The organism is Vibrio sp. 661, from assembly GCF_033339315.1.
GTDB lineage: Bacteria > Pseudomonadota > Gammaproteobacteria > Enterobacterales > Vibrionaceae > Vibrio > Vibrio alginolyticus.
In genome coordinates this window covers 57,672-115,342 of sequence record NZ_JAWOUJ010000010.1, presented here as the reverse complement: position 1 = coordinate 115,342, position 57,671 = coordinate 57,672, and the positions used below count along the sequence as shown (strand labels likewise).

Annotated in this window: 59 protein-coding genes (2 of these 59 cut by a window edge); 7 read left to right on the top strand and 52 right to left on the bottom strand. The window is 42.7% G+C overall.

Annotation, left to right across the window (positions count from 1 at the left end; translation table 11 throughout):
- The 23 genes from R7P69_RS16855 to mobH all read right to left on the bottom strand — a co-directional run.
- Positions 1 to 228, bottom strand: partial view of a hypothetical protein gene (locus R7P69_RS16855; protein WP_138221979.1) — the 5' end (the start) only. Its footprint begins 1,101 nt before the window's first position; only the first 228 of its 1,329 coding nucleotides appear in the window; its start codon is at positions 226 to 228; its stop codon lies off the left edge, out of view.
- A gap of 227 nt (positions 229 to 455) precedes the next feature.
- Complete coding sequence (gene traN, locus R7P69_RS16850; RefSeq protein ID WP_014386723.1) at positions 456 to 3,236, bottom strand: conjugal transfer mating pair stabilization protein TraN; 2,781 nt, start codon at positions 3,234 to 3,236, stop codon at positions 456 to 458.
- 195 nt (positions 3,237 to 3,431) lie between these two features.
- Positions 3,432 to 4,430, bottom strand: a complete 999-nt coding sequence (locus R7P69_RS16845; protein ID WP_395238665.1) for a TraU family protein — start codon at positions 4,428 to 4,430, stop codon at positions 3,432 to 3,434.
- A 5-nt stretch (positions 4,431 to 4,435) separates the two neighbouring features.
- Complete coding sequence (locus R7P69_RS16840; protein ID WP_014386721.1) at positions 4,436 to 5,140, bottom strand: EAL domain-containing protein; 705 nt, start codon at positions 5,138 to 5,140, stop codon at positions 4,436 to 4,438.
- On the bottom strand, positions 5,137 to 6,405 hold the full coding sequence (locus R7P69_RS16835) for a TrbC family F-type conjugative pilus assembly protein (RefSeq protein WP_014386720.1): 1,269 nt from the start codon (positions 6,403 to 6,405) through the stop codon (positions 5,137 to 5,139). The genes R7P69_RS16840 and R7P69_RS16835 overlap by 4 nt, the downstream gene beginning before the upstream one ends.
- Complete coding sequence (locus R7P69_RS16830; protein WP_069541826.1) at positions 6,368 to 6,883, bottom strand: S26 family signal peptidase; 516 nt, start codon at positions 6,881 to 6,883, stop codon at positions 6,368 to 6,370. Before R7P69_RS16830 ends, R7P69_RS16835 begins: the two co-directional genes overlap by 38 nt.
- A complete protein-coding gene (locus R7P69_RS16825; protein ID WP_041154752.1) occupies positions 6,880 to 7,200 on the bottom strand; it encodes a hypothetical protein in 321 nt (106 codons plus the stop codon). The genes R7P69_RS16830 and R7P69_RS16825 overlap by 4 nt, the downstream gene beginning before the upstream one ends.
- Before the next feature lie 17 nt (positions 7,201 to 7,217).
- On the bottom strand, positions 7,218 to 9,668 hold the full coding sequence (gene traC, locus R7P69_RS16820) for a type IV secretion system protein TraC (protein ID WP_014386717.1): 2,451 nt from the start codon (positions 9,666 to 9,668) through the stop codon (positions 7,218 to 7,220).
- Positions 9,665 to 10,369 carry a DsbC family protein gene (locus R7P69_RS16815; protein WP_014386716.1) on the bottom strand — a complete coding sequence of 235 codons (705 nt, stop codon included), beginning with the start codon at positions 10,367 to 10,369 and terminating at the stop codon, positions 9,665 to 9,667. The genes traC and R7P69_RS16815 overlap by 4 nt, the downstream gene beginning before the upstream one ends.
- Positions 10,370 to 10,524: 155 nt before the next feature.
- Positions 10,525 to 15,945, bottom strand: coding sequence for an Ig-like domain-containing protein (locus R7P69_RS16810; RefSeq protein ID WP_101905925.1), 5,421 nt, complete (start codon positions 15,943 to 15,945; stop codon positions 10,525 to 10,527).
- Positions 15,946 to 16,152: 207 nt separating this feature from the next.
- Positions 16,153 to 16,527, bottom strand: a complete 375-nt coding sequence (gene traA, locus R7P69_RS16805; protein WP_109320306.1) for a TraA family conjugative transfer protein — start codon at positions 16,525 to 16,527, stop codon at positions 16,153 to 16,155.
- Between the two features lie 94 nt (positions 16,528 to 16,621).
- On the bottom strand, positions 16,622 to 16,996 hold the full coding sequence (traA, locus tag R7P69_RS16800; RefSeq protein ID WP_014386714.1) for a TrbC/VirB2 family protein: 375 nt from the start codon (positions 16,994 to 16,996) through the stop codon (positions 16,622 to 16,624).
- Positions 16,997 to 17,010: 14 nt separating this feature from the next.
- A complete protein-coding gene (traV, locus tag R7P69_RS16795; protein ID WP_014386713.1) occupies positions 17,011 to 17,559 on the bottom strand; it encodes a type IV conjugative transfer system lipoprotein TraV in 549 nt (182 codons plus the stop codon).
- Complete coding sequence (locus R7P69_RS16790) at positions 17,559 to 18,908, bottom strand: TraB/VirB10 family protein (protein WP_014386712.1); 1,350 nt, start codon at positions 18,906 to 18,908, stop codon at positions 17,559 to 17,561. The genes traV and R7P69_RS16790 overlap by 1 nt, the downstream gene beginning before the upstream one ends.
- Before the next feature lie 3 nt (positions 18,909 to 18,911).
- Positions 18,912 to 19,862 carry a type-F conjugative transfer system secretin TraK gene (locus R7P69_RS16785; protein ID WP_014386711.1) on the bottom strand — a complete coding sequence of 317 codons (951 nt, stop codon included), beginning with the start codon at positions 19,860 to 19,862 and terminating at the stop codon, positions 18,912 to 18,914.
- Entirely contained in the window at positions 19,852 to 20,481 is a 630-nt protein-coding gene (locus tag R7P69_RS16780) for a TraE/TraK family type IV conjugative transfer system protein (protein WP_014386710.1), read from the bottom strand. The genes R7P69_RS16785 and R7P69_RS16780 overlap by 11 nt, the downstream gene beginning before the upstream one ends.
- Entirely contained in the window at positions 20,478 to 20,759 is a 282-nt protein-coding gene (gene traL, locus R7P69_RS16775) for a type IV conjugative transfer system protein TraL (protein WP_014386709.1), read from the bottom strand. The genes R7P69_RS16780 and traL overlap by 4 nt, the downstream gene beginning before the upstream one ends.
- A gap of 157 nt (positions 20,760 to 20,916) precedes the next feature.
- Positions 20,917 to 21,060 carry a hypothetical protein gene (locus R7P69_RS16770; RefSeq protein ID WP_153274586.1) on the bottom strand — a complete coding sequence of 48 codons (144 nt, stop codon included), beginning with the start codon at positions 21,058 to 21,060 and terminating at the stop codon, positions 20,917 to 20,919.
- 168 nt (positions 21,061 to 21,228) lie between these two features.
- A complete protein-coding gene (locus R7P69_RS16765; RefSeq protein ID WP_014386708.1) occupies positions 21,229 to 21,630 on the bottom strand; it encodes a hypothetical protein in 402 nt (133 codons plus the stop codon).
- A 16-nt stretch (positions 21,631 to 21,646) separates the two neighbouring features.
- The gene (locus R7P69_RS16760) at positions 21,647 to 22,276 is read right to left on the bottom strand and encodes a DUF4400 domain-containing protein (protein ID WP_014386707.1); all 630 of its coding nucleotides are present in this window, start codon (positions 22,274 to 22,276) and stop codon (positions 21,647 to 21,649) included.
- A complete protein-coding gene (locus R7P69_RS16755) occupies positions 22,233 to 22,817 on the bottom strand; it encodes a hypothetical protein (RefSeq protein WP_046224205.1) in 585 nt (194 codons plus the stop codon). The genes R7P69_RS16760 and R7P69_RS16755 overlap by 44 nt, the downstream gene beginning before the upstream one ends.
- A gap of 9 nt (positions 22,818 to 22,826) precedes the next feature.
- Positions 22,827 to 24,695 (bottom strand): conjugative transfer system coupling protein TraD, encoded by a 1,869-nt coding sequence (gene traD, locus R7P69_RS16750; RefSeq protein ID WP_084735634.1) that lies wholly within the window; start codon positions 24,693 to 24,695, stop codon positions 22,827 to 22,829.
- A gap of 6 nt (positions 24,696 to 24,701) precedes the next feature.
- Positions 24,702 to 27,776, bottom strand: a complete 3,075-nt coding sequence (gene mobH, locus R7P69_RS16745) for a MobH family relaxase (RefSeq protein WP_014386704.1) — start codon at positions 27,774 to 27,776, stop codon at positions 24,702 to 24,704.
- A 163-nt stretch (positions 27,777 to 27,939) separates the two neighbouring features.
- Here mobH and R7P69_RS16740 point away from each other — a divergent pair, with 163 nt between their 5' ends.
- The 5 genes from R7P69_RS16740 (at position 27,940) to R7P69_RS16720 (ending at position 32,287) form a co-directional block, all read left to right on the top strand.
- A complete protein-coding gene (locus R7P69_RS16740) occupies positions 27,940 to 28,179 on the top strand; it encodes a hypothetical protein (protein ID WP_014386703.1) in 240 nt (79 codons plus the stop codon).
- Between the two features lie 4 nt (positions 28,180 to 28,183).
- Positions 28,184 to 28,960 carry a hypothetical protein gene (locus tag R7P69_RS16735; RefSeq protein ID WP_128740496.1) on the top strand — a complete coding sequence of 259 codons (777 nt, stop codon included), beginning with the start codon at positions 28,184 to 28,186 and terminating at the stop codon, positions 28,958 to 28,960.
- A complete protein-coding gene (locus R7P69_RS16730; RefSeq protein ID WP_014386701.1) occupies positions 28,942 to 29,244 on the top strand; it encodes a hypothetical protein in 303 nt (100 codons plus the stop codon). The genes R7P69_RS16735 and R7P69_RS16730 overlap by 19 nt, the downstream gene beginning before the upstream one ends.
- Positions 29,245 to 31,452: a DNA topoisomerase 3 gene (locus R7P69_RS16725; RefSeq protein WP_014386700.1), complete on the top strand. Its 2,208-nt coding sequence runs from the start codon at positions 29,245 to 29,247 to the stop codon at positions 31,450 to 31,452. It begins immediately after the preceding gene.
- A 112-nt stretch (positions 31,453 to 31,564) separates the two neighbouring features.
- Positions 31,565 to 32,287, top strand: a complete 723-nt coding sequence (locus R7P69_RS16720) for a hypothetical protein (protein ID WP_014386699.1) — start codon at positions 31,565 to 31,567, stop codon at positions 32,285 to 32,287.
- A 35-nt stretch (positions 32,288 to 32,322) separates the two neighbouring features.
- Here R7P69_RS16720 and R7P69_RS16715 read toward each other — a convergent pair whose 3' ends face one another.
- A complete protein-coding gene (locus R7P69_RS16715; RefSeq protein WP_159408532.1) occupies positions 32,323 to 33,243 on the bottom strand; it encodes an IS5 family transposase in 921 nt (306 codons plus the stop codon).
- A 44-nt stretch (positions 33,244 to 33,287) separates the two neighbouring features.
- Here R7P69_RS16715 and R7P69_RS16710 point away from each other — a divergent pair, with 44 nt between their 5' ends.
- Positions 33,288 to 33,608 (top strand): hypothetical protein, encoded by a 321-nt coding sequence (locus tag R7P69_RS16710; RefSeq protein ID WP_313885153.1) that lies wholly within the window; start codon positions 33,288 to 33,290, stop codon positions 33,606 to 33,608.
- 399 nt (positions 33,609 to 34,007) lie between these two features.
- Here R7P69_RS16710 and R7P69_RS16705 read toward each other — a convergent pair whose 3' ends face one another.
- The 24 genes from R7P69_RS16705 to R7P69_RS16590 all read right to left on the bottom strand — a co-directional run bounded on the left by R7P69_RS16705 (position 34,008) and on the right by R7P69_RS16590 (position 54,521).
- A complete protein-coding gene (locus R7P69_RS16705; protein ID WP_133305456.1) occupies positions 34,008 to 34,340 on the bottom strand; it encodes a hypothetical protein in 333 nt (110 codons plus the stop codon).
- Between the two features lie 291 nt (positions 34,341 to 34,631).
- Positions 34,632 to 35,225, bottom strand: coding sequence for a hypothetical protein (locus R7P69_RS16700; RefSeq protein ID WP_276415819.1), 594 nt, complete (start codon positions 35,223 to 35,225; stop codon positions 34,632 to 34,634).
- Positions 35,222 to 37,183, bottom strand: coding sequence for a hypothetical protein (locus R7P69_RS16695; RefSeq protein WP_014386694.1), 1,962 nt, complete (start codon positions 37,181 to 37,183; stop codon positions 35,222 to 35,224). The genes R7P69_RS16700 and R7P69_RS16695 overlap by 4 nt, the downstream gene beginning before the upstream one ends.
- A gap of 61 nt (positions 37,184 to 37,244) precedes the next feature.
- Positions 37,245 to 37,478, bottom strand: a complete 234-nt coding sequence (locus R7P69_RS16690; RefSeq protein ID WP_014386693.1) for a hypothetical protein — start codon at positions 37,476 to 37,478, stop codon at positions 37,245 to 37,247.
- 59 nt (positions 37,479 to 37,537) lie between these two features.
- A complete protein-coding gene (locus R7P69_RS16685) occupies positions 37,538 to 38,014 on the bottom strand; it encodes a hypothetical protein (RefSeq protein WP_046224213.1) in 477 nt (158 codons plus the stop codon).
- 214 nt (positions 38,015 to 38,228) lie between these two features.
- Entirely contained in the window at positions 38,229 to 38,432 is a 204-nt protein-coding gene (locus tag R7P69_RS16680) for a hypothetical protein (protein WP_014386690.1), read from the bottom strand.
- A gap of 13 nt (positions 38,433 to 38,445) precedes the next feature.
- A complete protein-coding gene (locus R7P69_RS16675) occupies positions 38,446 to 38,739 on the bottom strand; it encodes a hypothetical protein (protein WP_032073016.1) in 294 nt (97 codons plus the stop codon).
- 18 nt (positions 38,740 to 38,757) lie between these two features.
- Positions 38,758 to 39,510 carry a hypothetical protein gene (locus R7P69_RS16670; RefSeq protein ID WP_046224215.1) on the bottom strand — a complete coding sequence of 251 codons (753 nt, stop codon included), beginning with the start codon at positions 39,508 to 39,510 and terminating at the stop codon, positions 38,758 to 38,760.
- Positions 39,511 to 39,852: 342 nt separating this feature from the next.
- Positions 39,853 to 40,098, bottom strand: a complete 246-nt coding sequence (locus tag R7P69_RS16665; RefSeq protein ID WP_014386686.1) for a hypothetical protein — start codon at positions 40,096 to 40,098, stop codon at positions 39,853 to 39,855.
- Complete coding sequence (locus tag R7P69_RS16660; RefSeq protein WP_046224216.1) at positions 40,095 to 40,526, bottom strand: hypothetical protein; 432 nt, start codon at positions 40,524 to 40,526, stop codon at positions 40,095 to 40,097. The genes R7P69_RS16665 and R7P69_RS16660 overlap by 4 nt, the downstream gene beginning before the upstream one ends.
- A gap of 304 nt (positions 40,527 to 40,830) precedes the next feature.
- Positions 40,831 to 41,133: a hypothetical protein gene (locus R7P69_RS16655; protein ID WP_014386683.1), complete on the bottom strand. Its 303-nt coding sequence runs from the start codon at positions 41,131 to 41,133 to the stop codon at positions 40,831 to 40,833.
- A 17-nt stretch (positions 41,134 to 41,150) separates the two neighbouring features.
- Positions 41,151 to 41,426 (bottom strand): hypothetical protein, encoded by a 276-nt coding sequence (locus R7P69_RS16650; protein WP_014386682.1) that lies wholly within the window; start codon positions 41,424 to 41,426, stop codon positions 41,151 to 41,153.
- Positions 41,427 to 41,566: 140 nt separating this feature from the next.
- The gene (locus R7P69_RS16645) at positions 41,567 to 41,839 is read right to left on the bottom strand and encodes a helix-turn-helix domain-containing protein (RefSeq protein WP_014386681.1); all 273 of its coding nucleotides are present in this window, start codon (positions 41,837 to 41,839) and stop codon (positions 41,567 to 41,569) included.
- Positions 41,840 to 41,851: 12 nt separating this feature from the next.
- Entirely contained in the window at positions 41,852 to 43,042 is a 1,191-nt protein-coding gene (locus R7P69_RS16640) for a ParB/RepB/Spo0J family partition protein (RefSeq protein ID WP_014386680.1), read from the bottom strand.
- Position 43,043: 1 nt separating this feature from the next.
- Positions 43,044 to 43,826: a ParA family protein gene (locus R7P69_RS16635; RefSeq protein ID WP_041154764.1), complete on the bottom strand. Its 783-nt coding sequence runs from the start codon at positions 43,824 to 43,826 to the stop codon at positions 43,044 to 43,046.
- Positions 43,827 to 44,406: 580 nt separating this feature from the next.
- A complete protein-coding gene (locus R7P69_RS16630; RefSeq protein ID WP_012537714.1) occupies positions 44,407 to 45,063 on the bottom strand; it encodes a quinolone resistance pentapeptide repeat protein QnrS2 in 657 nt (218 codons plus the stop codon).
- A gap of 538 nt (positions 45,064 to 45,601) precedes the next feature.
- Positions 45,602 to 49,687 carry a hypothetical protein gene (locus R7P69_RS16625; protein WP_101905915.1) on the bottom strand — a complete coding sequence of 1,362 codons (4,086 nt, stop codon included), beginning with the start codon at positions 49,685 to 49,687 and terminating at the stop codon, positions 45,602 to 45,604.
- 3 nt (positions 49,688 to 49,690) lie between these two features.
- Positions 49,691 to 50,083 carry a DUF6375 family protein gene (locus tag R7P69_RS16620; RefSeq protein ID WP_101905914.1) on the bottom strand — a complete coding sequence of 131 codons (393 nt, stop codon included), beginning with the start codon at positions 50,081 to 50,083 and terminating at the stop codon, positions 49,691 to 49,693.
- Positions 50,080 to 51,039, bottom strand: a complete 960-nt coding sequence (locus R7P69_RS16615) for a radical SAM protein (RefSeq protein ID WP_101905913.1) — start codon at positions 51,037 to 51,039, stop codon at positions 50,080 to 50,082. The genes R7P69_RS16620 and R7P69_RS16615 overlap by 4 nt, the downstream gene beginning before the upstream one ends.
- Positions 51,040 to 51,330: 291 nt before the next feature.
- On the bottom strand, positions 51,331 to 52,053 hold the full coding sequence (locus R7P69_RS16610) for an NYN domain-containing protein (RefSeq protein WP_041154780.1): 723 nt from the start codon (positions 52,051 to 52,053) through the stop codon (positions 51,331 to 51,333).
- 62 nt (positions 52,054 to 52,115) lie between these two features.
- Positions 52,116 to 52,835 carry a hypothetical protein gene (locus tag R7P69_RS16605; RefSeq protein ID WP_032073007.1) on the bottom strand — a complete coding sequence of 240 codons (720 nt, stop codon included), beginning with the start codon at positions 52,833 to 52,835 and terminating at the stop codon, positions 52,116 to 52,118.
- Between the two features lie 129 nt (positions 52,836 to 52,964).
- Complete coding sequence (locus R7P69_RS16600) at positions 52,965 to 53,942, bottom strand: nuclease-related domain-containing protein (protein WP_032073006.1); 978 nt, start codon at positions 53,940 to 53,942, stop codon at positions 52,965 to 52,967.
- Between the two features lie 56 nt (positions 53,943 to 53,998).
- Positions 53,999 to 54,259, bottom strand: coding sequence for a hypothetical protein (locus tag R7P69_RS16595; protein ID WP_014386658.1), 261 nt, complete (start codon positions 54,257 to 54,259; stop codon positions 53,999 to 54,001).
- Between the two features lie 19 nt (positions 54,260 to 54,278).
- Positions 54,279 to 54,521 carry a hypothetical protein gene (locus R7P69_RS16590; RefSeq protein WP_014386657.1) on the bottom strand — a complete coding sequence of 81 codons (243 nt, stop codon included), beginning with the start codon at positions 54,519 to 54,521 and terminating at the stop codon, positions 54,279 to 54,281.
- Between the two features lie 231 nt (positions 54,522 to 54,752).
- Here R7P69_RS16590 and R7P69_RS16585 point away from each other — a divergent pair, with 231 nt between their 5' ends.
- A complete protein-coding gene (locus R7P69_RS16585; RefSeq protein ID WP_014386656.1) occupies positions 54,753 to 55,847 on the top strand; it encodes a hypothetical protein in 1,095 nt (364 codons plus the stop codon).
- Between the two features lie 36 nt (positions 55,848 to 55,883).
- On the opposite strand, the gene R7P69_RS16580 is transcribed toward R7P69_RS16585, so the two are convergent.
- From R7P69_RS16580 to R7P69_RS16565, 4 genes are all read right to left on the bottom strand, one after another.
- Positions 55,884 to 56,159, bottom strand: a complete 276-nt coding sequence (locus tag R7P69_RS16580; RefSeq protein WP_014386655.1) for a hypothetical protein — start codon at positions 56,157 to 56,159, stop codon at positions 55,884 to 55,886.
- A 203-nt stretch (positions 56,160 to 56,362) separates the two neighbouring features.
- Positions 56,363 to 56,809, bottom strand: a complete 447-nt coding sequence (locus R7P69_RS16575) for a hypothetical protein (RefSeq protein ID WP_014386654.1) — start codon at positions 56,807 to 56,809, stop codon at positions 56,363 to 56,365.
- 83 nt (positions 56,810 to 56,892) lie between these two features.
- Positions 56,893 to 57,321: a hypothetical protein gene (locus R7P69_RS16570; protein ID WP_014386653.1), complete on the bottom strand. Its 429-nt coding sequence runs from the start codon at positions 57,319 to 57,321 to the stop codon at positions 56,893 to 56,895.
- Between the two features lie 204 nt (positions 57,322 to 57,525).
- A protein-coding gene (locus R7P69_RS16565) for a hypothetical protein (protein ID WP_101905910.1) crosses the window boundary here: on the bottom strand, positions 57,526 to 57,671 show its final stretch. It continues 379 nt past the right edge of the window; 146 of the gene's 525 nt are visible here — the last part of the coding sequence; its start codon lies beyond the right edge, outside the window; it ends in the stop codon at positions 57,526 to 57,528.

The following is a 57,671-nucleotide window of genomic DNA, read 5'->3' as shown; positions in this document are numbered from 1 at the left end:
AAGAAAGCACCTTAAAGGTTCGCCTTGGTCGGCCTGCTTTCGAAACTGAGTCGATTGAAGTAAATCTGCGTGTCCTTTATAGCCTAAAGACTGAGCCAGCCAGTCATTACGTTTGAATGCGCTCAGAACTTTGGTTTTGGACTCTTTTGCTATAAGAGATGCAAATGACTTGGCGATATTTTTGAATGCATCCGTTTGAGACGGATAAATTGGGTATGGAGTATCCATAAGTTAATCCCTTCACTTGGCTTAAAATTTTTGCTACGTCCACCTCGCGCAAACACAGCCATTAGTTTCAGGTTAACTGGTTTGCGGTATCACGTTTTGGCACTGGTGGATGCCGAGGGAAACGCTCAAACCTCATGGATTTAATCTAACAGGTTCAGCGAATATTTCAAACAAGAAAAAAGGCGCTCAAAATGGGAGCGCCTTTAATGTGTATACAACTGGTCTTTTTAATAACCTGGAGCACCTGTATCTGGAAGGATGGAGTCTCCCGCATCTTTTCTTGTTTTATCGAGATCAGACCCCTTCAATCTCTCCTCAGCTCGCTCTTGAGCATTAAGTCGAGTTCCATCAACATTAAACGCACTACCAGATCCAGTAAGGCGGTCTAAAGTCATACCAGCAGGATCGTCAAAGTGACCATTAACTCTCAGCAAAGCTAACCATTCATCCAGATTTACCTGTGTCCAGTCAATCTCAGATAAACGATCCAGTGGAATACCATCGCACTGAGGAGCTTTTGCAGGGCCGAAGTTCATTCCTAACTGAGGTCTTACTTGCTCCTGAATAATTCGTGATAGTGGAGAGCTAAAACAGCAGTATGCTTCGCGTTTTTCGATACATGCTCCCAGCACTTTTGATTTGCAATATGAACCAACCTTAGTGCAGCTATTCAATGCTCTTTTTGCATTCAATTCAAACTCTTCTTCTTCACACTTCCAAACTATTTGAATGATCATCATAGCCACAACATAAGCGGTATACGCGGCCATAATACCACTTAGTACACTCGCTGCCTGTTGTCCTACCATTTGCTCCATCATACCTTCCGATGCGCCAGCTGGTACACCAGCGCTTCCTGATGCAGATGCATTCCCTAGAGCTTTACTGGTTATTTTGGTGATTTCATCTTTGAGAGCCTGAATTGCCTCTTTTGCCAAGTCAGTGATTGGTTTAGTAAAGTTGTCAATCGCACCTGTAATGTTCTCAATATATGAAGTGAACGGCTTGGTGATTTCGGTCCAACCACTAATGGCTGGATCACGGATGGCTTGATAAGCACCTTTAATTGCACTGCCGTTATCCAGTGACATAATGGCACCATCCAGTTTAGGAACTGACATCATAAGAGTCAGATAGTCTCCCATAGATAGGCCGCTTGGTTTCTCACAACAATCCTGAGCCCCCCCAACAGCTTTTTTACATTCACCTGGATCGCCACCAAAAGCCTTACAAATAACGTTTTCTGTACCTGTTGGGTTATCGTTACCATCAGTACCAGTACACGCCATATCTTGTGTCATAAACTGAGCAGCATTCAGCAGTGCGGCAGCTCTGGCAAAGTCGGTACTTTGTGTCTTATTAACGTCTAAGCACTCGTCACCCATGCATTTTATTGGCCCACCACATGTAAAGTTTGTTTCTTTGTCTAAAGTAGGTACATCAACATCCGTCCCGCAATCAAAGGTATCTTCTTGCACATAACATGTTCCTGAACTTCCCTGAGCACCTTCCACACACTTAGAACTAACAAAACCGCACTGCGGGTTATCTTCCAGAACCTTACATGAATCAAGGTTGCCACCTTGATTATTTGGGCACTGTATTTCTCCTTGTGGGTCAGTCCAACACTCCATTTGCCCCTTGTAGAAGTCATAGTCAGCTTTTACTCTGACTTTTGTGCATAACTTAGGTATCCCAGGCAAAGGAGGCTCACTCAACATGTCCTCGCAAACTTTAAATCCATTTTTTACTACACAACCAGACGCATTTACATCAGATGGTTGCTCAATACAAGAGAATTGACCAGAAGCAAAACCATCTCGGATACCTACAGCTGCATCGAGACAACTCTGCGGGGTCCATGTGTCTTTGAATACTGCTTTTGAACGATCGTACTTAATTTTTATCCGACCAAAACCTTCACCATTACCAGCAACAGAAACTCTGATTTTAAAACTAACCACATCGCCTGGTTTTGTGTTTTTAAAGTGAGACGTCACATCAGTGTTGGGGTTAGTTTGCCAACTTGTACTTAGCTCACATGCACCGGGAGTTTCTGGGGGGAAGTTACTATTCGGACCTTGCCATACTTTGTTTTCACTGCCAGGAGGACCTACTAATACTTGCATATAGTCATCCCACTTAGCATATTCTAGTGTCGCTGAAATGATTGCATCAGGATTATCAACTCTAACCTGTGTTGCCTGCTCATAGATTGTACACCAGCCTGACCAGTAGTTATCGCCAACTTTACCGATCCAAAGTTCAATACAATCATCCCCACACGGCTTAATGTTAAATGGGCCATCATGGTATTTTATGATTTCAGCGTCATACTCATGCAACACTTCACAATCGGCACTTTTATCCGTTACCCTTTCACAAGTTCTATAATCTGGTATATGCGTTGCAATTGTATTGTTGTTAATGATTGTTTCAGCAGAACAATCACCAAAACCTTCTGATATCACATCAATGTCTTCATAGGTTTTCTTACTAAGGTTCATCAAGGGGTCATTGCTGAAATCAGGCTTTGATTGGTTTGTTGCATCCAAGAGAACTTTGTAGGCTGCTCCTGATATGGTGGGGCTCCCACTATTAGCATCACTCCATAGAGAGCTTTTTGCATTACCACCAATAGAATCCATACCATTGTTGTCATTATAGACACCTTCTAGTTCACCTAAGTTCGGGTTTCCATCTGGGAAGTAATAACTTGAAGGGTCACTATTGGAGCTGCTTGTACCCGGAAATAAATCATTTACATTTATAGTTCCACCACCATTTTGAAATTGACCATTTTCAAGTGTTGGAAAACTAATATTTCCGTTGTTAACTCCTCCTGGAGCGGACTTGAACGAAGACACTAAATCATTTGCTAAAACTTGCGCTTCTCGTCCTGCCTCACTAGCGCTATTGCCGTTAGCATAGGCATGTATCGGCAAGAAAGGGGTTGTCACTATTAGCAGAGAAGCGACAGCCCTCATCAACCTTGTATAATTTCTCATTACTTTATTCCTGTAACCCGTTCTTATTACCCCTCAACATATATCGCCATGATAGTCGCCCGACCGAGTTTCTTTAGACTGTGGAACTGTCCATTTTGGACAACACTGGGGTCGTTTACCTACGCTGCTCATGTCCTCCATATAAAGAAAAAGCCCCAAAACGGGGCTAGTTATTAGTGATTTCTTTGTTGAGCTTTAGTTATTACAACAATCATTCCAGCGCCATATCGTGTAAATAGGATCTTGACCTATTGCTGGAATTGTTTTCCCTATCCCCCACGTTAACGTTGACTCTCCGATAACATGTGAAGAATTTGTTTCTGCGACTGGATGCAATAAGGTAAATTTGTATTGTGTTTTGGGTAATGTTGGGCTTATGACACCATTACACATTGCATCAGAACCCATCGTCTTCCATGACAAACCTCGACGATGCAAAGCTGTTAGAACACGGGTTGCAAGTAGACTACTGTCTTTGATCACCCCTTTTCCACCATTTTGGTTTCCACTTAAAGGGTAAATTGACCCCCAACTACCTGCACACCAAAACAACTGCTTGAGAGGCTTACCAATACTCGCAGCCGCAGCGTCAGCTGTACATGCTGCCGCTGCTATAGGATTAGCGACAGCAGCAGCTTCGGGATTAGTAAAAAATGCAAGTTCATCAGAGTTCCAAGTAGGGTCTAACTCGGACAGGTACATAATATCTAAATCAGAGTAACCATCAGCATTGCAGGTCTTCTTCACGAACAGTTCCAACATTGTCATAAGAGGAAAGGCGTAAAAGTGATAATGCATAAATGAGCCATCACCACCGTCCATCGTTCCTTCTCCATGATGACCTTGGAACGTTCTGTCAAAGGGGAATCTAGTTCCATTAAGCACAGAAGAGCACCCTGGAACTCGTTGAAATTCAACCAAACGAGCAGGTTCCCACATTGACGTAGTTACACCTGGTCGTGGTATCCCATTGTTATCTTGGCAAGCACACAAAGGGCTCCCAACTGCATCAGACGGATAAGAACCACCACCTCCGCTCATTGTTGCCCCTGCCACTCGAATCGGAAATATGCATGACCAACAGATATCAGTAAAAAGTTTAGGGCCAATGACTTCTGCATTCTGGCATCCTGGATCAGCTTTAGCAGTCCCCGCCAAGGCAAATAGGGCCACTAATAAAATTGAATTCAATATTTTATTCACGACATAACTCCAACTCTAACTGGCTCAGATACTTGTGCTTGTTTTATTAATGAGTTCACTTCAAGGTCGAACGTGACGGGTTTGCCATGCAAAAAACCTTGCTGCCACTCTAATCCAAGAAGTTTTGCCACTTCTGATTGAGCTACACTTTCAACTCGTTCTGCAATCGGTGTTATGTTGTTAAGACGACAATACTGAACCGCCGCGTTACCTGCCAAACCCTTCAATTGTCCTATTTCAACTTTGCAAAATTGCCAAGAGTAAGATGTTAGGCGACTAACTGATGAGTGATCTTCTCCAAAGTCATCCATAGCTAAAGCAACATTGAACTGACTAAGTAAGGACCATGCGTTATCCAACTGTTCTGGTGTTACCTTTTCCGTGATTTCTATAACTACTTGGAATGGGGCTTTATCTGTAAGCTCTTTCAACAATTTGAACCACTTCATTCGCATGTCTGAAAAGCTCAATGTCTGTGGCGATACGTTAATAAAAATACTGGGGTAAAGCCTTTCGATAACAGGGACAAGGGGAATCAGAGATTTCATTATCTCTAAATCCACCATACCCCAATTAATCGGTGTTTTGTGGTCTGCTGGACCATAGACTTGACCTTGATGGTGCCATCTAGAAAGTACTTCTGCTCCAACAGTATTGCTACCATTTGAGGTAATCGTCTGAAATGCAGGGATCAGGTTCATTCCACAGCCTCCTTAACATCAAATTCCCTTACCAAAAAGTTATTCCCTTGAGCTGTAATTACTGTTGGCGTGTACTCGACTTGGAAGCGATTAACTACATCCGGCGTAAGCAGATAAACAGGAGCGTCAACTGTGTCCGTAACATGTTTATATGAATCCCAACCACTATCGCGCTCAAACTGAGTAGCAATATATGTGACTCTTTGAACCCCACGTTCTTGCTGCACTTTAGGGACAAGTTCAGTCAACAGTTCCATTTGCTTTTTATCTAAAGGGTCGAAAATGATAACGGCCTGAGTAAACTGACGAGTTCCCGGCTTACACTCTTCGCCGTGAGCGCAAAGTGGATTTATAACCTCACCTTTACGAGCAAACACAACTCCCTCAGCGGTACTTATGTCCTTCGATAGGTATATGCTTGGGTCAAGCAATCGCTCTCTATATCGTGGTGCCCGTGGTCTTTCGTTGAACTGCTGGTTATGCCAAAACCGCTTTACTGCCTGATCTTTCTTTTCTTCCCAGTCAATACCCGCTAGTTGAGCTTTAGCTCTCTCGATAAAGTCTTGCTCCGCAATTTCAACTGCTGGACCTCGAACTCCGAAGTCGCCAGACTCACCAGCATCCACCTCTTTTCTTATCCACTCCAGCGTCGATAAACCTGTAACTTTTGCGAGTTCTTTGGGATCGTGTCCAGGCTTAGTTTCTTCTTCAAGCACGACTATTGTTGGTACTGACGTGACATTATGTTTTTGGAACAAAACAGAGTTGATAACGACATTAGGCACTGGGTCCATTTGCTCTGCTAATTTTTGAACAGCTTTGATGCCATCACCAATGCTCATACCATCCGGAATTCCACGGAAAACCACTACCACATCATCTTCACCTGATGCCGTATCAAGGACGTCTTTCAGCCCTTCTTTTCCCAATGAGTAAGATGCAAAAATAAGAGTGGAGTGCCCTGTGTAGACACTTTTTTCGGCCTGTCTTTCTGCCATTGCTTTCAGCGTGGGGTCAGATTCTTGTAATTGCTGAAAAAACTGACGTGCTTCTACCTGAGATTGATCTAGATTTTTATTCTTCGCCCAATCAGGAAGCTCTTCCATTTGGCGAGCCTTCTCTGCCAACTCTCTTCCTTGCTCGATGATAGCCATATCCTCGCTAGTTAGAGGACTGTTACTAGCAAAAACAGAACTTGAAATGAGGGCCGCAACTAATACAGACAATTTAGAAAAGCGGATATGCGCGGCCAATGATTTGCTCATCTTTTACAGCTCCCCAATAGCGTGAATCAAAACTCGATATACTTTCCCCGAGAAACCAATAATGTTTCTCTGGAAGAACACCTTTCCCAAAGAAATGACTAGCAGGAACATTCAACTTATTAGCCAGTTGTAACCCTACTTGTTTAACCTCTCCGTTCACTACAACTTCCCAGTTTTTATTGACTTCAACAGTATCGCCTGGCATCCCGGAAAGGACTTTTAACATCCTTGTTCCATCATCATAAAGTGGCTCCATACCCTTTGCTGAAAAGGCGTAAATAGCATCTCTATGGAGTTCTTTATCTTTTAGGTCGATAAGGTAGACAGAATGATTAGGTAAACATCGCTCTAATTGAGGGTCATAACCGATTCGGTAACGTCCCGCAAAGGACGTCCCAGCAACCCAAAGAAGAGCAAGTACAATTGCAGCCTTTAAAGCAAATCGCTTCCAAGATTCTTTTCTAACAATGAGCTTCATTCCAGTATTACCTCCGAAGGTAAATAAATATCCTCAGGGGCACCTAAAGTAGCGGCACCATCAATAATCAAGTACCCCGCTTCTTTGAGTTTGAAGATTGCGTTGTTTGTTTTAAGCATCAATTGTTCGATCTCAGCCTCATCAGCTCCGGATGGGTATGAGCTCGCAATTTTCGTGAAATCCACAACAACTACTGGAGGCGTTAACGCTAATCGGTCATGAAGTGCTGCGGTTTCTTTGACCATGAAGTAATAAGAACCACCAAATCCACCAGCTGCACCTAACAACGCCGCAATTAAAATTGATTTAAAGTTCATCATCCTTTCCTTTTTAGTTATGCGGCCATGCCACGTTGATGCATTACTTGACGTATTGCGTCAGTGATATTTAAGCCCTGATCTACATACTTATTGATATCTCGGATGTCATCCGGGTCTGTTGAATAAAGTAGTTTTTGGAAATCACCTACAACCAAACGGCCAACACCAATGCCAGCTTTTGATTTAATGAAGATTTCTGAATAAGCACCTAGAATGGTGTGAACAGTTTTTAGGGTATGGAAACCACCTTCGGAAAGAGACAGACGGCCACTTCGTTTTACGGATTCTACTGACTCTTCTGTCTGACCAAGTAGGTACATGGAAGCTGAGTTCTCAGCAATAGCGCGACCCACAGGGTTTTCATACAGGTCGTTGATCGACTGAGTACAAATACCAATACTTCCACCGTACTTCCTTGCCTTACGGTATTGGTGTTCCATAAATGTACTAACTTCACCCTCTTTAAGCAGATCCCATGCTTCATCAATGATGACGACTTTTTTACGGTTACGTTCACCGAGGAACATTTCCTGCTGAATCTGGTAAATCATTTGCAGCAAAACAACCTGACGTAAATGCTTGCGGCCTTGTAGCTCATCAAGCTCCAGGACTGTAAAACGGTTTTGGAAGTTAACGTTATTCGAACCAGAGAAGTAGCTACCGTAACTACCCTTTGATGTGAATGCATATAGCTGTTGACCGATGTCTTTAATTCGTTGCTCATCAGACTCACAACACTTATCAGCGATGTGGTCTACAGTCATATCACGGCCAATAACTTCCCAGAGCTCGTTCATAATTTGCTTTAAACCTGCGAGTTGGTATTCATCCAACAAGCCTTTCTCGGATGCCATAGCTTTGACGATAGAGACAACACCATCCTCTTCTTCTTTCCAGTTCGTGATCAGTTCAAATGGGTTCAAACAAATGTTGGAGCCTTCGGCGAAATGCACAAAGTCCCCTTTCAGCAGTTCACACAGGTCTTTGTATGACTTACCTGCGTCTATAACCCAAACTTGAGCCCCCTCAGACAAGTAACTGAATATCAATTCGTTGGTAAGGAAACTTTTACCCGATCCAGATTCCGCTGCGACCACTAAGTTTTTGTTCGTGTCGCTATCATGCAAAGACAAGCTCATTAGCTGTCCGTTACGAGAAATCAATGCAGAGTGGAAAGTGCCAGTCCCTTTCCACTCGCCAAATACCGGTAATAGAACTGATGCCTGTTCAGTGGTCATGGTTTTATAACGAAACAGATCTTTTACGGCTTTTCGGTCGGTACAGAATGGCAAGCAATTGATAAACATTGGTAACGAGATAAATTTGTCTTCCATCATCTCGAAGCGGTTCTCGCGCCAGATGTTACGCGCCGCTGTTGCTGCTGCTTGAGCGCGTTCAGCTGTAGGAGCAAAAAGCACCAATGAGTAACTTACACGGACAGGTTTTGAGCCTTCTTTTAATGACTCATACAAAACATCAAAGTCATGCTTTTTGTCAGCAAGTACTGGAACAAATTTCAGCATAGGCCCGTATGCTTGGTTTACTGTAAACTGACGTTTTCTTTCAAGTGCATTCTTGGTGTTTTCAACCTCTGGGAAAAACAGGTTTGTCACGACCATGTAGTTTTCACGAATAGCTGAGTTGCCCCCACTGAGATCCCCAACAAAGGTGATTGCATCACCGAAATAGAAAGAGTCGGGCATTTTCTTCGCAGACATAACCTTAACGTGATAATCGCCTAAACGTAGACCGCTCTTATCAACTTCCAAATCTGTGCCGTAATCAAAAATTTGCTCACAAATGGGCTTGTCTGTTTCCCAATCGCAACCATCTGTTCGCCATGATGCCTCAGGCCCCCAATTGAGCATGGTATTCATTGTTCTGATGTAACCGACAGCAGTTAAGGGGACAGGGTGAACACCAATCGTTCTTAGTGAAGACTCAACTTTAGTCCGTAGGTTTGCCAGAGAGTCTAGTTCTTCCTGAGACGGTTCATTGGCATGTTTGATGGGCACTTTTACGGTGACGAACAGTTTTAGGTCGTGGATTAGACCAAGATCAAATGTTCCTTTCTTACATTTGGCAACCATTCTCTCGGTCGTATGTTTTTGAAGAAACTCCATTCGCTGCTCGATTGAAGAGGTCAACAGATCATCTCTGTAACCATCACGTAACCCCATCATTCGATACATTTCATGGTTTAAGTCAGGAGATCGAAACAAGATAAACTGCATGGTGGTTTTGGCCGGGTACTCCTGGTTCATAAAACCATTAACACGCTCTTGAATCTTTTCGTCAGCCCCGCATAGAGGATGGCAGTAGAAACCAAAGCCAATGCTTTTATCATCCATCAAGAAGGTGTAATCATCTTCTGAGTACGCAAGCACGGGGACAATCCCAGCAGCTCTTAAATGCTCTGGGATAAGCTTTTCTTGGAGCTTTTTTCTTATCGTAATAATGTTCATTTATCGCTCTCCAGCCATGTTTTCAGGTCCATATTCTGTGGTCGGCCAGCGTTGACTCGCCCATCAGGTGCAATCAAATAAGGAACACCTCGAATATTTAGTAACTGTGCGGTAAGCAGAGTGAGATCATGACGTTTACTGCTGCATGATGTTGGGTAGGAACCAAGCTTTCTTTGGCTAAGCGCTTCAAACGCTTTATCTTGGTCAGTTATGCAAGACAGAGCGCGAGCTAAACGGTTTGACTTATCACCAAGAATAGGTATCACGACAAACTTAAACGTGTATTCATCTTTAAGAGCTTTCGCCTCTTCCATTAGCTGGTGGCAGGCACCACACTGAGGGTCAACAAAGACCACTACTTCTTTTGGGCCAGTCCCAAGCTTTGCCACATTCATCGCATCTATATCGACATTCATGTCACGTAGCCTAAATCGGTCAGCGACATCGCGCATTTCTGTCAACGTACTGAGAGGCTTCTTTTGCCAGAGATCGTAGATTTGTCCTGAAATAACAAAGCGTCCATTCTCTGACAAAAACACGATTTGACCGTCACTTTCTACTGCATTGATGCCATAAATTGGCAACTCAACCATTCCAGTAATCTTTGCCTCTGCTTTCTGCACATCAGCAGCAGTAAAATCTTTCGCTGTTGCTACAGTACTAAGCAGCATGAGCACTGGTGCTATTGCTTGTTTCAACATACCTATCCTTTAACCGTCAGTTACTTTTTCATCAGTTGGCAGTTTATTCGGGATATGGATACAAGCCTGCATCTGTAGTTGCCCTGTTTGGTCAATTAGAGCGGAGAGACAAAAAAGCCCGGCGAGTGCCGGGCTTGGTTTAGATAGTCATACTTTTATTGAAGGGTCACAGGATCACTGCGACCACCAGCATCATCTATACCAGTCAAAGTAACTTCTGGCATTGCATCATAGCTGCGTTTGCTGATCGTCAATCTTCGTGATGAAGAGGCAACAGGTTCACCATTAAGCGTCCATTCAAATCCTTTTACACGACCATCGACATCATCACATGAGGCATACACAAGCCATGCGAATGTACTTTCTCTGTGGTCGATAGAACAAACCGGAGCTTGGTTTTCGATAACTTTTATCTTCAACTCTTTCTCCACTTCTTTGCCCATTTCAGACTTAATACGGAAGTTAATTGTGTGTTCTCCCGCGTCAAGCGTCATTCTTCCATAACGACCAGTGTCTTCAAGAGACTTCCCATTAACGGTGTACTGCATCACATTAATTCGGTCTCTTGGGTGTCCACCTTCAATATATGGACGAACCAAAACATCCAGAGGTTCACGATCTAGCTTATTTGAACCTGAGTATTCTAGTTCTACCTTATAGTTTTCAGCTTGACCTACCGTTATCGCTAACTGAGCTTCTGCTTCGTTACCACGAGCATCGCGCACAATGACCTTCACAAGGTGCTCGCCCGGCTCTGTGATTTCAAAAGAGCGAGACGTGTCTCGTTGATCTTTAAGCTTTGCACCTTCCGGTAAGATCCATTCGTAGGTAGGCTCTTCAAGCTTGCCTCGGAATCCAACAGGACGAACAGAAGCGCTAACAATAGCTGGTGCTACATCTGCATTTGCTCTGTAGCTGAGTGCAAACTCAGGCCAGACATATTGCCATACGCGAGCTTTGTATACCGTTTCCGATGTAGAAGACTCCTTGTAACCGTCGATCCATGCTGTGTATTTGATTTCAACACGAGCTTGATCCAAGTCTGCTTGATTTGGAACGTACTCAGCAGTGTTGCCTTCAATAATGGTTCCATCAGGAAGCGTGAAGAAACCCTTAACTTCGGCATCCAAATCTCGATAAGGCAGTCGAGTATCTGCGGTTAGTTTGTAAGTAAAGTCTTTCTCTACTAAACGAGGTCCATCAATACGAATACGCGGAGCTTTAACAGCTTTAAACTCTACGGTTTTCTTGGCCTGGCTATACGCATACGCATCATCTTCTGGAGCCATCGTCGAACGTACACGAGCAATTAGCTTAACTCGTTGTGGTTCTTCTCTGGTTAGCGTGATACGTGGAGCCGCAGTAGTGTAAGTCTTACCACCATCTTCTGACCACTCAATCACAGCTTTACTTGCATCAAATGCGTTCTCGCCATCCATAATGGTCGCTGAGTATTCAGAAGAACTACCCACCAAGAGCGTATCAGGACCAGGAACATCAACTTCAAGCGCTTCATACGAAACAATTTCTACATTTTCAGTGTACTTTTCTAAGCCCGAGTTTACGTTTACAACTTTAGCTCGAACTAGATATTTACCAACACCGAAACTCTCTACGAAACTGTACTTTCTACGCTCTTCTGTAGCATGTTCATTCCATGTCTGACCATCGTCATTACTCACTTCCCAGAAGACATCTCCAACTGAACGATAATCAAGCCGATCGACAATACCTAACTTAAAAGCGGCATTGAAAGGAGCTGCACCTGATAAACGACGAGTTGTAACCTCACCATCAATTTTGTTACCACGAAGAACCGTAGCAAAAATTGGGCTTGGAGATGCCTCGATACGTTCATATCCTTCAACTGGGCTAACAAGCTTCGCTTCTGCGGTAAATCGAATGTAGCTAGAGTCTACTTTCGACATTTCAACTGCTATTTCAGCTGAACCGTTTTCTGCATCCACCCATTCTGACATTGGTTCAATCTCTCCTGGAGAGATCTGACGAGACAGACGAACCTTCCACTGCCCCATAGTTGCTTCATCATATTCGTCGTTCCCACGGTACAAATCGCGTATATCGACTTTTACGTTCAGCGTTTGGATATCGAGAACAGTATTACCATCCATTGACAGCATTGGACGAATACCTTTGCTTGGCATTGCAATCAGTCGATATTCTTTAGTGCTCTTAATTTCAGGTACTTTTTCATATGAAGAGTCAACTTGGTAAGTTACTTCTTCCCACAGTTTGCGGTCATCTGTTCGAATACGACGATTCACCTTCATCGCTGTACCCATACCGGATGAATGCACTTCTGACTCAAGTGTTTCATTGTTCCTAGATATAGAAACCCTCAAGTCTGATGGCTTCGCATTCACTTGGACATCACCGAAATAATCACCAGTCATAGGAACGATGTAGATGTTGTCCTTGAAGTGATAATCGGTCATCAGATCAACTTGAGGAACCGCTGGGTCAACAACCTCGATGTTAAAGGTCTCATCCGCTAACGCTACACGAGCTCCACTACGAGAGAAAATGCTAACGCGCCAACTTAAAGGAACCGTTGCTTTTTCTGCCAATGAACCAATTAGTGTTGGTGTGTCGTATCGAGTATCTTGTAGCAGCCCTTCTGGAACTTCTTTCCACTCAAATAAGCAGCTTCTGTGCGCCGCTTCGGATACACGTCCACTCTCATCTTGCTTGGCTTTTTCAGCATCCATCGTCAGGATACAGCTTGGACCTGAGGTTTGTCGTAACTGAACATTTAAGTTCTGGATAACACGGTCTACTTGAGCAATATCTGACTCTGGTAAGTAAGTTACTGAACCCAAAGCAGAGACCACATTTAGCTTTCTGTTACCGCCGCCGATTTTTACCTTATCTTCGCCGTTAAACAGATATACACCATAAGTGACATCCTGTTCACCGATCTGCAATGCTTGACCAGATATACCAGCAACTCGATTACTGTTTACCACTTCGGCTTCATCTGGAATCTGCTCCCACTCAACAAAACATACAGGGTCTTTGATAGGATCTGATGATTGAGCTTCTTGCAGGTTCGTCGAATAGCGACATGGTACACCTGAGTCGGCAGAGACTTGGACATTGAAGTTGTCGATGACTTGTCGAACTTCCCAGGTATTGGCCGTTAAGCTTTCACTCGCTTTCCATGTTTTGATATTGGCTACCAAAACTGGTGAGTTAGGCGCTGTAGTCATAACCAAAAGGCTTGCTGTGCCAGCATCTGCACCATCAACAGCTCGAACTGGAATACTTAATCGTCCTCCAGTAGAAGCAAAGCTATGATTTTTCATAATGTCAGCAGTTTGGCCTGGTTCAACTCGAATACCGTTTACCACCAAAGGAATTTGAGCATCACTTCGCAATGTCACCATTACGTCGTATGAGCCAGTTACGACCGAACCATCACTTAACGTTAGAGGTTCAGTTTCGATGATGTTCTTACCGTCTGCATAGGTAAACTCATACGGAACTGCCGGAATAGCCATATTGCCGTTAAATCCGCCTGAAAGCGTAATTTCACGAGGTTTATAGTTAAACACTACGGCTTTTGTCGCTTCGTTACTCTGGTTATCTACAGCCTTTACGGTAAGAGTATAACTCTCACCTTCTGCCAGCGAAGGGAACATCACAGGGTATTCCAAACGGAATCGACCATTTGACTCTTCACGCCATGACAATTGAACAGATTCATCCGCCGGACCGCCGACTAAAGCAATCGACGTTACCTTCGGTGTACTGTCTAAGTTATCAGAAAGATTGATAACAACGTCATCCAAAGACTGGACATCATCAGTAACATTGACAGATAACGTTGGTGGCGTGTTATCGACTAAGATTTGCTCACCATAACTTTGCGTAGCACTGTTCCCATAGGTATCTATCGCTTCGGCAGACAGGGAATAGTTACCATCGGTCAGACTAGCAAAATCAAACGTCGCAATTTTAGTTTTATAGTCAGGTGAAGTGTACGATGAACGCGGCAGCTCGATCCGTTCTTCACCATTATCAGCATATGCTTTAAACACATTAGTGTCCCAATGACTTATCTGCCAGTTATTGACTCTATCATTATCAATAACCCGTACTGTCATTTGGCCTAATGTTTTATCAACAGAGACATTATCTATTGTTGGTGGATTCATATCCCAAAATGTGTACAGATACCCACCATGCACTGAAAATGATCCATCTTCTTTTGCTACATAATACTGAATTGGGCTGTATCCTCGCCCTGATGTCCTACTTACATTGACCTCAGCCTCACAAAACGTTTCATTTGCAGGGATCACACAAGCTCCAAAACCACTAAGCCAAGCTTTCTGGTTATATGGCCTTGCTTCTGAATGTATACGGACCTTATCCACCACGTAAGGGTGAGAGTAGCGTGGTCTTTCACTTGAGACCCACCCACCATCACTTAGATGATATTCAAGCTTTATTGGTTTAGGACCAAGAGAAGCCCCACCAGCTAGATTAAAATTAAAATCTGCGTAACGATGTGTTGAGTAACCACCAGCTTGGGTGAAGAAATGGAAATATGAGTATTTTTGAGGGTAGTTTAAACTTACATTTCGGTAAATAAATTCATTATCTTCCGAATCATAGGTTGTATCTCCCCATCCATATTTTGTTCCATTAAATGCAGTATGTTCCTGCTTTCTTCGTTTGTAACGAATTTGAACAGGGTTTTCATAAACATTCATACCCGATGTGTAGGGTTTCCAAATGCCTTCGGAACTATCGAATACTTCCGTCCAGACCTGGGGAACAACCTTATCAATCGTTGAAACTCTACTGATTTCTGTCTGGTTTCCTGCTTCGTCACTGATTGAAAAACCAAGAGTATACTCTGCTTGATTTTCAGGAGCCATCGAGCTACTGACTGCACTGCCGACAGGTAAAGATGCCACTCCCTGAACTGTATCCAAGGATGCGTTCGTTTCTCGTTTTTGCCCAGAAGAGTCGATGGTAAAGAATTTTGCTGACGATATACCGCTATCATCATCAATCCCTTCCAATCTCAACTCTTTACCCGCATAACCGTGGTTAAAGACATCAATACTACCCATACTAAAACCACTTCTGACCCACTGAATCTCCCCAGAAATAACAGGAGGTGTGATATCTACAATAATTGGGTATGTATCTGTTTGAACAGAATCTCCAACAGACGTAAGAATTTCTGCCTTAAATGAGTACTCGCCCTCCCCCGGAGCGGCTAGTTCTAACTCCGCACCATAATAGGACTTTCCATTAACTGTAATACGGTCTGCGCCTCCAAGCAGGTGACTCGTAGCCGAATTCACCACTGAACCGTCTGGCCTTACGATAGAGATTTTAACCTTACGGTCGATCCCTGCACTCAACGCGAACTTTATGTTCCCTGTTGGGTTGGCGTAAACGGTGCTTGGAGATAATGTGCGTTCTGCACCATCAGGTGTATTAAAGCTGTATTCTAACAATTCCGCTTGAGCTAATGGTGCAGCAATTGCGGCCATCGCACCAAGCAAGACTGGTAGCCTTAGCTTGAACTTATTCATAATGTTTTCTCCAATAGCTATTGAATAGGGTTACAAGAACCCAATACAGGAGGTTACTGGAGTAATCGGCTATACACAGACTGTGTAACTGCCCAATTTGAGCGTTTTTAAAGCGTTTTTCTGGGAGGGAAATCACTTGGCATTTTCTGACGACTGAAACCAAAAATGCCAAGTATAAAAGGAGGGGTTAAAGTGAGTATTGAGACCTTATAGCCCTAAGCCGTTACTGAACTGAATAGCTGCTGGAGCAATTTTTTCAGCTGACTCTAATGTAGCTGTCATAATCGCTTCTACAACCGTAGGGCTGTTGTATAGACCAACACCACCGCCGATACCCATTGCGAATGCCATGATACTTTGACGAGCGATACCACCAACGATACCTACCAAAATCATTGAACCAGCAATGATGCGACCCAGTGTACCTTGAGTCCAGTCGGTGATGGTGGTCCAAATGTCATCGAACTCTGTACCACCAGTACCAGCGTGAGCTTGGTTCGCAAACATAAGTCCAACGATCATTACTAAACCGACGTAGAAAAGAAGATTGGCTTTATTGTTAGCCTTATTTGTGATTTCCATGATTTTTTTCCTGATTTTCAATCTTAAAAAAGGCAGTTGAGATATTCAACTGCCCGTTATATCAAGTACTTACAAAGTACTGTTACGTATGAAATCACATACCTAATCCGTTGCTTAGTTGAATTGCAACTGGGGCAACTTTGTCAGCAGTTTCAAGAGTTGCTGTCATGATAGATTCAACAACGGTAGGGCTGTTGTACAAGCCGACACCGCCGCCGATACCCATCGCAAATGCCATCAAGCTTTGACGAGCGATGCCACCAACGATGCCTACCAAGATCATTGCACCTGCGATGATTCGGCCAAGCGTACCTTGAGTCCAGTCAGTAATGGTGGTCCAGATATCATCAAATTCTGTACCGCCTGTACCAGCGTGGGCTTGATTGGCAAACATAAAACTGATCACCAGAGCCAACGCCACCCAGAACAAAAGGTTGACTTTATTGTTTGATGTGGATGTGACGTTCATTTTGCTAAGTTCTCCTATTTAGTTTCTGAATTAGCTTTGGGTTTTATCGTTTGCAAGGGTTTGAGCATAGGTACATCTTGTTGAGTCCCTTCCCCAATTACCCACTTGCGCGGTTCTATTTCGGTGTAAACGTACCCAGTCACAATCAAGTCACCATTGGTATCCTCCCAAGGGGCTACCCATATGCGCATGACCTGTGCTGGAGTACGAATAGGCACCGGACGATTCGGGAGGCGCGGTGTGACGTAATTGTCTATCACTGAATCTCCCGTCGATGATGAGTTGGCTATCTCTCCTGGAACAGAAACAGGCTCTTCTCCAGGCTTTACTGAGCGTGGGATATTGCCATCGTTTGTCGCCGCATAGACATCTCGCGCTGACATACACTGAACACCATCAGGAATACCTGAACAGCTATACTCATCACTGCCGATTGAGGTACAGCCTGATAGCAATAAAGCGCTGCCCAAAATCATCGACACTGTAGATTTTATGGGCTTAACCATTGGAAAGCCCCCTGTGAAACTGCCCTTTCTGGTCAGCTTTTGTGTTTTTTTCGTCATTATTTTGTCCCCTGCGATTTAAGTTTTAGTTGCTGCCCCTTGGTGATAATTACGTCAATTTGACGACCTGCATCGACCTCTATTACAGGGAACATTCCCTCAGCCATATCAAGATAAAACTGAGCAACCTTCTCCATCGCACTTGATGCGCCTTTTGATATACCACTCTGCATAGTGTTTTCATTGAACACGTGTTGATATACAGGTGTGTCTGTTGGATTAGTGTTGATAACTGGAACTGGGTTTGTATCAAGCGCTTGAGCAAAGCCACTCAAGAAACCAGCCGTCAAAGATTTGGCTATCATTGCACCTTGTTTAGATACTAAGCGGCCACGTACACCAGCTTTACCATCTTCACCCACTGCATATCCGTCCAAGCGAGACTCAATTACGCCGCCGTCTTCACGAACACAGGAAATAACCTCGCCTCGTAGATATGCCCTTTCTGAGCTCAGATCGCCGTAACCGGATACAATCAAGAAACACTCACGAACATCGGCTCTGAATCGGTTAGGTAAAATAGCTTCCTTCTGGAGTCGAATTGTTGCTGGGAAAGGGTCTTTTCTTGCTCCCTTTGCGGTAGGAGCATCCATACCAGTGATCGTTACACCAGTAAGAATTGAACCCGCAGGTAAGTAGATAGAGTTGTCTTGGTCCTCCTGCTCTTCCGCCGCTTTCTCTTCTGCTTCGTTGTATTCTGTGTAGTTAACAATTCGAATGCCCGGTTGAGCGGTAGGTTTACCTGATCTATCCGATTCCTTACCCGTTGGTTTGCTGTGAGAGTTAGCTGGTAGTGGAGCTTTCTTAAAGAACTCATTAGGGTCCTTGTAATCAAGCTTTTCGGTAGAGGTGTATCCACCAGCTTGTTGAGCGCCCTGTTCCTCTGTCAAACCAGTTTCAGCGCCACCAGCTGTAGGCTTCCCTGAACGTTTTTCAGCGTCTTTCTGAGCTTTTTCTAAATCTCGCGCTAAGTTTCTATTTTCTTGAGAAAGCTCCTTAACATCGCGTTTCAGCTGTTCGAGTTCCTTACCTATATCAACTGATGCACCAGCCTTCGACTTAGTGTTCTCCAGTTCACGTTTTACTTTGTCCAGTTCACGTCGCAGTTGTTCTTGTTCAGCTTTCGTTGTTTTAAGATTGCCAACCAATGCATCCATACCCGCTTCACGAGTGCCCTTGTCAGTTAATACGTGACGGATGGTTTCTTTACGACTTTTATTGCTGGAGTCACTTGTACCTTCATCAGAAAAAAGACTCACAGCCACAAACAGAACGAAAACACCACCTGCAACAGCAACCCAACGCTTTTTGTTTGGATCGAGCTCGTTCCACCAATTCATATTAATCATCGTTTACATTCCTCCGCTCAACAGTGAAGGACGACGAGTAGCCGATTCGGTTTTCTCGCGCTGTTTTACTGCCACGTACACTTCGGTTTTCTGACCTGGCTCAAGAACCTTATGCGGCCATGAAGTCACACCAGCAACACTCCAGTTTCCGCAAGATTGCTCTTTGAACTCAATAGGTTCACTTGTGACGTTTCGAGCAATACCTACAAATACAGTCAAATGATGCCCCATCATCATTTGTCCATTTGCAAAATTGACTGAAATACCAGGCTGCGCACACTGAGGTAATTGAACATTGCTTGGAGTTCGATTCATGGAGTAGCCATTAGGGATTTCACCAAGAGCCAGTTTTCTGAATACTGTTCGAAGTGTTTCGATATATGGCTGACTTTGCTCCCAGCTTTTAGCTTTGTTGTTTGCAAACATGCCAGGTATTAAGCTGTTATTGTCGAGCTTCAAAAACACTTCACGAGGTGGGATTCTTTGAGGAACCATTGTTAAACTCAGCGCACGAGCTTCTGAGCCCTTTTCTGTAATGAACATGGTTACTGGGTATTCTTTTGCCGTAGCCACATAGATAACATTCTCTTTGATGCATATTTCCCCACATTCACCTTTATTTTGCCCCGGCTGTAAGGATGTTGACGTCACTTCCGGCTTACCAAATGGAGTAACGATTCGGTTGGGATGACCGATAGCAATAGGGATGATCTGATTAACCCCAGGCTCCATAACCAGTTGTGAGTTTTCAGTGTAACCACCAGCCAAATTCGAGCTATTGGCCTGAGTAGTTGTAGCTCTTTGTTTTGCTACTGAATCAGGGATTACGGGGGCTGGAACGTTGTTCTTCATAACACTGACAGGAACAACTGGTATTTCATCATCTGATGCATTCACTGCACTTGAAACACCAAGCGCAATTGAAAGCGCCAAAACAATCGAATTAACCTTCATTACGCTTTCTCCGGCTCTCTTCTTTACGTTCTAATTTGTCTAAAACACTCTTCGTTCGAGGGCGACCTTCATACGTGGTCATATAATCAAGGACAGGCATATAGTTCGAAACGCGGAGCTCAAACTCGTATGTTCTGTCTGTACGTTGCTCTTTTGCGTCAAAAGCAGCCCCCTTAACAAAGGAGTGCCCATACACAAAAACCTTGTCAGTCGTTTCTTCGTATTCGACGAAACGAGGTTCGAATCGCATAGTGATTCGGTCTGCTTGAATCTCTTGCGCTTGGATTTCAAGTGCATCAATAAACTCTTGATAAATAGTCGGTGCTAGAATTGGCTCCATACGTTCTTTGATGAAGTTAACGTTGCCGGGAGTTACGTTACCCATCAGCGTTCCAAGAGCCCATCCCCACGCCTCTTTGTATGATTGAGAGGCATTTTTTTGTGATACCCAAGCTTCTTCATTCAAAGTCCAAGGCTGAACGGTCACAATGGTCTCTTTGCTAAACAACTTCACAGCTAGCAGCAAGACGGTGAAGATCAGACCGAGGACGAAGACTCGCCCCCATTTATTTTCAGCCTGAGTGCCCTCCCAGGTTTTTAAATACACCTTTAAATTCAAGGGAAATACCTCCGGATAAATGGGTTTTTCAAAGATTTTGCTTTTGTTGCGATGAATCCCCCCCAATACAGCATGTGAAGCATGTAGCCATCAGGGTGGTTATCACGAAATCGACGATATAAATTGGTCACGGCCAAGCCGATTAAGAAAAAAATCAAGGCTTTGCCCATCATCACTCCGATGACAAGGCCAAGAAGCATAGGAGCCAGCTCATCTGCACTCCAGAGCAGCATGTGCGGCGGTTCGTCTATACGACGTGGGATTTTGACGGGCTTCATTCCATATCTCTTCCAATTTCCAATGTCGCCAATTCTGGAAGATTTTTTCAACAAACACGCCACGGGCTAACGCCCTTTTTGGGCAACTTGGGCGAAAAGTGGTCTTATAAAGAGAGAAACGGCATAAAGCCGTTTTTAGAGCGGGTAATGTGAAAGGTTAAAACAAGCGAACAAGATCGCCATACTGAATACCAAAAAAGAAACCTACGGCAAAGATTAACTGCCAAAGGATAATTTGCCCTACGCCCCATGATGCTCCAGAGCGTTCAGAGCTATTTGCTGTATGTGTATGAGAAGACATATAACCTCCAACTGATTGCTATTTAATTTTTCTTTATTCTCACCTGATCTCGTGCTCATTTCACAGCGCTGTATTTGTCCATTTGGGAAGCATTAAGACTTTCACATGTGAAAGTGAGTGACACAAAAAAGCGGCCAACAAATGGCCGCCTTTGCAATGTAATGTGACTTATCCGTTTTGCGCTTGCTTCTTCTGCTCTTGATATGCTGCTTTCATCGCGCTTTGGGTCTTTTCTACCCACTTCATTCCATCGTTACAGTCCACGTTGTCAGCGGCAGACTGAAAGCTAAGAGGTTTTCCATCTGGGTTCATGTTCCCCATAGCCAGAAGAAATGCATAGAGAGGATGTGTTTTCGTTACATTCTGAATATTTTCTATGGTTATCGGTTGATCGCACTTCTCTTCTAGTGTCTGAACCATAAACTCCGAAACTTCGGCGCAACTTTCACACATCAGTTCGAAGGTCTCAAAGAAAGTTTCCACTTCCTCCGTATAGGGTTTATCTGTCTTCGCCACTGCTGGACCTGCAAGCATGAATGCGGCAATGATTGTTAGAGCAGTCTTTTTCATATTGAATATCCTTTGGTTAAACTCGTTTTTGTAAATTGCCGAATGCAAGTCCCAACAACACACAACAGAGCATCATCACAGCGGGGATTACAATTGGATTTAGAGCTATGGGAGCAAAAAAGGTAATAAACAGCCCCATGCTTAGGAAGAACGTTCCTCGAATGCTATATCGGTGGACAACAGGGCTCGCATAGTCAAAGTTGGTTCGTTTGATCTTCCAACTCATCAAACCGTCATAAACCGCCGGGATGAACAAGATGAGCAGATACGGTGCCCAGGAGGACAAAAGTGCTAACCGCGTGTAGAACTGGTAAATTACATTGGTAAAGGCTTCAATTCGCCCCTCCACCCAAACGAACCATGCTTGGCCCATATTCTCCATTCCTTTCGACTTTCTACGTTCCTCTTCTGTTGGAATTAACGTGTGATACATAGCAGCATAAAAGCCAGAATCAAGCACACTAGTTTTGTACCAGTCCCCAGCTGTATCACTAATCCACTGTCTAGCTTCATAGCCTAAGTTCTGCTCCACCAGCTCTGATTCACGCTGAATTGTTTTATCTGTCCAATCACCAGGTACTAGCAAAAGAATCACCAAGACTTCAATGACTAGCAACCAAGCGACCAGCCACAACGGCTTCTTCATAATTGGTTCTCCTTAATACTGTTTTTACACTTTCGCTAGCGACTAACTGATACAAAGCCTTGCGAAGTTTGCATTCATTCTGATGTTGATGTGGAACAATGAATAATTCACCTTTATGGTCTGCAAGCCAGTGAGAAAAAGGCTCACCTTTCTCCACAGACCACTTGTTACCTAGTGAATCTTCAATCTCAATTTCTAGCGCTTTAGCTGTTTCAGTGATGATGGTTTCCAAGAAAACCCCTAGTCTTACCGGGTCCTCGTACTTACGTTTGTTCGCATGGAACACTACACCGCTATATTTATCTAATGCCTCTTCCAAAATCGGATAAATCACTGGCTCCTTATCCGATTTGATCCCATCAGTGATGAAACAACATAGTTGCTCAATCACATCATTGGTTGCAGGCCAATCAAAAAACAGCAGTGCCAGTGTGTGTGCATTTTTTCGATCACGCTTTCGGATCACGCTTAGTACTTTCTTGTGCGGATTCACATCAACCACTCTAGTAACCTCATAATTTTTATACTTATTCGCACTCATATTTCGCCATTAAGATGTCAAGATAGGTAGCCGTCCCTTGACTATCTTCCCCCCAGAGATTTTGGCTATGTACTCAAGGTTGGGCAGCATCCCCAGGAGTTGCGTAGAGAACAATTCAGCTTCTTCTTCCATAAGCCGTTCCCCTTGGTTGCCCCCATGCATAATCGGCTGCTCACCGTCCGTATTTTGGCCCTGCGTTCTCATGACGTAGTTCAAACGTGTTTTCGGTAAGTTGTCTGTAATGAACTTTTGTGTTTCAGGATCAATTACACGCAATGAGAATGTGTTGTTAATGTTTCCCAGAACCTGTAGTGCTTTATCTTTACTCCCCATCCGAGCGGCAAAGTCAGCGAATGTTTGTGTTGCAACAAATAGTCGAAGTTTCGCGCCACGACCTTTGTTGAGAAGCTGAATGAATGGGTCATTGATCACCTCTGCGGCTTCGTCCACAAAGATATTGACGGGCTTATTGTTGACACCAAAGTTGTATCTATCACCAGCAACAGCTGTTAAGTCAGATAAGAAAAGAGAGCCGATTGCAGAACCAACCATACTGTCGGTCAAACTATCCAGACCAATGTATGCAACCATGCCATTGTTTATTATTTTGGCTGAGTCACTTATTGGCCTGGAATCATCGACATCGCTTGAATCGGGAGACAGCATCTTTCCTAAATCACCCGAGGTAAGCATGTTCATGATAGGAAGCAGTGAAGCAACCATTTTCCCGAAGTGTGCCGAGTCATGTTGGAACATCGACAATAAGCCTTCCAAATCTGAGTGAGGGAACTCTGGTTGAATAACATCTTGGTAGAACTTCATCATGGCAAAGGCTTGCTTTTCTCTATTGCCATTTTTCACTTTTTCCAAATATGGTGCTGCTTTTGATTCCCAGTCTTCCATAACTCGTGCTGAATAAGCCTGTACGGCTTTGATAACCAGACCTGCGGCACCACCTTCCAAAAATCGTTTCAACAGAACAATGCTAGGACGTTCATAAGTCAGTACAAGACCTTGAGCGATATTGTTCAGTGCTTGCCAACCAAATGATTTGAATGGATCTGCACCTGCCTCCGAAGGTATCAACGCGGCCAAACGGCTCGCAATCTCCGTCACACGGCTAAAGTTACGTAAAGGGTCCAATCGCACGGATTCATCTGGGAACGCAGGGTGAAAGGAAACAAATCGCTCTGGATGGCCCATAGCTTCGCAAGCTCTCCTTGCATTGTCCCTCATTTCTTTATCACCCTTAGGGTCGATAATGATCACTGCTTCATTGCGCAAGATAGCTTGCGTGATCATAATGTCGAACATACGAGTCTTGCCTGAACCTGTTGTACCTACAATAAGCGTGTGGCCTTCTGTATGCTTCAACGGTTGCATCAACTTCTCTTCTTTTGGTTCAACACCGTGAATCCATGTTTGCCCCATTGGATCTTCTTTCTTTTTGCCTTTAAGGACGCGAACCGTCTTCTTGATTAAAGGCTCTTGAGCAGTAAAGGTGTGCCAGTCACGTTTGATGATTTCAAATACACGCTGAGCATGACGCTTTTCCCATACAAAACCATGACCAAGCCACATATCATCTTCTGAGCCAGCCATCATTTTTTCTAGCTCTTTTAAAGAGATAAATTCCAGTTCACGACCAAATAGATGCTTCTGGAGACGATGTAACATCATGGCTTTTGGGATTCGGGACATTGCCATAACACCACAAATACCAGTCATCCAATAAAACGGTTCCGGAGGCATTGACTCTGCCATTTGATTAACCGTCAAGGCCACACCGCTGGCAGCTGCCCACCCTAGCGCTGCACGACCTTCAAAATTTGGCCTCCACGGCATTTCATACCCAAGTGGGTCATAATCCATGCTCATCTATCTTTACTCCACCTCTAACCTTAAATTCCCCTGGCGAATAGTCATTCTTGGGCGTCGTTGCCCACTAGCGAGTAATGCTCTCAGCATAGATTTGCTAAGATTCGTACACTCACCAGTTACTTTCTCCAGAGCCTTATCGCTTGTTACCAAACACCCATCCTCCTTAATGACCGGACCGACTAACCATCGTCCTTTTTGGTTTTTTATCATTTCTTTCAGAAGCCTAATGGCCTCCTCTGCATCAATGTCAGACTGAGGAGGTAAAAAGTCCTCATCACTAATTTCTTTCGCCTTCTGAGGCTTTTTAGGTTCCTCGTCTTCTAGATCTATTTGCCCGACCACTTTTGTCATTGGCAGTTCTAAATCAGAATCGAAATCCAGACTCACTGGCCGCGTTTCTTTTGGTGGTTTATTTACCGTTGTCTTTGGTTTTTGGCGCTTAGGTAAACGTGACACATTTTGCTTTTCCTCATTAGAAGCACTGTTTTCACTCTCATTTTTGTGCTGTTCGGTTTGAGTTTTAGCTGCTGTGCCCTTCTTACCTTGTGCCGTTTGTTGTGCGATTCTTTTATTCTCAGATGAGCGGCCACCTGTTTGCTCTCCGGGCAGTAATGCTGAAATATCCATTGCAGGTTTAGGCTTTTTCGGCGTAGATTGGTTGGTTTTCTGGCTCTTAACTTTCTTTTCTGAGTGTGCCTTTTCAGCTTTCTTGCCAGATTGGCGTTTATCATTTAGCGCACTAACTTCACGAATTGGGTCAAAGTCTTTCTCAGCTTGTTCTATCGCAGCTTTGATAACATCTGAGATATCAGAAGAAAGTAACAACCCTTTAATGCCACTAAAATCATGAACCTTCCGGTTTGGATGAACTGGGTCAGGCACGATAGCGCCAGCGTCAAATAACGTGTTCAAGACTTCGGCTGGAGCCCCAAGCGCTCGGGCACCTTCTGGATAAAGGATCACTGCTTTTTTCTTCATAAAGCAAAGCACTTCACCTAATGTTTTGTGTCCATCCAGCACAGGAATAATGGCTTCTTTTAAAATACTTTCTGCCGCGCCGTATCCACTTAGAACATTCTCCAAATGACCACGCACATCAACATCACTCGATTTATCCTGCTGGCTGAAAGAATATGTCTCTGCATCTTGGAAATGTTCTGTTGGAACAAACTCTTCACGCTCTTCCATCTCATGGGAGTAGTCATAGGCATCCAAAGGGACAGCATCTATTGGTGCAAACATATCCTCTGGCGGCATTGGTGGGGCATCAAATATTGCGCTCGGTTCAGGGCCAAAAAACTCATTCGGTGACAAGGATGCTGCCGTGTTTGCGGATGCTTTAGGCTGACGCTTCTTGCCCGAGCGAATGTTGTCTATGCCGGGTAAAGATGTGTCTTCTTCGCTTTGTTCTGTTGGAACATTTGGCGTTTCAGCTTTGTCTTTTTGTGTTGTATCAGGCTCGGTATTGAGCCCAAATGCATCGAATGGAAAATCGCAAACTCCTAATGCCCCACCAGCATCTTTCAGCCCTTTCAATGGATCGTCTAATGCTAATGGTGCTGCGGTTTGAGCGATTTCTTGTGCTGATGGTTCTTTTGGGGCATCAGCTTTATCGTCATTCTTGCTTGTTTTGGTATCGGTGGAAGTGCCACCTTTCGGTTCCGATGATTGAGAGTCCGTTGAGGGCGGTGCTGCCATAAAATCTGGAATTTCGAATCCATCATCAAGAGAACCAATAGGCTCTGGTGTAGCGGTGAGCGAATCAGAGTTCTCATCTCCATCTTCCGGTGCATCGTCATCAAGCTCACTGGCATCAAGTTCCTGTTCGTCCTCATCGCCAATAACTTCACCCGCGATGGCCGCAGGCGGTTCAGTGGTAAAAACCAACTCCGACGATTCAAGACGCAGCATCTGCATTTTGATTTTCCCTGTGACTTCTTCCCCTTCTTGAGGTAATTCAGGGATAACTTCCCAATAACGATAGAAAACATCTTTGCCATGCTCTGGTAATACGTTTTTCAGAGCAAAACCACGCTCAATTAAAATATCAGCCAAGGTATCTGGATCACGAGGAATGCCAGGAATTTTATCTTCCGTTAACAAGTCATAAATATCACTGGCTCCCTGCTTCCATGTAATGAACACACCCTGATGTAAATGCCACACCTTCGCGCCAGGCTCATTGACTTTCCATTTGCCCGTTTTAACCAATCGACGTAAAGCATCAAATACATAACGCTCAACAGGAACACCGTAAGCAAACTCATCGACATCTAGGCGATTCTGTTTGAGGTCACGAGAAACACTTTCACCATCAGCTTTAAGCATTAACTTTGTTACCGGGTCATTGATTCTAAGACCTGATATTGCCTGTAGCATGGATTCAACAATGTCTTTACCGGGATCAGCTAGAAACTCCAAAGCCTCTGGAGTCAAAATTCGTTCGACGGTCAGCAGCGAAAATTGCTCGTGCCGTTTGTGTTCTCTATCTCTCCAACGAAGAAAATAACGACTCACATTATGGCGCTTAGCCCAGTCAACCAGAGTTTCTGAATATGGGTTCCACGTTTTACTACCATCGCTGTTTGTGATCACAACATCAGACAATGGCTTACCAACGTCATGCAATAACCCTGAGAAACAACATGCCAAACGCCATCGCGGCTCATTGTTTCTTCGTTCACGAGGGGAGCCTGAAATTGAGAAAATAACTGACTCAGATGCCTGTGTCGCCCAAAAGGCAACCTCCAGCCCATGACGAAACAATCCACCAGCTCCCCGATGATGATGAGCTTCGGATGCTGGTAATAAATGAACAAACGCCGCGTAACGGCCAATTACAGGCATGACTAAACGGTCGTACTCTTCTTGAGTAAAACCTAAAGTGCTCCTGATTTTTTGAATAAGTTCGTTCTGTGTCTGCAACACTTTATCGACTGGGGCCATTGGTAGCCCTTTGGCAAACGGCGGGTATCGAGGTATCTCTTCGTCAGCTAAATCCCTAACCTGGGAAGCTACTACCTCTACTTTTTTCTCACCGCGCCCACCAAATAATTTTTTAAAGGCACTACTTATCATCTGGTTCTTATTTACCTGCGCTTTTTCCGTGCGTATATGCTCGCAGACCCTTTTGTCTTCTCATATCTCCCCTCCTGTCCATTTTGGGCAGTTTGAGGCGTCAGAGATGATTGAGTGACCAGATAAAATACACAGCATCATTATTTGGTATCAGGAGAGTTGTATGGAAAGAACATTGCCCGATGCTGCCTATTTGGCACTTGATGCTTTAAAGCGCCAAGCACAGGCAGTAACCGCTAACAACATGCAGGGAGACAAAGAGGCTTTGCATCAGGCTCAGTCTGACATGTCTCTTGTTAATAACTGGACAACAGTCATTACTCGTAAGCTTTTAAGCAACAGTGATGGCCGGACAATCGACACCATTGATGAACAATGGTTGGAGCAACAATTCAATGGGTAAGCAGATGATTAAAAAGCAATTAGTAGTACTTGTAGGGTTAGCTATTTTGGCTGGGTGTTCCTCAACCAAAGATATCCCACCAACAAACGCAGAATTGCACCAACGCTACGGCATTCCTCAGCAGCCGACAGATCAATGGATTCAAGAGAACCTTCCTATCTACGAAGCGAAGGCTGACAAACTGCTTGCGTCTGATGATGATGTCGATGCCTATTACTTCCTTTTGAATATTGCTGAAAATCGTGGCAGTGCTGATATCGAAGCACATAAGAAGCAAGATCGTGTAGATCGTGGTCTCAATGTTTCTTATGAAGATTTAGGACTGGGTGGAGCAGCATTTCGCAAACCCGATTACATCCATGTATTAGGTCCAACAAGTAGTCTCGGCGCGAATAATGAAAGCGCATTGATAAAACAGCAGAAGGATAAAAATGGTTCCAACATGGAAGATGCCATTTCCGCATACAAAAAACTTTCTTCTGGTGTGAAAGGCAAAGGGTACTCCTTATACGAACTATCACGCTGGGAGCGTTTCTGTGATAGCGGTAATGGCATGGATGAACGCGATTGGCAGTTCATCGAGAAAGAAAAAGGCGAAACAGGCAGTATCCCAAGCGATCTGGTTGGTCAGTGCAATCCGCCACAACACACTTACCAAGATTATCTCACCGCTTGGACGCAATTTTGCACATCACAAAAAATGACGAATGAACAGCGCAAGATCGTTCGCAGTTCTACTCGCCCATTTACAGTGGTAAACCCATGCAAAGCCATAAAGTAACCACCAGCTCATCACATACTCAGTTGACGGAAGAAGAGCTTCTCGTTCTTCAAGCTAAAGCTGAGCTCTTTGATGAGCTGAACATCATGCTGGTTGAGGCCGGACAAAGTGGCACTCCGGAAGAAGCAGCAGTCGTTATCTCTGCCAACCTAGCTTTTATTGCTGGCACAGAGAAATCCCCCTTAATAGCCGATGCCTCCGAAAACTGGAAACAGCTGACCAACCTTTCTACGCAGCAAAACGGTATTCAAGACATCGCGCTCAAACCAAAGGAGTGCGCTTAAATGGATCTGTACATTTGTGAGAAGCCATCCCAAGCAAAAGACCTCGCAGCTGTGATGGGAGTAACTCAGCACGGCGACGGTTTTATTCATGATGGAAGTGGCCGGGCAATAACCTGGGCTCTTGGTCATCTATTAGAACTCTATATGCCCGATGACTATGACGAGAAATATAAAGCATGGTCCCTTGAAACACTGCCTATTTCTCCTGAATCATGGCGTAGCAAGGTGAGGCGTAGCTCTTCCAAGCAATATAAAGTGATCGAGCAGCTGGTGAAAAAAGCCAGCACAGTTTATATCTCGACTGACTATGACAGAGAAGGCGAAGCGATCGCTCGTTCCCTACTCGATAGATTCCGATACCAAGGCCCCGTAAAACGAGTTTGTTTAACTGCTCTTGATGAAAGCAGTATCAGAAAAGCACTTCGAAACATCAAAGATGGCAAGGAGACGATACCCCTTTATTACGCATCCCTATCTCGCCAGCGAGCTGACTGGGTAGTGGGTATGAACATGTCTCGCTGTTATACAGTACTTGCAAGAGAGGTTGGCTTCGGGCAAACGCTCCATATAGGACGAGTAATCACCCCCACGGTCGCCCTTGTGTGCCAGCGAGACAGTGAAATAGCCAACTTCAAACCATCACCGTTCTGGACGATGGACGTCGGTGTATCTGTTCAAAACGGTCAATTCCTTGCTCACTGGGTGCCGCCAGAAGAGTGCTCTGACGATCAAGGGCGATGTACAAACAAAGCCTATGCAGAGCAAGTAGCCGCTCAAGTAAAAGGAGCGCAAGCACTTATAAGTAAGGCTGAAACAAAAGCTGGCAAGGAATCAGCCCCTCTTCCATTTGATTTGACTAGTTTACAGCAATACGCGGCCAAACGTTGGGGGTACAGTGCGCAAGAAACACTTGATGCAGCACAAGCTTTGTACGAAAAGCACAAAGCAACCACCTACCCCCGTACAGATTGCAGATACCTGCCAGAATCACAGAAAGAGGATATCCCCGATATTCTTCAAGCTCTGATTCTTTCGGATCAGCGTGTTTCAGGGCTGGTGGCTGGAGCAGACCAATCGAGATCATCAAGAGCGTTCAATGACAAAAAAATCACCGCTCACCATGCCATCATTCCAACTCCGGCCAAAACCAACATAAGTGCCATGAGCGAAAAAGAGTTCAATCTGTACGATGCAATTCGTCGTTTCTACATCGCCCAGTTCTACAGTCCTTTTGAATTCAACAAAACTACAATTGATGTTCAATGCGGCAATCATTCGTTCACGGCCAACGGCAAAACACATTTACGTCAAGGTTGGAAAGTACTATTCAACAATGATGCAGAATCATCCCCTCAAGATGAAGGCGATGATCTTGATGGACCAAAAGAGCAAGAGAAATTACCGAAAGTTAGCCAGGGTGAACCAGCCTTGATCAATGATTCGGTAATCACTGACAAAATGACTCGGCCATCACCTCATTTCACCGAAGCCACACTACTAAGCGCGATGGAAAACATTGCTCGCTTTGTCACAGAAGAAAAGTTTAAGCAAGTCCTAAAAGACACCGCTGGCCTCGGCACCCCAGCTACCCGTGCAGGCATTATTCAGGGTGCGGTCGATAAAGGGTACTTGCAGAGAAAGAAAAAGCTCCTTATCGCCACGGATAAAGCTCACGCACTTATTGCTGTCGTACCAGCAGCGATCAAAAGCCCAGGCATGACGGCGGCTTGGGAACAGGAACTGGAGAAGATAGCGACAGGGAACGGAAACATGTCCGTCTTTATGCAGCAAATCTCAGGTTGGATTGTTCAAATGATCCAACAACTCAAGCAGAATGCTCCAACCCTAACTCAACCAGAAGGCATCTTAGCTAAGGCTTTCAAAAATGCGGAAGGTCCTACTCATGATTGTTTCAATTGTGGTGGTAAGTTGAAGCGACTAAAAGGGAAAAATGGCTTTTTTTGGGGGTGTCAGAACGAGACATGTAAAAAGACTTTTCCTGACAATCGTGGGAAACCAGAAAAGCGTATTGCTGCTGAGGATTGTCCTGATTGTCCTGACTGTGGCAAGCCAATGCGCCTACGTAAAGGCAAGGCTCCAGGTAAAAAGCGAGCTAGCTCTTTTTGGGGTTGTACTGGGTATCCTGATTGTAAATCGACGATGCCATACTCTCGGAAGAAAAAATCTCTGGAAGAGTTATTTGACTAACGTCTCGGGGCTTAGGCCCCGGTATATAACTGATAATCAAATAGGCTCACTGACACTAGAACATCCATTAAACAGAGTGATATTTAGCATTTTAAATTTTTAAGGGTCCATTATGTATCATAACCGAGAACACGCCAAAGCTGCTTTCAAACACCACACCCTGTATCTTAATCTAGGCTGGATGGATAATGATAGGCAAAGAGTGATTAATAGCCTTTATTTATATAGCTTAGCTAAATTCAAACAGGAAAAGTGTAGAGAAATAACCACTCCAACGACAGATTTCATGAATAGCGTAGATAGATACAAAAAACCAAGAATCGACAACAATTTCCCTGTGAACGCACTATCAAATAAGAGTTCTTTAGGGGTCGCTGTAGCACTGCCATTGTACAAACAATGTAAAGTAAAACGAGTAGAAAAGTTATTTTTAGGAATATTAAATAAATCTACAAGGTGTTACCTAGATCTATATGAATTCGAAATTAAGAAGCTCCTAAAGACTGAATGTAAAAAATTACACTCATTAGGCTATGATAATTTTGAAGTTCGAAGCCTAATATATAACACGCATTTTTTACCCAAAAGAGTAGTGAATTCAATTGTTAGACATAGTGGAAAAACTAAATACAGCGTTAACGTCCCTAAGTTTATACTATATAGGGATTTTATAGACTCCCCCTCCATTAGTTATGTCTTAGAAAATAATGCTGTAAGTGATTTCTTCTATCATAGTTCCGTTTTCAGTAGAGGAATGCCGACTAAAAAAAATAAAACAACACTTTCTAATCAGCTCGATATATCTCGCCTTCAAGGGGCTTTGTTGCGTAATTAAATTTAGAGATAGAGCAACCCCGTTTCGCGTATTTCTTAGTCAATACGACAAGTTTCAGGCATACCTAACCTAGTAAGCTTGTTCAACGCTTTTATCATCGCGTAAGATTCACCCACCTGGGCATTGTAATTCCTTAAGCTCAGTTTCCCTCCTAGCAACTGTTTAACTCGATACATCGCTGTTTCTGAGAGTGAACGTTTGTGGTATCCATACCGCTCTTTCCAATACTTATTTGAGCCGTATAACTTCTGGCAACCCACGGCGAGATTTCGAGGATGACCACGCTCCCAGAAGGCTGCCCCTTCTCGTGGGGGAACAAGCGCAATGGCTCCCTTAATCTTAATAGCAGTGTGACACGCTCTTGTGTCATAAGCGCCATCACCAGACACCTCAAGGATACTTCGGCGTGTTTGTTTCAGTAAGTTCGGGAGTACTTCGCCATCTGTAACCGTTGATAAACTTAGTTCGGCGGCAATGATCTCATGAGTGTTTGTGTCGACGGCAATATGAAGCTTTCGCCAGACTCTCCGCTTGCCATCCGTCCCGTGTTTTTTGACTTTCCATTCACCTTCGCCATAAACCTTAAGGCCAGTTGCATCAATGGCTAGGTGTTGTATCGCTCCTCTCGTTTTAGTCTTAAATGAGACCTCTACTTGTTTGGCTCTACGACTGATGCAGGTGTAATGCGGACAACTTAGCGGTACATGGGTTAACCTAAATATCGAGTCGATAAATCCTTGCAGCGCTCTCAGCGGCATAGAAAAAACTCGTTTCACCATGAGTGCTGTCGTAATAGCTAAATCACTGAACCGACGTGGCCTCCCGCGCTTATTCTGTTTGCTTTGCGCCCAACCGCTTATCGCCTCTTCATCAATCCAAAAGGTCAGAGAGCCACGGTTAATGAGTGATTGATTGTATTGCTTCCAGTTGGTTGTTTTATAACGAGGTTTAGGCATAGGGCTACGAGAGGAAGTGAATGTAGCTAATCAGATCGTAGGTTCTGGATTTAGTTCCGCTGAATTACGCAACAAAGCCTACCAAAATACCTAAAAACTCAATCAAGATACCTGTTTCTGGAGGTTACTCCTATTCACCTGACTTTGCTTATGTAGTTAAAACTGACTCGGGTGATTACCTAAACTTCATCATTGAGACGAAAAATGTTGATGGAAAAGATAATCTTCGCAAAGAAGAAGAACGAAAAATTGAACACGCTAAAGAGCTGTTCAACCAAATTAGTAAAGATATAAAAGTTGAGTTTAAAACCCAATATGCTGGTGATAAGATCATTGAACTAGTAAAACAATCTTTTGCTGTTTAGATTTTGTAATTTCAAGGGGGGCTAAACAGCCTCCCTAGTTTTTATATATATTAGACATTAGAAAAAATATTTTTTTTAACAACAAGCTTTTCAAAGTACTTATTTTCAAATCCCTGCAAAATCCAACATACTAACCCCACTAGGTATTATTATTGGTCATTCTGTTCTAAGTTGTCAGCGATTTCACGAAGCACCTTAGCCCAGCCTTTTTGAGATTCATTTTTGAAAGGCACGTTTTCAAAACATTGTTTGAGCGAAAAAACTGCTGGTGGGATCTCTGGTGATAAGCACACATTAACTGTACCTGCATGCAACCAAATCATCAATCAACAACAATTGACGGTTTAATAGGCCACGTTAGCCCTTTTGGATCTACTTCCTGGTGCATGATTTTTCCTCTTAGTTGTTTAACTGTTCTGGCACAGCTTCAACAGCAATACTTAATAACGTTCTCTTTAGCTCCCAGAGAGATTGTACGGGCCATGATGCCCAATCTAATGGGTTGCATTCAATTTCTTCACTAAACGTAATTAGACCCGTTCTGGCTCTATTTGGAATGCTGACCTGCGTCGATTTGTACTTTTCAGCAGTCATTCTAGCTGTTTGCCCGTAATAGTAGTAATCAAGTGCAATTTGGGCATTAGCGTTATTCTCAAGGAACTGTTCTAACCTTTCCTGCTGTTCTAACATAACCATTGCACACCCAATAAACAGTTCCTTGTTATCTAACACATCCTGTCTATTGAACTTTGGCTGTCTCGCAGAGGACTCATGCACCTTCCTAGAAACCTTCTTTGCCATTTTTGGTTTAACTTTAGGCTTCTTTTTCTTAGTTGGCCGCAATTGATATCTTGTCATTCCCAGCGAATTTAAACAGTCTTTGCATACTGGCTGAGCTCCGTTCTTCGCAGCGGTGATGTTCCTATAATGAGCTCCGTTACCAGATACAACTTTTCCACAAAGTGATATCTGACGAGATGACTCAATCCGTTTAGACCTTAAAATGCACACCATAATGACTACCTAGACTTTTTCACCGTGCTTGCGCATAAAGCAATATGCAGTTTCTAAATCAGCCTCAGAATGGGTAATTCCTTTATTCATCTGAATGTAAAAACGACATGCCTCAATATCAGAATCAAACTGGTAGATGTTCACGATCAAATTCAACCTTGGGAAAATACCTCCAGATTTTAAGTCTTCCCAATACAGTTCATCAAATACAGTGAATTCACCAGAATGAAACGCCGCAATAGCGGTAAGCCTCTGTAACCCATCTAAGATAAGGGAATCATCCAGCTCTCCCCCCCTGCCTTTCACATCATAAAGCTGTACTTTCGTTTCACATCCACACAAGAGGTTTTCAACGAAACATTGCTGCATGTTTTTCGTCCACTTCTGATTGGAACGCTGAAACTCAGGGGTTAACTTTTCAAGTATCTCATAAGGAGATAAAGCTATCTCCTCTGTTAGCTCTTGCACCAAGCTATTGTAGGCAAGCAAACCACCAACGGGTTTGAATAAGTCTTTAAAGCTAACGTTTACGGAATAATTCGGAGAACGATAAAACGCACTTTGTGTCACTATTTCCTTCAACCGTTCAAGACCTGATTTCATCGTGCGGTCTCCTTCTTTAGTTCTGAAAGTTTGATTTGATAAGCATCATAGAAAAAACACGCCCAGAGATAATTCGCATAGATACGCTTCGCAAAGTTTTTCCCTGGCCTGTCCTTTACGATCTCTTTTGGAAGTGATATTGCGAGACTGTTGTACTCAACCATATCGGAAAGACGACGCTTTACTTCATCGAGGAAAGGTCCAAGCTCAGTAGAGAATGATTTTCTGGAAAGGTCCCACATATATGTCTTAGAAAAATCAAAGTTTTTCAGGTTACGTTTCTGCCACTCAATCACTAATTCATGAAGTTCGGCTTCATATTCCCTTTCACCGGATACCGCTTCGTCTAAATGGTTGGGGCACTGGATTGCTCCAAACCAGACCCCATCTTTTTTGCGCATGGTTTTATTCGGAACATGGCCGCAATGACGGCATCTTGCCATAAACACTTGATCAGGTTTGGGGGTTTGCAAAGAACTCATGTTAACTAAGGGGTAGAATTTCTTTGAGGATACATAGAGCTGATCCCGGAGTTGTTCAAATCGCTCAATTGAATCATGAGAAATATGGCTGTACTTATCTTTCAATTTATCAACGGGTGTAATTCCGATACCACTTTTCGACAGTTGACGACGAACAAAGCCTTCTTCTAGGTTATGCTCAATTTTTGCCACCAGCACCAATAGTTGAAGTTTACGCAACGTCGCGTTGTTGCTTCGGGGCATAAAGCACTGCCATTGCCCCATCTGGACAGCAGTTCCAAACTGATCGTCGTAGACGTCACAGACATCAACGTCATGCCACAGATTTAATCGTTCTTCGCACTTACCCATCGAGTTCAGTGCCTTCCGTCCCATTTGTAATAGAAGCGCTTGGTAGATAGAGTCAATTGCAGAATTCAGCATCTTTTCACTTATTTCGAACACAGGAAATTCTAGTTCTATATTCTCATCCGATTGCAACATACGCTGCTTTTGCATGTAGCCCATAAACATAAATGAAGCTGTCGCTAAAAGACTTGCAGCCTGAATGATCCCATTATGACTGGCTAGATTAACGATTGTTTTGGATGGGTTTAAAGGAAGTCCATCCCAGTACGCTGGTATGGCAAAATCGAGGAACGATGATTTAAGCTTTGTCTCAATAGAAAATGGAGCACAAATCGCACCCTTTACATTACGGTTTGGCTTAATCTTGCGTAACTTCTCACGCATAGCTTTGTAGCTACATTTTACTTCTGGCATTAGTTTTAATGCAGCATGGTTATCAACATGTAGGATATCGTATACCGGGTCCAATAGTTCATGGAGAACTTCGGAAGACTGGTATGGCTCCAATTGATCAGATACATTAACAGCGAAATGGTGGCTAAGGTCGATATCCTTCTCACCACTGTCACTATAAGCCTCTACCTGGACATGATCAGAGATTGTATTAGGAACAGGCATCACTCCTTCATATTCGGCCACACACTCGTTCCAAAGCTTCGCATCAAACTTAATGCCATCACTTAGGATTGATATTTTTTGTTCTTTCTCTTTCTGGGCCGAGATGAACAGAATCTCATTGCGCTTTTGGTTATACAGCTTAGCTATTGCATTGTGCTCTCTACACCATTTGCTGTATTCGCGCTTCAAAAAGGAATGCGCTTCGGCTAGGTTTTTGAACTTTGACCAATATGCCTCTATGTGTGTGGGCTTCCGATCTGTCTTTGTTCGGATGGTGCAACGTGAACGTTTCTGCTTATCCTGATCAATAATCTTGATAGCATTGGGCTCAAAATAACCAACATTCCAATTAGCGGGTAAGACCCCCTGTTTATACATATCCAGGCGAAAGGATAACGCTGAATTAAGCGCGTTATCACTAGATACTCCGGCATTGAAAGACTTTGTTTTTTTACCAATACGTACTTGATATCCAGTAGGCAACTGGAAAACATTTAGGAACTTTTTCATAAAATAACGCTTTATTAAGGTGCCGACGAACACTGTCAGGCACTGGTTTATCAAATTAAACTTATTGCACGGTTCGAGTGGTAGACATCCGTTCATGAAATGCTGCGAGTTGCCAGCCTTCAATCCATGCTGCTTTCGACTCGTGATCATTGTGCGGGTTTTCTGCGTATGGCGTTCCACTTTGATAAGCAAAAGCGCCTTGCTGGAGAACTCGGTGGTAGTCAGCTTCACTCATCGAACTATACACCCTTAGTTCTTTACCCCACACCTCATCACTGTTTGGGTTATATGCCATAACATTGACCTCTCAGCCAGATTACAGAATCATATATTAACCCTGTAAAAAAGTTTTGTCTATCGCTTATACAACGGTCTGTGATCGACTGGCCTCCAATTTTTTCTGGCAGATTTGACTTCGCCTCGAAGAGCCATAAGCTTTTTAAAAAGTGTCTTATCATAGTCCAGCTTCAATACTCGCCCACAACCATAGGCTATGACACCCTGTGCTTGAGGTAGCCAGAATCGCTGAATTAACCCGGTATAAAGTGTGAGCTGGTACTTTTCACGGATTGTTATTCGCCCATTGAACGCTCTGCTTTTAAATTCTCCTGCAATGTATCTAAAACGCAATGGATCAAAAAATACTGCATCAGGGGCTCCGCAGACTCCTCGGCGTTTAATAAACCAAGGCTTTTTCCAACCGCCTATATCAGCCCCCAGCACGATACAGTACCAAGGCATATGGAACTGCCTCTTTATGGACAGCCCTCTGAGAATAACCATCAATAGGCCGATTGACGCCACCAGCAAAAACACTAGTTCCCCAGTCATAACAAATCCCAGTTAATAGCAACCAATATGGCTACAACAATAATCACTAACCACGGTAAAAGACTGTTACCACTTCCTGCTTGGGCGTGAGCCTTTAATCCAGCGTTTGCAGCCTCGGAGTTGTATGCTTGTCCTCTGTGCTGGCAAAATTTAGATGGATCAGCGGCATAGGCGCTTAAATGACTTACGGATACCCAGTTTGAACGCTTTCTTCTCACCCAGCAATTCCTTGTAGTTCTTCAATTGCCTGTTCAGCTGCGTTGATGACAGATAGTGCGTTTTGGGTGTACTCATTGCTAATTTCGCCATCGAGCCCTTCACACCACAAGCCAAATTCCTCCTGGGCAACTTCATCGCTTATACCCGCAGCTCTGAACACCATTAACCAATCTTCAATATATTGATCTACGTGAGCCATACTCGGTTCCTTATTATTGTTTCTTCAATTTAATCGCTTGCATTAGTGTGGTTAGGGCAACCCAAAGCATCGTAACAATGCATACAAACCAAATGATTCCAACAAATATGAGCCATGCTGACTCACTACTTTCTGGTCCATTTGGCATCGTTATTCCTCCCAACGCGGCAGCAGCGATCATAGCTATAAGGCTTAACGCCCAGCGCTTTGAAAAATCTTTAGCGAGTGACTCCCATTCCTCATTTGGGGCTTTAAACCAACAAACCAAACCAATGACTAATGGGCCTATAAAGAAAAAATCCAGCATTACTCCCCCCCCCCTATTTTAGAAACGTACTACCGTTACATCACCGAGCAATACGTCATCAATTCTATCCGGATATAGCTCTCTGGTTTTTTCAACAATTTCAAACGCAGATGAAGTAGGAAAACTCGCTGTCAACTCCAGCTCTGTCAAACTTACCGCCACTCGCTTGCGTCTAATGCTTTGTGAAGGGATGTTTTCTTGGATCAGACTTTTACTATGAACAGCACTCTGGTAATCATCCCAATCAACCACGCTGTAAGACAAACCGCGTTCTATTGGTCTTGTCCAACCAGGTAACACTGATTCCCAAGCGAGTTCTCTTTGTCTCCATTCTGAATCAGTCACATCGTTAGGTTTATCTGTCGAGTTTTGGTAATGATAATCTTGAAATCCAACGTCGATTAAGGATTGGCGATACCCAATATCGTTTTCAACGTAGTACAAACCTAATGTATGTTGTCCCCAGGGAATTAAGCAGACATTAAAAGTGAAGTCCCAATCCGTACTACGAATACCGTCCACCAAAACTTTATGCTTTTCCTCGATAAACATAGTTCTCAGATCTGACAGAGTTTGGCAGCTTCTATCCTTTTGGAGCATGGTTACGTTTGCCGAGATATCTGCATCAAATGCAAGCTTTCTAGCTCCCAGTTTTGCGATGGCTTTTTTGGCCGTATCAACGCAACCAGAGCGCAAGGAGCATAATTTGGTTAGTGCCTGCTCTAACGTTGTATTGCGCAGAATTAACCCATTGTATATCTTAGTGCTCACTTCGAGTTCCCTCACTTCGATCCGGATTTCTCACATTAACCAGTTCAGCTAAGGCAACTCCCGAGGATGCACACCCCCACATAAACATAAGGTCGATAAAGGCAGGATTATCCCCCAGATGAAAAAGGCCACCGGACAAAACCATGAAAAGCCCTATTCCAGAGATCGTTACGATTCGTTCTAACGGGCGAGAATCTTGATTGAGAGGCTGGTGGATGAGAAACCATCGAAGAGCAAAACCAATACTCATACCACCAACAATGAACCCAGGCCATTTCAATTTTGCACTGACTAATGCCAACGAACCCAAGAACGCTATCAAAAAATACAGTCTACGTCGATTCACTGGCCTTCCCCATCACTGCTTGTTTTTTCCCACAAGTGGGCCTTATCAATAACGCTCAAAACAGCACAAATTAATGCGAATCCATTTGCGATAATTAAGAGCTTTTCTGGTAAGTAAAAATTGGTAATCAACTGAATAAAGTTCAGGGCAGCCATAGCTATAAACACGTAAATAAAAAAGCGCTTTACTTTGGAATGCAATTTATAGCCATCTAATGCCACCATTTCGTTTTGTTCCGTCACGACATTTCTCCTGTAGTAAGTGAAAGCTTCTTATCATCGCTAAAGAACATCCATTCTCCGTTAAATCGTTCGGCCAACTCTTTCGCAGTGATATCTCCAGGCATGAACATACAACCAGAAACAGAACCGCTATTCTTTGACAAGTATCGGTTTAAAGCAGACATACCTGCCGAAAGTAATGTGTCGTAGTGGCTATCGTCGTACTGTGAGATCTCCAGAGCTAACTTAACAACGGACTCATTGTGACTAGAATTCAACAAGGCTACGGTTTTTTTCTTGTTTCCCAACAAGTCGCGTACTTTCTCAACTGTTGGTTCATAACCTAAAACCAATTCAATAGATTCAACTATCCGAGCTGTAAACTCTAAGAACGCGGGATCAGACTCTTTTGAAAGTTGTTTTGTAATAACTCTCAGTGCATTGCTCATAGCCAACTCCTGTAATTTTTAGTGTTTTATCAGTATTTCATTTGGTTGGACTTCTAAAGAACCAAGATCGCACTCAAACTGTAATGAGATTCCCTGATCGTGTGCGATGGCTATCATGTACCTAGCCATACAAGAGTGCCTCTTGTGTCCCAAGCTCTACCGTTGCCGCAGCCATCTGCTCACAGAATGCCCGGTTCTTTTGCTCATTCATTATCGGAGCCTCGCTACTTTTTTAGATACAAGGGCAATCATGCCCCTACCTACGCTATATACCAATGGGAGTAATTGCCCTTTTCTGTACAAACTAGCGGGTATTTTCAGGATTGATCAAAGCCAATCGCGCAGACAGACTTGAACTCATTTTTTGAATAGTGTTGTTCAATGTAACAATCAGATTTGAACTCGTAACGTTTATTAGCGACTTGCTAACCCCATAAAATTCTGGATATTTTTCAGGGTTTAGGTTTTCTAAATGAGCAACCAGTCGCATTGCTTCACCTTTGCTCATACAGCTCAGGTTTATCACATGGGCTTTTGCTATAACGTGTAGCAACTTATCTTCAAAGTCCCGGTAAAATTTGCTTTCTTGCTTCAATTCTGAATCCATTATCAGTACATCTCCTATTACTCATTGACCTTGATTGCGAACACGCTAACGGGAGCATCACCAAAATGAGGGTGAGTAATAACCATCTCCTCAAAACCTTTCCACGGTCGAACTAAAATCTTCTCGGTATCCCCAGATTTTGGATAGCCAAGCTTGATATGCACCTCATCATACTCGCGACCCTCCAGACGTTTCCGCCAGTAATCCGTTTGAAGACGATATTCATACTTCTTTTCCCCGGTTTGCATTTGTCTGAAATACAGAGCTTTCACAGGGAGATGAAGAACTTTCATTTGAGACCTCCAAAAAACTAAAGGAGCTACCTCCTCAATATTACAGCATCACTTTATAATGCTTATAAAATTTTAAAAGTCTACAGGCATAAAAAAGCCCCGGCGCAATGCCAGGGCTAATTTGAGGTTGGATATTACAATCAGAGCTTTCCGTGCCGCAAGATGAACTTCTCACGGTCCAAAATACCCCAGTCCGTTATCATATAGTAGCCTGTAGCTCCTCGCTCTCCCCTCGATTCACGGATGAATATAATTTTCATATCAAACTCATCACGAAGCATCGCCAGTTGGCGTTTAATAGTGGACTCAGGAATCTTGGTCTCTGAATGGAGATCGTGCAAGCTGGGCTTATCTAACTTAGACAGCGCATTTACCAGTTCAAACTTGCGACTCATATCCTGAGATAACTTCATTCCATACTTACCTTACTCAACGCTTACGAGCTCGATGTCAGTCACCGCTACTTTTATTGGCTTTACTTCCTTTTTCTCACCAACAAGAGTCTTAACCCAAACCACATTTGGTTCAGTAGCAATACGATCTGTCATCAGTACACCACGCTTATTTTCACTCTCACCGATAATATTCACGGTGATGACTAACTTACGTGGGTCAGCCCCTTTCCAGTCTTTACCTTTTGCAAGAGGAGGTTCAATGCCTTCTTCTTCGGCATCATCGGTTGCATCATCACTTTCATCAACCTGCTTATCACCCGGCGCGTTTGTATCGCCTTGAGATGAAGCATCATCAGAAGTAAATTCCTCTCCCGTAGCTTGATGAACAACATTATCGCCCGTTGTATCATCAGAACTTTCCACATCACTTTGTGTAAAGTTGCCACCCTTCTCTTCACCCAATTCTGAGTCAGAATTCGAATTATTATCCTGCTCAGAGTTATTGGTTACTGCACCATCTTCATTTGAAGTTGGTTCATCACCATTCTTGATACGTTTTGCATCATTCAACAACTCACGACTTTGCTTACGTGTCATGCCATCACTCATAGCAACGGCACAGACAGCCCGGCATCGCTCTTCATTCAGTTCGAATAGCAAACGTAAGTTATTGAGTGTTTCCGTATCAGCTGTAATGTCATTATCGTATAATTCTCGAACGCAGTCAGGCATTTTTAATAATGAAAGGTGCGTTGAAACAAAAATTGTGTTCTTACCGATACGTTTTGCAACGTCTTTTTGCTGCCACCCATTATCAATGAATACTTGTAAAGCATTAGCAATTTCAAGTGCAGCCAAATCATCGCGCTGAATATTCTCTATCAATTCTCCCGCTGTTTCGTCCAAGTCCGTTTGTTCTTTTTCGTTAACAACGATGTCAATTGTTGGAATATCTTTGGCTTTACATGCTCTCCAGCGACGTTCGCCTTTTTGAATGACATATTTGCCGTCTTCATTTTTCGGGTAGACCACAATCGCGGATTGCTGGCCTTCTTCCAAAATTGAATCACCCAGTTCCTCGATATTACGGAACCGTTTACGAACCTGTTCTTTTGAAATAACTTCATCAACAGGAACCGTCAGAATTACCTTACCATCTGGCTGCTTTTTTTGGGCGGCTTGAGCTAACTGGTTGAGGTTTTTTAGGTTATTTAGTTTCATCTTAACCTACCTTCTCTACAATCTCGTCCAGCACCGCTCGCACTTCTTTTGCTGCTACATGACCATAGCGAAGAGACCATACTGGAACTCCATCTGTAGTTGCAGAATCAAGCGGTGGACGGTGTTGAATAATGTTACTAAAGATCAACTCTGGGATAGCTTTTTTCAGCTCAGTAAACGATTTGTTGTGGTTCACTGAACGATCCATATCATTGATGACAATGCCCAGGATTTCTAAGTTTTGATTGTGCTGTTGCTGAACACCGATAATGGTCGTCAGCAAGCCCTCTACACCATCAACCGCAAAGCCAGATAGTTTTACAGGACATACAACATGCGTCGCAATCATCAGTGCAGCAACCAGCTTACGGCCAAGACTCGGTGGGCAATCAATCAACACGTAATCATAGTCTTTGATTAGTTCTTTTAAGTGTCGAGCTGGGTTCATTGCTTGTTCCAATGGCACTGCCTCCATCTCAAACAAATCCGGATCGTTTTTGGGCGTGTAAATCAAATCAACACCACATGGACACTCCGTTACTTGAATGCTTGAGCAGTTATCAAGGAACAATTCAGCTACTTTAGTACCGCTATATACTGGCTCGTAGCTGCCATCTTCCAACTCCACACGAGGAGCCAAACGTGAAGATGTATTACCCTGACCATCGAAATCCAGTACCAGGACTTTTTTCTTTTTTTCTGCCAAATCGAAGGCTTGCTGGATACAGATAGTACTTTTACCCACGCCTCCCTTCTGATTGGCATAGGCGATAGCTTTTGCCATGTTTACCTCGCTCTCCGATTGCAAATGAGATTCCTAGTGACGAAACATCGCCACTTTCACATGTGAAAGATTCTAACACTCACTTTATGATACTGCAATGTCATATCGTGGTACTAACATAACAATTACAGATAAAAAAACGGCCTCAAAGGGCCGCGAGAAAAATCATCAATGTTTAGGTGAACTGTATCGACAGAACAATGTGCATCCTGTCTCAATCCAATATTACCTTGCGCTTGTTTTTTTCGGTTAGCAAGTCTTCTTTAGTTTCTTGGTTCTGGATTGGATTATTGTCAGCCAAATCCTCAATAGCTACTGGGCTCTCTGAAATTACTGGGCGTCTAGACCTGACGTAATACTCCCTTGCTAGTTCAATATCAGCGACAGGATGCAAAAGTTAAAGTTTGATCATTTTTAAGGTGCATTGTTACCAGAAGCACTGTGGAAATGACAAAGTTTGTTCAATCTCTAGCAAACTTTTGGACAAGAATGAGCTAGAAGTATTGATCTAGCTCTGGTGATTTGAATTAGAAAATGTATTAATGTTGTGTATAGTTTATCAGCAGGTATTCGTAAGCATCTAGTCAGGAAAAACAACAATACCCAACGCTTCGAGAAGCTGTTCTTGTTGCCAGCTGGCAATTTTGATACCTGATGTATCGACTTTTCGAGGATCTAAACCGTCGAGTTCGGCGTGACATAAATTAGCACCCTGTAGGCTAAACTGTCCCCAGACATCTTCAGAAAAAACACCTCGACTTAAGTCTGACTCTTTCAGTGATGCGCCCGCGAGGTGAGTCCCTATCCAGCGATTTTCAAACAGCTCACATTTTTCTAAACAGACCCGCTCCATATTGGCATAAGACAGGTTACATCCAGTAATAAAGGCTGAGCAAAAGTACATACGATTACTCACTTGATTGGCAAAGTTTGCTCGGGAAAAGTTGGCCCCTTTTAAATCACACTCACGTAACTCAATACCGTAGCAATTGGCGTTACTAAAGTTTGCCATCGCAAGCTGGCATTGTTGGAAACTTGCATCGCGAAGGTCTGCGACATCAAAATGGCAACCTTCGATATCACCCTGTTCAATGAACTTGCAGTTAATAAATGTCGCATCACGCAAGTTAGCACGTCGAAAATCGCATCGGATAAAGGTGCAAGCAGTGAAAGTAATATCACTTAGATCTTGATGTGAAAAACTGTGGTGTCGATATGTGTGACGGTAGGTTTCCATGTTGACTCCTATGATGAACTGGACGCAACACTACCATCAAAGCCACATCACATCAACAAAATAAAAACACTAAAAATCAAGATCTTAAAAACCCTCATTTTGCCTATTTTAAGGGGGTAAAATAGCGCCCTGAGCCTCTATGTTAACGTTCAAAGTACGCGGCACCATTGAAAAAAGTTATCCGCTTAAAAAGCCACAGAGAAAAGGAACCCAATAGATTACTGATGTCCGCCATTAGGTAAAGTAACCTTAAACGGAAGCCTGCAATTTGAAGTAGATACAAGGTCTAAGAAGGAATGGGGCAAAACCAATTTGCAAAATATGCAATTTGCTAACTCGAAAAGGGGCATTTTTGAGTTGGAAAATGCCACGGGTAAAAATTCATCCGGTGAAGGTTTTGGACAGAAACGTGTCAGTGACTTTGCTAAATTAGAATTTAACGGATTACCTGAGGTACGGCAAAACCTCGATCTTAGTGCCCATTTTTGTTCATCCACTAAAAATAACAGAGGGAATGTGTTACGCATTCCCTTTCCAATCAATAATTAGCTCTCAGAAAGTCTATACTTTCAAAATCTTTGTACGCAAAATCCCCACTATACCCGACGTCAGAAACTCTTCTTTCACCCTTAATCCGAGTTATTATTCTTAAGCCACTAGATTTCAGTGCAGCAGTTAAGAATTCTTTATCCAAGTAGAATCTTTTCCGAGAGTTAGAGTATCCGTCTAGATCTTCAACTATATACTTTGAGATTTGTTGTCCGTCTTTGAAGTAACAAAGCCGCTCACAGTCAAACTTAAGCGCATGCTCTTTAACAAAACTAGCAGCTAGCATCGGCATAGAAAAACTACCACTTGAATGTTCCGAACTATATTCGATGATAAAATCTTTAAGCGAATGCTCCTTATATTTAGGAACAGTCATTGTATGTGTTCCAGATGTTCTTACAAAAGCACTTCCATCAAAGAACACGTTTGATTCAACTTCTATTTCTTCTTCACCATCTTCTTCCTTGATAACTTGGGGTTCAAGGCTTTTACTCCACGAGCTATAAAGCTCTCCCAAATAAACATCAGATAATTTGGCGATTTCGGGGAACTCCAATTTGCTAGATTCCTCGCTATCAAAATCAAAGTCTTTCAACGACTCATCGAAAACTAAAAAGGAGTTTACAGAAGCATAGAAATGACGATTTAATTCCTCAGATTCCTCGACTATAAATGCATCAACCAAAATCAAATTTTCATTTTCAGAACTTGCACAATCGCTGAGATGAACCAGATTCGGATCTTCCGAATAGTTAATCCATTCTTCTGTAGTTAACCCTTCATCGCCTAAGTACATTTTTTCACTAAGAGGGTAGATTTTTAACCTTTTACTAGGAAAGAAAGGGTCAATTCCTTCTATAAACCTTCCCCCCCAGAACTCCAACTGTTCCGAATCGAGTAGTTTTCCTGCCATTTGGTAGTACGCTATCCAAGAGTACTTTTTGCCATAGCGCTCTACTTTTTTTGTTTCGTGTCTCCGGTGATAACCGCTCGAAGAAATTTGATTGTCTAAGTTGCCAAATTTGTCCTCGCTCCACCCCAAATCATATACTTTCCATAGTATCTGATTACGAATTTTCGCATAAGCCTCATGTTCATAGTCGTAATTGCTACGATCTTTAACCAAACGACCAATAGTATAGTTCTCAAAATCCATTTTAAGAGGAGATAAATGCCCGCTCATACCATCAGTTATTTCTTCATTCCATTCACTTCTGGGCATTTGTTCAAAAGGTTCAGTAGCTGCTTTAACTTCTGATTCACTAATATTAATTTGAGATTCCAAACTCGCACGCTTCACTAGACATGAGGCATATTCTCTAACCAATATGTTGGTTGTAGCGTACTTCGAATCATGGCTGAAAAAAACAGCTACTATGTGTTTGCTGAACGCCTCTATCTCACCTAAGTTTTCAGATTTATCCAAAGAAATACTGACTATTGAGTAACATGCTGCAATTATCCGCTCTAATATATATTCATCATCAGCCACTAGAATAGGTTTGACTATTTCTAGGAAACTCTTAGTGTTATGCACTCCATAGTAGACTAAAGCCTCAGTTGAAACATCTCTTAGCTCAGTTACGACTGAGTTAAGGAACCAAATTGTTGTAATTAGCCTTAGTTTTTCTATTTCTGGATCTGAAAACTCTCTATTTTTCCAACATTCAGCCCTAAATCGAATGCCTTTTATCAATTCATCATGGTTTCTTCGAAAGTACTCTCCCCATGAAAGATCTCTGTCCACCATAGACATGTCTAACAATATATCACTTAGAAACTTTGCGTTTAGAGGGTGAGATATTGCGAATCGTACGTCTCCTAAAGATTCAATATATTTTTGTTTCAACCCTTCATTAAGTATTAAGTTTTTCAATTCGCATACTGTTTCATCACAAATGAAATTAGGTTCAATCAAATGCGACAAACTTAAAACTTCGTTTTTGTATGTTGAAGGAACTATTTGCCAAATGTGTGGCAGATTATACTGCGGTGCAATAGCGACAAGTGCATGTAGGATGTCCTCTGACAGCTCATGCTGTAAAGTCACATCTTCGAAAATTTTCGCTAAAAAACCTTGTGAACTAAATAGCGATACGTCTCGATTTAGACAATAGTGCTCCATTAAATAGAAAGCTATAATGTATCCACCTAGTCGATCATACGCTGGGCTTAAGCGATATTCTCCACGACGAACCAGATCTCTGAATATCAAACCTTCTTGAGATAGCAAGTTGACAATATTACTGTCCCAATCTGTCGACTGTGGATTATACTTCCGCAAAAAGTCTGTTTCTAAAACACCTCTACCGTTTGCTTCCCACAGAGCTTCGCCTAAGTAGTAGACTGCGTTTTCTACCTCAGTAATTGTGTATCTGATAGACAGGTTAGTCATTTCAGAGATAGTTTGTCCGATATGTGTGACTTGCTCTTTAAACAATGAGTATATGGATGACGGAAAACTTTGAACCACCACACAAGTCTTCCTTGGGCGATTCATAACTTCACAAAAGATTTTCAAGTTTAAAGGATGACTGAAGAAACTTTGCGGAGCCGCTATTGGATTAGCACTAATCTTATAATATCTAAAGTATGCACCTATAGCTTGGACAGTTACTTCGTCACTAAACCCTTTTAACAGTAACTCAAAGCAATCATTGGGGAGCGCTTGCTGTGCAAACCCTTCTCTTGATGAACTATTAGCTCTGACAGCACCGACATGTTTCCGAGACTGATAACCATCTCGCAATGTACAGACGAGAACTACATTTGGATATCGAGGTAATACAGTCTCTATGCTTGCCAATAAGTTCTTCCATTCTCTTGGGTCTTCAGCCTCATTTAATCCATCAATAACTATTGGAACTCGACAACGATTTCTTTCTCCCGCCGAATCTATAGCTGAAAGCAACAATTCAAACGATCTAACTTCGTTAGAGGCAAAGGACATATTTTGAACCAGAGAATCAAGCGTTCCCCCCTTACGAAGTTTTTTTCCATGAAGAAGTATTCCAGCTAGCCTGTCATCATTTTGGCTTGTAACTTCAGCAGCTAATTGTGTTTTACCTCTGCCAGCTTTACCAATAACAGCTACTAGTTGATGAGAAAACAGTTCTACAGCTTCTGACAACAGCTTTTTGATATCTTTGATAACTGCATTCGCATTGGTCAAATAAAGAGAAAGCGGTAGGTTCTGCCTTCTTGTTAACCTTAGTAACTGACTTATGTTTTTTGTCTGCTCTGAAGATTGAGCAAAGTTCGCAATTCTACCTATTTCTCTGCCTGACACTGTAGACTCAAAGACCTTACAGCTAAATATAACCTGTTTACAAAAGGCTATAAATTCTTCTAGACCAGACGAAAGATCTACATAATCCTTATGCCTCGATAACTCAGAAATAGTTGACAAATAACCGTCTAGTTTAACTTTCGCAGCATATATATCAGACCATGCGCTAGGTTCACCGAGCACTCTTCTTATATCTCTCTCTACGCCCGTAGATTGATGAACTTCATGAATCCAACGATTTCTAATCGGAGCCACTGAATTCGTATGCTGTTCATTTAACATATCTGGTGTTAAAGCCAGCTCTCCAAAATAACTAGCCCTTAACTCTGTTGCTGGGCCTGAGAGATAAGACTCTAAGTCGTTTTCATTCCAAAGATGTAATGTAAAGCCATATTTTGTTTGTAAATCATAGAACCAAGTTTGGTCAGCCTTCGCTAAGGTTTTGTGTGTCCAAAGAATCCATACATTTAAATCTGGTAAGTATTTTTTCGTTGTATCCAGCGAGTGTTTAATCTGGCTCTTTGCCCCGGTAGTTAAGCCACCGTCACTCTTATATTGGAACCATTTGCATTGCCATCCAACCTTTAACCCTTTTGTTCCCAATCTTGGGTCATCACAATCAAGCTCAAGATGGAACTCCACTCCTGGTTGATTTTTTAACTCTTTTATTGGCCCATGATTTCGAAATTGTCGAATGACTATTCCTCTACATAAGCTTTCAAAACTAAATGCATGCGCGTTAGGATGCTCTCCAGCTACATGTTCAAACTTAGCCCAATCAAGCACTAGTTAATCCTCTTTTTTAACTAAATCAGGATAATCGTGTGCTGAAAAGCATTCGACCTTCGCTCCTTCATGAATCAGTAAAGATATGAATACATTCAGGTCGTCATCTGAAGATATGGTTATCTTTGAACCTTTTCTTTCGAGGCGTTGGTCATACATAAATTGCGCTAATTGTTGGGGAGAAAAACAAAACAGATTTTGCTTGCGAAGGAACTCAAGCACTTCATCACCATATCTATCTGCATCCACGTCAAAATTCGATTCATCACTGCATAGAAAAGAACTAATCGTTGATACTAATTGCTCAAAATTTTCAGCCTTTTCTACATCCTTGAACTCACCAACGATTACTAGATTTAAAGAGTGCTCCGCACCGTAGCCCTGCCAAATTTTCATTCTAATTCAACCCTTATAGTATTTGTTAACTGACGATAAGCATTAGTTAGAGAACCACCACCTATAGGAACTCCATTCTTGTCGAACGAACTCAGTTTTAAAACACCTGACGCATCTATATGCGCAAAGCCTTGCAGGTCGCTCTCTTTCTGAAGACCGATAGCAGTGACAAATTGATTTTTGTAATCAGAGCTTATAGATACCCTCATACTTTTTGTGGTTTTTCTTCGACTGTCGACAATTTCTTTTAATTTACTTAGTGTTACATCATCGATTTTTTTACCAAACCCCACAGGTACCTCTGGTAAAATCAGAAACTCATCAGCACCTAGCTCCTTGCACAGTTCCAAGGCATTTGGTAGGTCGTCAATAGTTTTGCTGTTAACTACGTAATTTATCCCAAATGGGAGACGCCCTTTAAATAATTCTAAATTGCTTAACAGCTGCTTAAATGGTCTCTTCCTTATAGACTCATAATTACTATAAGTTCCATCCATACTTACTCTAATAAAGTTCACATGACTTTTTAGCTGAGATATTAGTTCAGGAGTTAAACTATGACCATGCGTCGTAAAGCTAATTGCTAGCTTGGTTTCTTCTTGTCCAAACTGGCAAAGTTCAACCAAGTCTTCATGCAATGTTGGCTCACCTCCACCAAAGCCGATACCAAACACACCCATACTATCCATTTCAAGCAACCAATCTTTTACTCTACTTTTATCCAGAGTTGAACGATGCTTTGGCGCATAACAATGCGCACACCTCAAGTCACAGTTATTAGTAAGTGCGATAGAAACCTGCCTAGGACTAAGAGTCCAATCGGACTCAGGTGGGATTTCATCATCTAGAAGTATGTTAAGCCCATTTTGGCGGCTAAATAAGTGGACACCATCAGGCCCCTTTCTAATTTTGAACTCGTTGTGTTGGGTAACGCCATTTTTATTCTTTATATACAAAGTTTATTCAATACCTTAAATGGTTAGATCGCAGTGCAATATCAGCACAAGATGAAACTAATAACTAAAGGGTTACTCTTAGTCACTTCAAACATGCCAACCCTACCTATAAAATTCACTCCTACAGATGGCGAGTACATTGAATTGCCACCAAATCCATAGGCACTTTGTGACATAAGAAAAAATAGGTCAAATAACCTCGCTTAGAAATGAGGTACAGAACAGCTCTAGCTTAGAATGGGGCATTTTTGAGTTACCCGATTGCAGTATGTCGTCAGCGAAGGCAGCACATCATTTTTGTTTGCTTGCCTTTGTTATCAGCTGAAACTCCATACCAGTGCGTTTAGTGTTACGGGTTCTATAGCGCGTTGGATATTTATCAAAAAAGTCAGATAACTTCTTCAACCCGTAGTTTCGAGGGTCAAAATCTGGCTTCAGTCTCTTTAAGTACTTGCCTATTTCACCTAGTTTTGCCCAGCCCGATTCATCTCGATAGTTCTGCCAAGCTTGATGCATTAATCGCCATAATTCGCGTTCTGAGTCTTGATTAGAGCTTGGTTGTGCCTCCCCAAGATCAACATCAGCGTTTAAGTTCTCTATCGCTACAAAGTCATCACAAGCGTTTTTAAACGAAGTCGGAGTCATCGCTTTTCCTACACCGATGACGTGTATCTCCGACTCTCTTAATCTCGTAGCAAGACTTGTAAAGTCACTATCACTGGATATCAAAGCAAAAGCATCAAACCTTTGGCTGTACAAGAGATCCATTGCATCAATAATCATTAAAGAGTCTGTCGAGTTTTTTCCAGATGTATAGGCAAATTGCTGCTTAGCTTGAATCGCTAACTCATTCAAAGGCTGCTTCCAGTTTTTTAGTTGTTCAGCAGAAAAATCGCCATATGCACGTTTAACGATGATCTGCCCAAAACTAGAAAGCTCTTCAATAATCAGGTTTAGCTTTGAGTGTGGAGTGTTTTCTGAATCAATTAATACAGCGATTTTTCTGTTACCCATAATCCGTGCGTGACCATCCTTTATGTAGTTAGTTGCACTATCCAATTTTATTCCTTCCAAGGTTATTGTTCGCGCTCAAAAACAGTTACTAAGGTGCGACGCCCATTATCGTTAACAATAAGGTATGTGAATTTGGAAGTTGGATGCCCCCAAGCTTCTACATTGTCGGCAGTACCGTATTTTTTCGCTTTATGGGCCAAAACATTTGCAGGCAAATTTCGAATTCTCAACTCAGGATGTTTAAGTCGATTGACTAAACTCGCCCAGGGCTTTTTGGGATCTCCAGTGCTCAATCGCTCTTTATACTGTTCAACAGCGTGAGCGGTAACATAAACGGTCCCCATTGCTGGTGTTTCAACGGCATCATGCGTATTTGCATATTCCTGGCGATTTGCATCTAAGAGCACTGTTACACATGATTTTGGGTCGGCCATGAACTCACGACTTTGTGATACCTCTATTTGCACTCCAGCCATTCGGTTTTGAAGAAATGCTGCAAACTTTTGTGCATGTTTTTTCGTAGATTTACCACGGGCAAGCTTTTTGATTGCTCCCTTTGACACAACGAGTTTGTAGCCAGAACCAGAACCCGGCTCTCGACCCATTACTTTTTCTTCAAAGAGTAGGTATTGAATGGCTGATAATTCTGAAATCAAATCAGAATCTTCATGGGAAAAGTCGATTTTTACATCAAGAATTCCACTGCGTTTAGTGCCCACACGCCAGAATACTCGGCTCGTTTGGTCATCTAGTTTTTCAGAAAGAGTGGTTAGAATCATCATAGTCTTATCTCCGGTATTTAAGATCCCTTCCGGCATCGCCGTAAGGACCTCATTTAGTTAATATTCATACTTACTTTATCATGCTTTTTGAAAACGCAACCCCTCCCCTCCACTTTCACATGTGAAAGTCTAAGAAACGGTATTTTGCTCAGACTCCACGCGCTCTTTTTGCACAAACACCAAATACGATTCTGAACATTCACATTTTAACCAGTACTCTAACTTTTTCTTTGTTACCTTAGCTCTCTTGCTTCCACAATGAGCACAAGGAGTTCGCATTGAAGTGTTAGTGTCACAACAAAGACACTTTACGAAGTAACCAAACTTCCCATGACATGCTGTAAGCTGCTCAGCCTCACCACACTTTTTACAGCGGATTTTTTTTGAATCAACCTCATTACGAACAAGCATTTCGTTTTCCTGTTCTTTATGTAATGAGCCAGAGTTATCGACTGACCTGTTAGAACAAAGTTCATCCAATAAATATTCAGTTATGCTATGCAACTCTTCTTTAGTAAAAAAAGGTTCTGTTGCTAAAAACGCTTTAAGCTTTCCTTTTTCACCTATTCTCCTAACGGCATCAGCTACAGCTTCGCTTTTAATGATTCTTTCGTTAATGTCAGCAGGTATATTATCTCTGTGCAAAATACACGAGTTAGAAACAACGCATAACGAGTCCCACCGTCGGCCACCAACATTTTGCTGGACACCTAACATTTTCCCCAGGAACTTAGGAGCGTTATCAACAAGAGCTTTCTTCAATAATTGCTGTTGCAACTCAGCTTGTTTGATCGGAGAAGGAATACCTGACCAATAACCTTTATAACTTCTGGACCACTCACCACTCTCGTTAACTTTGACTTCCCCATAGATACTTTTTGATTCAAGTATTAGGAAACCGTATTTATGCAATACTAAGTGATCTATCTGTGCTTTTTCACCATTATACGTGAAGGTAAAATCGTTAAATACGTGAATTTCTTCGCTATCTTTAAACGCTCGACGTAAATAAAAAGCCACATCTCGCTCTTGTTTTTCACCTGCAATGATACGACTATCCTCTGAGTTACTTTCTGCTTTAATAGCCTTTGTTGTAATAATTGGCATATCAACACCTTTTAAATGCGAGTTCTTTATGCAGACTTTCACATGTGAAAGTCCAGCTAGTACGCCCAACTGTCAAAATCTGTATGGGTGAGAATTTCACCGTCTTTGGCCGGACGAACATAAACACTTCCATAACCCCCTTCTGTTCCAATCGCGTAACACGCAATAGAAAATGCAATTTGAGGGTTAGGTACAGTGGCAACTATTTCTTCATTGATTGTTACGACAGAACAATGACCCGTGTACGAATCTGGCAACTCAGAAATTGCGGTTGCTGCATCGAGCGTTTCACTTCCATCCGATATCAGAATGCTCATATTTAGCTACCAAACTGTACTAAAATCCAAAGAAACTACCACCAGCAAGTCCTGACGAATCGCCAACAACAGCAGCATAAATGGCAGCAGCTATTGCCGCAACGATGACAAACTTAACGATGGCAAAGCCAAAAGAGAACAGCCTCCATATTAAAAAGAACCCAATCACAGCAGCAATCCAGCGCCAATCAAAGGGTATATCACCTAAAGAACTATCAAGGGCTCTCTGAACTTCATATAGCCAGCCGTTTATCATATCCATAAGATCAATCTCCAGAGCATCATGCTCTTAGTGTACCGACATGACATTTTTTTAAGAGATGAGAACTTGCCCTTTTTTGGGCAAATTGAGGGACATGACAAAGAGCTACTTAGTAAAAGAGTGATCTGCTTTAGGATGGCAATCCTATTTGTGGTTGGTTGTGTTAAATAATCTACCACAATTCTATTTTGTGGTATCATTGATAACACAATTTACCAAAGGAGCACGACAATGGATATCTGGCATTATCCTCGTACACAGCTTGCTACGTTTATCCTTAACGGGATGGACAAAGGTCTTCTTCAACGAGTTTCAATCTTCGCTCCACGCAAGCGAGGAAAAACTCAATTCATTCAAAAAGATATCATTCCTATGGCTCGTGAACTTGGTGTCTTACCTATCTATGTAGATTTTTGGATGCAAAAAGACGACCCAGAAGGCATCTTCATTAAATCCGTCATTGATGCTTGTGAAAGGAATGAAGGATTTCTACATAAGCTTGGCAAAGCTCTCAACTTCAAAAAGTTAGGTTTTAGTGCAGCTGGTGGCAAAGTTGAAGTAGAGCGTTCTCAGGGAGAACTGAGAGCTGACTTGTTCGCTGTATTTCAACGCTTAAACGAGCTGGATATGCCTGTTTTACTGTTGCTTGACGAAGTTCAACATTTGGCTACTCGCAAAGAATTTGACTCGTTTACGGCAGCTCTACGCAGTTTTGTAGTGAACAGAGAGGATAACAACGTCAAATGCATCTTCACAGGTTCAAGTAGAGAGGGGTTAAGTCGCTTATTCAAAGACAACAAGGCTCCATTCTACAACTCCAGCCAAACCCAGATATTTGAAGAGCTGGATATGGATTTCGTTGAATTCGAGTTGGCCGCATTCAAAAATGTCACTGGTGGTGTCGAACTCGACAAACACAAAGCCCTAGAAATCTTAATCAAACAAAATCGCGCTCCCGCTCGGTTTGTTGAAATGTTAAAGAATATGGCCCTGAACATGGTTCATGACCTAGATATTGGTGTCCATCGTTATGACGTTGATCGTATCGAGTCAGAGGACCACTTTTCAAAAACATACGAACAACTGAAACCTATCGAAGTGGCGATCCTAAAGCTTGTTGCTGCCAATGAGTCAAAAGGTCTTTATACCAAAACAGGACTAGACAAAGTGAAAGCTTTCACTGGCGACCCAGAAACAGACGTTACAAAATGGTCGGTGAAAAATGCAGTCACACGATTGAAGTCGCTTGAGCTAATTTACAGCCCAGAGCGTGGGAAGTTGGAAATTGAGAACCACGACTTTCGTGATTATATTCTTGAAAAATAAGTGCCTTTCGGCATGTTAAGACTATCAGCCCATGCTTCATGCGTGGGTTTTGTTTATGAGTTGTACTTCTATATTCTCAAACCCCATGTCTCTAACCTGATTTACCAGGATATCAAGCCTCCACACTCTCAAGTCACTGGTTCTTCCATGTCTAATTGCATACGCGATTCCTTTACCACTATCAATCCCAACCAAATGAAACTTATTAGGATGCAGTTTAGATTCCTGCGCAATTAGTTTGGTCATTGTTCGAGTCTCCGCGAGACGGCGGAACTCACCTTCTTTTACTTGATGGAAAACGACTCCAGACATACATATCACCATTATATTGACTACATATGCTCATTATGTCGATTTAAAGGGGGAAATCAAAGAGGTTTTATTGCTGGGGCACGATAAGTAATAAGCTGAGGTTCGAAGCAGAAACGCCATCAGCCAGGTCAGTGATGTAATTTTGCACAAACTTTAACTAATTGTCCAAAGTCTCAAACACATCCCCCAGCAATATAGCACAATTAGTTCAACTGACTTTCAGTAACAACTTGATCCCAAGTGTGCAGTACCTTCGACAAATGCTGATGCTTCTTGTTGAACTCAACATCACTCAATACCGCTTTATACGGGGCACTTAGGTCGGAACAATTAATATTAGCCCCTACCAGTTGAAGCGTGTCAGTGAGGGAACCACCACTAGCATCAAGCCCTAAGCGGTCAACGGTTTCACTACTAACAAGCGCTTGTACAACATTGGCAAAGTCGCGTGAGCTTAATTGTTCAATACTAAGCTTTGTCTTACAGCTACTTTCCACTGCGGCCTTGTATTGAATGGTGTATTTCGCGTTAACTGGGGCCATAGAGTGCATCGCCATTAGATACGCATCAACTTCTGTTTTAGGGAAAACATCCGCTTGAGCTGAAAATGCAGTTAACGTCGCTAGCAGTAGTCCAATTTTCTTCATCATTCTTGTTCCTGTTACATTGTTCAAAGTGGCATTATTTACTCGACTGATTTTCAAGCTAAATATTACATTCAGTCAAGCACTTATCACTTTTCGAACATGGGTAGTAATTCCTGAACACTTTTTTCACAAGCGGCTTGTCTACGGCCACTTTCGTAAAAGTAAGCCCATAGACTTTGTGGCATCCCCTCAAGAAACTCGATAGGAAAAGGATTAGGTGTTTTAGCCCAACAGTTTTGCTTCTGGTCAGAATAACCTTGTCGTTGCGCATCTTGCTGAAATAACGTGTATAACGCTTTTAGTTCATCATCATTATAGAAACAATGATAATTACCACCAACTAGTTGGTTGGTCCCTAGTTCTATCCATAGAGGATACCGAGAAGAACTACCGAAACAAATTAACTGATAGTGTGGCTTCGATTGTCTTACCTCATCTTCACAAAGCTCTACTTTGCTGGAGGTAAATGTATCTTTCCCTATTAAAAATGGATTGTATTGATACTGACTAGCCATTTTATCTCCTTGATATTCATATTTGCGCTGGTTTTCCCAGTTCCGGCATCCACCTCGGCAAGTAACTCGCCATCGAGGCCATAAACATAGAGCACACCCACGCCACCAGCTGGCTTAATCCGCTGGTGGTAGTGAAAAAGGTTCATAGAGGTCAGTCAATCCCAGTGAGTTCAATCACTTCAACGCATGTTTAGATGAGCAACTTCAACCTCTATGCAAATCCTCTTCTAACTTTTGCTCCTCATCATCTGTGACTACACCTTTAAAGACATAAGTTGTTTCACGGGGCAATTCTTTTTCTTTGAATAAGAGAGCTTTTATATCGCCTACCTTTGCTACTTTACTTTGGA

Coding starts and splice junctions, on each gene's coding strand:
- R7P69_RS16700 (WP_276415819.1), bottom strand. CDS start 35,225: ATGAAATCAGGTCTTGAACGGTTGAAGGAAATAGTGACACAAAGTGCG.
- R7P69_RS16695 (WP_014386694.1), bottom strand. CDS start 37,183: ATGAAAAAGTTCCTAAATGTTTTCCAGTTGCCTACTGGATATCAAGTA.
- traA (WP_109320306.1), bottom strand. CDS start 16,527: ATGGAAATCACAAATAAGGCTAACAATAAAGCCAATCTTCTTTTCTAC.
- traL (WP_014386709.1), bottom strand. CDS start 20,759: ATGAAGCCCGTCAAAATCCCACGTCGTATAGACGAACCGCCGCACATG.
- R7P69_RS16840 (WP_014386721.1), bottom strand. CDS start 5,140: ATGAACCTGATCCCTGCATTTCAGACGATTACCTCAAATGGTAGCAAT.
- R7P69_RS16650 (WP_014386682.1), bottom strand. CDS start 41,426: ATGAAAGTTCTTCATCTCCCTGTGAAAGCTCTGTATTTCAGACAAATG.
- traC (WP_014386717.1), bottom strand. CDS start 9,668: ATGAACATTATTACGATAAGAAAAAAGCTCCAAGAAAAGCTTATCCCA.
- R7P69_RS16815 (WP_014386716.1), bottom strand. CDS start 10,369: ATGTTGAAACAAGCAATAGCACCAGTGCTCATGCTGCTTAGTACTGTA.
- R7P69_RS16785 (WP_014386711.1), bottom strand. CDS start 19,862: ATGAAGGTTAATTCGATTGTTTTGGCGCTTTCAATTGCGCTTGGTGTT.
- R7P69_RS16790 (WP_014386712.1), bottom strand. CDS start 18,908: ATGATTAATATGAATTGGTGGAACGAGCTCGATCCAAACAAAAAGCGT.
- R7P69_RS16825 (WP_041154752.1), bottom strand. CDS start 7,200: ATGAACTTTAAATCAATTTTAATTGCGGCGTTGTTAGGTGCAGCTGGT.
- R7P69_RS16685 (WP_046224213.1), bottom strand. CDS start 38,014: ATGACTGGGGAACTAGTGTTTTTGCTGGTGGCGTCAATCGGCCTATTG.
- R7P69_RS16645 (WP_014386681.1), bottom strand. CDS start 41,839: ATGAAGTTATCTCAGGATATGAGTCGCAAGTTTGAACTGGTAAATGCG.
- R7P69_RS16580 (WP_014386655.1), bottom strand. CDS start 56,159: ATGTCTGGAGTCGTTTTCCATCAAGTAAAAGAAGGTGAGTTCCGCCGT.
- R7P69_RS16715 (WP_159408532.1), bottom strand. CDS start 33,243: ATGCCTAAACCTCGTTATAAAACAACCAACTGGAAGCAATACAATCAA.
- R7P69_RS16610 (WP_041154780.1), bottom strand. CDS start 52,053: ATGGGTAACAGAAAAATCGCTGTATTAATTGATTCAGAAAACACTCCA.
- R7P69_RS16620 (WP_101905914.1), bottom strand. CDS start 50,083: ATGAAAATTTGGCAGGGCTACGGTGCGGAGCACTCTTTAAATCTAGTA.
- R7P69_RS16590 (WP_014386657.1), bottom strand. CDS start 54,521: ATGGATATGATAAACGGCTGGCTATATGAAGTTCAGAGAGCCCTTGAT.
- R7P69_RS16640 (WP_014386680.1), bottom strand. CDS start 43,042: ATGAAACTAAATAACCTAAAAAACCTCAACCAGTTAGCTCAAGCCGCC.
- R7P69_RS16735 (WP_128740496.1), top strand. CDS start 28,184: ATGATTAAAAAGCAATTAGTAGTACTTGTAGGGTTAGCTATTTTGGCT.
- R7P69_RS16660 (WP_046224216.1), bottom strand. CDS start 40,526: ATGAGCAATGCACTGAGAGTTATTACAAAACAACTTTCAAAAGAGTCT.
- R7P69_RS16655 (WP_014386683.1), bottom strand. CDS start 41,133: ATGGATTCAGAATTGAAGCAAGAAAGCAAATTTTACCGGGACTTTGAA.
- R7P69_RS16830 (WP_069541826.1), bottom strand. CDS start 6,883: ATGAAGCTCATTGTTAGAAAAGAATCTTGGAAGCGATTTGCTTTAAAG.
- R7P69_RS16605 (WP_032073007.1), bottom strand. CDS start 52,835: ATGATGATTCTAACCACTCTTTCTGAAAAACTAGATGACCAAACGAGC.
- R7P69_RS16690 (WP_014386693.1), bottom strand. CDS start 37,478: ATGGCATATAACCCAAACAGTGATGAGGTGTGGGGTAAAGAACTAAGG.
- mobH (WP_014386704.1), bottom strand. CDS start 27,776: ATGATAAGTAGTGCCTTTAAAAAATTATTTGGTGGGCGCGGTGAGAAA.
- R7P69_RS16760 (WP_014386707.1), bottom strand. CDS start 22,276: ATGAAGAAGCCGTTGTGGCTGGTCGCTTGGTTGCTAGTCATTGAAGTC.
- R7P69_RS16570 (WP_014386653.1), bottom strand. CDS start 57,321: ATGGCTAGTCAGTATCAATACAATCCATTTTTAATAGGGAAAGATACA.
- R7P69_RS16725 (WP_014386700.1), top strand. CDS start 29,245: ATGGATCTGTACATTTGTGAGAAGCCATCCCAAGCAAAAGACCTCGCA.
- R7P69_RS16720 (WP_014386699.1), top strand. CDS start 31,565: ATGTATCATAACCGAGAACACGCCAAAGCTGCTTTCAAACACCACACC.
- R7P69_RS16770 (WP_153274586.1), bottom strand. CDS start 21,060: ATGTCTTCTCATACACATACAGCAAATAGCTCTGAACGCTCTGGAGCA.
- R7P69_RS16595 (WP_014386658.1), bottom strand. CDS start 54,259: ATGAGCATTCTGATATCGGATGGAAGTGAAACGCTCGATGCAGCAACC.
- R7P69_RS16630 (WP_012537714.1), bottom strand. CDS start 45,063: ATGGAAACCTACCGTCACACATATCGACACCACAGTTTTTCACATCAA.
- traA (WP_014386714.1), bottom strand. CDS start 16,996: ATGAACGTCACATCCACATCAAACAATAAAGTCAACCTTTTGTTCTGG.
- R7P69_RS16810 (WP_101905925.1), bottom strand. CDS start 15,945: ATGAATAAGTTCAAGCTAAGGCTACCAGTCTTGCTTGGTGCGATGGCC.
- traV (WP_014386713.1), bottom strand. CDS start 17,559: ATGACGAAAAAAACACAAAAGCTGACCAGAAAGGGCAGTTTCACAGGG.
- R7P69_RS16765 (WP_014386708.1), bottom strand. CDS start 21,630: ATGAAAAAGACTGCTCTAACAATCATTGCCGCATTCATGCTTGCAGGT.
- R7P69_RS16755 (WP_046224205.1), bottom strand. CDS start 22,817: ATGAGTGCGAATAAGTATAAAAATTATGAGGTTACTAGAGTGGTTGAT.
- R7P69_RS16730 (WP_014386701.1), top strand. CDS start 28,942: ATGCAAAGCCATAAAGTAACCACCAGCTCATCACATACTCAGTTGACG.
- R7P69_RS16600 (WP_032073006.1), bottom strand. CDS start 53,942: ATGCCAATTATTACAACAAAGGCTATTAAAGCAGAAAGTAACTCAGAG.
- traD (WP_084735634.1), bottom strand. CDS start 24,695: ATGAGCATGGATTATGACCCACTTGGGTATGAAATGCCGTGGAGGCCA.
- R7P69_RS16835 (WP_014386720.1), bottom strand. CDS start 6,405: ATGAGCAAATCATTGGCCGCGCATATCCGCTTTTCTAAATTGTCTGTA.
- R7P69_RS16675 (WP_032073016.1), bottom strand. CDS start 38,739: ATGCTGGATTTTTTCTTTATAGGCCCATTAGTCATTGGTTTGGTTTGT.
- traN (WP_014386723.1), bottom strand. CDS start 3,236: ATGAGAAATTATACAAGGTTGATGAGGGCTGTCGCTTCTCTGCTAATA.
- R7P69_RS16740 (WP_014386703.1), top strand. CDS start 27,940: ATGGAAAGAACATTGCCCGATGCTGCCTATTTGGCACTTGATGCTTTA.
- R7P69_RS16635 (WP_041154764.1), bottom strand. CDS start 43,826: ATGGCAAAAGCTATCGCCTATGCCAATCAGAAGGGAGGCGTGGGTAAA.
- R7P69_RS16680 (WP_014386690.1), bottom strand. CDS start 38,432: ATGGCTCACGTAGATCAATATATTGAAGATTGGTTAATGGTGTTCAGA.
- R7P69_RS16585 (WP_014386656.1), top strand. CDS start 54,753: ATGGATATCTGGCATTATCCTCGTACACAGCTTGCTACGTTTATCCTT.
- R7P69_RS16575 (WP_014386654.1), bottom strand. CDS start 56,809: ATGATGAAGAAAATTGGACTACTGCTAGCGACGTTAACTGCATTTTCA.